Source organism: Streptomyces antioxidans, from assembly GCF_000968685.2.
GTDB lineage: Bacteria > Actinomycetota > Actinomycetes > Streptomycetales > Streptomycetaceae > Streptomyces > Streptomyces antioxidans.
On sequence record NZ_LAKD02000006.1, the window covers coordinates 114,066 to 171,064 of the forward strand.

Consider the following 56,999-nt stretch of genomic DNA (forward strand, 5'->3'; position numbering starts at 1 on the left):
GCCTGGGACGGGCTGCCGCTCGCCGACGGGGCCGCCTCGGTGGTCCTCAATGCCTTCGCACCGCGCAACCCGCCCGAGCTGCGGCGGATTCTGCGTCCCTCGGGTGTGCTGCTGGTGGTGACGCCCCGGCCGGATCATCTGCGGGAGCTGGTGGGGGCCCTGGGGTTGCTGCGGGTGGGCGAGCAGAAGGAGGAGCGGCTGGCGGACCGGCTCTCGGCGCATTTCACCGAGGTGGCCAGGGAGCGGTCGCGGAGCACCATGACGCTGGACCACAAGGAGGTACCGCGGCTGGTGGGGATGGGCCCCAACGCCTGGCACCAGGACGGCGGGCGGCTGGAGGAGCGCATCGCGCGGCTGCCCGAGCCCTGCGGGGTGACGCTGTCCGTCACGCTCACCGCGTACCGCCCGTCGGTCTGACGCCCGGCCCCCGGCCACGGTCCCATCGGGCCCGGGCCCCACGGTCCCACCGGGCCCGGCCCCCATGGGGTCCGGGCCGCATGGAGTCCGGGCCGCACCGGGCTGCGCTCCATCAGGTCCAGACGGTGTAGCCGCCGTCCACACGGATCACCTCGATACCGCTGATGTACCGGGCGCCGCAGCGGTCCTGGGGCAGGACGAGCTGGGGGCCCGCGCGGTCGAGCGGGGTGTCGTCGATGGTGACCGCGAGCAGGACGGGGGCACGGCCGAAGTCCGGGTCGATCTCGGCCCAGGAGAGCAGCGCGCGGTGGCCGTCCGCACCCCGTACGGCGATCAGGAAGCGCAGCCGGTCCTTGCGCCGGGCGGGGTCGAAGCCGGGACCTGCGGAGAGCAGCACATCGTGCAGAAACGGCCCGGTGAAGCGGTGGTGCTGGACGCCGCTGGTGGCGCAGTCGAAGCTCACCCGCACCCGGTGCTGGGGCCAGCGGAGCAGCTCGGACACCGTCAGCCTGGCGGGGTGGATCAGATCGCCGGTGAGGGCGACTTCCGCCATCGGACCGGCGGCCGTACTGGCAGCTGCGAGGGAATCACTCACGGGCTACCACCTCCTGGAGGGGCGTTACCCGAACACCCATCCCGGGCAAACGCACATGCCATGCCGATAGGCCATGTGTCGCGCTCATACGAGGGAGAAGCAAGCTTTTCCCTCGCAACTGCGGCTACGGCCGCGGCAGCCGGGCGTGCGGCCCCGTGCCGCTCGGCGGGCCGCACGCCCGGCCGTCACAACGCGGCGTGGGCGGGGACCTCGCCGGGCTCCGGAGCGGGCAGTGCCGCCGCCCAGTCCCGGGGCCCTGCCGTACGACGGACCTCCGCGCCGCGTCCCTGCCCGCGGACCCGGACGGCCTCCCAGCCGTCGGGGGGCTCCGGGCCGACGCGGTACGCGATGTCCGGCTCGCTGGCGCGCCGGGTGACCTCGCACACCCGTACCTGCCCCCGCGGGGCGAGCGCCAGCAGCCGGAAACATCGGTCGGCCGCCTCCCCCATCACCCTCGGGCCGGTGTCCTCCTCCCCCGGCCGGAACAGCAGATAGGCGTCTCCCGTGACCACGGCGACATGGAACACCGCGGGGCCGGGGCCCCTGAGCGCGGGGCCGGTGGGCCCGGCGGGGGCCGTGTCACGGTCGGCGAAGCGGTCGCGCATCGCGAACGCCGCCCGTACCGCGCGCGCCGCGTCGTCCTCACTCGTCCCGGGGTGGCCGAACAGCGCCGAGAAGACCGGCCCGGCCGCATGGGCGACGGTGCCGCCGAACCGTGCGGCCTCCTCGCGGACCACCCGCTCGGCCTCCCGCAGCGCGTCCCGGACGCCCGACGGATCGTGGCCGTGGCCCTCCAGGGCGTGCCGCACCCATACGAGGCTGATCCTCTTGTGCTCCACGGTGAACTCGCTCAGCCGCCGTGGCCGGGTGGCGCGTCCGCCCACCGCGGCGAGACCCGCCCTGCCCTGGGCCGGGGCGGCCGGGGTCTCGCGCGCCGTATCGGCCCTGGACAGGGACGTCACATCGACCAGGCCGGGGCCACCGACCCGCCCGGGACGGGACGGAGGGTCGAGCTCCGGGTCGTGGGCGAGGATCGCCCGCTCCAGCTTCTGCATCTCACGGGTGGGTTCGAGGCCGTACCGCTCGACCAGTTCCACGCGGCGGTGGCGGTAGGCGGCAAGCGCCTCGGTCTGCCGTCCGCAGCGGTACAGCGCCAGCATGAGCTGACAGCTCAGCCGCTCCCTCGTCGGCTCGGCGGCGGCCACCGCCTGGAGCTCTCCGAGGACCGCGTGGTGACGCCCGCACGCCAGCTCGGCCTCGAAGAGGTCCTCCAGGGCGTTGAGCCGGCAGTTCTCCCACGCGGTCAACTCGGGCCAGACGAGACCGTCTTCGACGAGGTCCGCGAGCGCGGGCCCGCGCCACAGCCCTAAGGCCTCCCGCAGCACCCGCGCGGCCGACTCATGGGCACCGGCGGCCACTTCGGCCTGGCCGTGCTCCACCGCACGCCGGAAGCGGAGCAGATCGACGGCGTCGGGGTCCACCCGCAGCCGGTATCCCGGGGCGTCGGTCACCAGCGTGGCCCGCCCCTCGGAGCCGGGTTCGCAGGACAGGGTACGGCGCAGGTCACGGACCGCGTTCTGGAGCATCTTCCGGGCGGTGAGCGGGGTGTCGCCGGGCCACAGGGCGGCCAGGAGGCTGCTCGTGGCCACCACGCTGTTGGCGTGGATGAGCAGATGGGCGAGTGCCCCACGCTTGATCACTCCGCCCAGCGGCACCGGCGCTCCGTCATCGAGCACCTCGAGGGGGCCGAGCAAGTGGAAGTCCACGGAACCTCACCTTCTGTCTGGATGCGTGTGTCCCCGTGTTGCCCCCGTGTCCCCGTGTTCTTTACGTCCCCGTGTTCTTTGCGTCGTTCCTTACGTTCCCGTGTCCTCTACGTCTCCCGCGCCCCTTGTGGGCCCCGGTCCCGCCTCAAGGGCGTCGGCCATCGCGAGCCGCAGCAGTTGCAGACGATGGGTGACCCCCGTCTTGGCGCGGATGCGTCGCATATACGTGTCGACGGTGTGCGGGCTGAGACCCAGGGCGCGCGCCACGGAGGGGTAGGTGTGCCCCTCCAGCACGCGGTCAAGCACCTCGCGTTCGCGGTCGCTGAGTAAGTCCAGCGGCTGACGGCCGGGCCGTCCGGCGGTCACCGTCATCGGCCCGACGGCACAGCCTCGCCGTGCAGGCCCCAGCCGGTGTCATCCTCGCCGGGCGACTTGGCGCCGTCCGCGGCCACGGGCGTGGCGTCCATGGCGACGGCGAGCGGGGGGAGGCCGCGTCCGCCGGTGCCGGTGCCGGCTCGGTCGTGTGCGGCCGTGCTCAGGAAGAGCGAGAGGGCCGGTGCGGCGATCGCGGTCATGACGGCGGTGAGGAGCAACGTACGCATTCTGGCCTCCGGTTGACGGGATCCGGTGGGGGGATCGGCCTTGGGTTCGGATGGATCGATCATGGCGTGGCCCCGGCCCGGACACCACGCGTTCCGCCGCTCACCAAGGTGCCCGGCAACAAAACGAGGGGGGAACATAAGCAGGTGAATCGGACCCTTCGGTCGTCCGGTGGTCACCGCGGCCTAGCGTCCGTGGCCCATGACCGTCCCCGCGGAGGCGCGATCACGGTGTGGCGTGAAGCATCAGCAGCAGCAGTCGGCAGGGCGTCCAGGCTTCGGAGAGGGAGCAGGAATGGCGGGCCGGGACGAAGACCATCTCCCCCGCGCGCAGCCGCAGTTCGAGCCCCCCGCCCTGGTGGTTCGCGGCGCCCCGGGCCTCGACGCGGCAGCGCACCCCGCCGCTCAGCGGGAAGAGCAGAACGTCGGCGCCGGCACGCCCGAGCGGGAGCGCGGCCCCGGCCGCCAGCAGCCGTTCGTACGCCTGGACGGGATAGCCCATGAGACGGCCCAGATCGACGGCCAGCCGGCGGGCACCCGCGCCGAGGGGCACGGGCCGCCACCCCGTGCCGGGCACTACCCCTCCGTACCCCCCGTCAAGGCTCGGAAGGACGGTGTGGGCGCGCTCGGGCCACACCACCGCGGGGCCCCTGTCCTGGTAGGTCGACAGGCACAGCGCCAGGTCGCGGAGGAAGAGTTCCCAGTCGGTATCGGACACCCTTGCCCTTCGCTCTCGAAAGGTCGCTTCTCGTGACCGCCACCGGCAACGGACGGCGCGAGCGCTCTCCGGGGTGATCGGGCGCCGATCACACGGCGGGCATGGGCGGCTGACGACGGGGAGCGGCCCGATGGGCCGCCGGAAGTCCCGTTCGCGTAACCCCCGCGCAGGCGGCTGCCCATCCTCGCCCGCCGCCCGCCCGGTGTGCCAGTCCCGCACCGGCGGTCCCGCACCGGCGTGACAGACGCATTCGGCCAGGACGCGCGAGGCCGCGACGGCGCATGCCGTCGCGGCCCCACCTCCCCACCCGATTTACCGCGCGGCCCCGCCGCCCCCCGTATCCGGTTCGCCCTCGTCGTGGTCGAGCAGACCGGCGCGGGTGGCGAGGACTCCGGCCTGGAACCGGCTGACCGCGCCGAGGGTGTCCATGATGTCGGCCACGTGTTTGCGGGTGGTGCGCAGTGACATCCCCAGCCTGCGGCCGATCGCCTCGTCCTTGTAGCCCGCCGCCAGCAGCCGGAGGATGGTGCCGTCCAGCTCCTTCGCCACGGACTCCAGACCGTCCACGGCGGCGTCGGAGAAGGGCCTGGCATGGGCCCAGGCGTTCTCGAAGACCGAGCAGAGGTAGCTGACGACGGACGGCTCGCGCACGATCACCGCACCCAGGCTTCCGTCCCGGTCGGGGATGAACGCCAGCTCCCGGTCGAAGACGATCAGGCGGCCGAAGGGGTCGTGGACGGTGCGGTATTCGGCGCCCAGGCCGGACATGACGGCCACGTACGCCTGACTCGGCGCGTTGAACCGGGCCGTGTGGTTGTAGAGGGTGCGCATCCGCACCCCCCGGGCGAGTAACGCCGTGTCCCTGCTGATCGCCTCCTCCAGCACCTCCGGGGCCCGTCCGCCGCCGGGCTGGCTGCTCAGCACCTCCTCCTGGCACTCGTTGGATGCACGGTTCAGGGCGGCCCGGACCTCGTCCAGATGGCCGACCACCTCGATGCTCCCGGCGGCGTGGCGTCGTCTGCCCTCCAGGAAGTGGGCCCGCAGCCTGCCGAACTCGACGCTGATCTGGTCGAGTTGGCGCCGCCGGTCCTGAAGGGACTCCTGGATGGGGGCGGTCAGCGCGGCGGCGGCCAGGTCGGGGTCGACGGGCACCAGGAGCGCCGGGTCCTTGGAGTGGGAGCGCAGCAGGCCCAGTTCCTTCAGCCGCTCGACGGCCGCGTCGAGCTCTTCCCCGGAGATTTCCAGCTCCGACAGGGTGCACAGGAAATTCTTGGTCACCTGCTGGAACCGCAGTATGCAGGAATACACCGCGGCTTCGGTGTCGCTCACATAGGAGGAGCCGGAAGCGGCCCGCTGGAGGGGCAGTTTCACAGGCTCTCCCCTCGTCCGCCGAGAGGTCTTGTCGACGAGCCATCGGACGGGAATCCGACATCGGACAGCCGGTGTCTCTGCAGCATCTTACTTTCTTTTCTCTTCTACCACTGGTCCTGTCAGACGGGCTTTGGTGTGTCAGACGCCCGGCGCCGCGGACGGGTTCACTCGGGACCCGCCCCGCCGTGCCGGGCCGCCGTTCCCAGGAGTGCGGCCACGGCCGTCGTGTGTCCGTCGAAGGCCAGCGCGGCCGGTGCGTCGAGAACCTGCCATCCGGCCGTCTCCGGCATCGGCACCGCCTCGGGCAGGGTGCCGGCGTCGCGCACCGGCAGCAGCGCGAAGACCTCGAGGGTGTCGCGGGTGGAGTGCACGTCGAAGAGGCGGACCCGCCCCGGATCGGCCGTCAGGCCGGTCTCCTCGCGCAGCTCCCGGACGGCCCCCTGCTGCCAGGTCTCGCCGACCTCCACATAGCCTCCGGGCAGTGCGAGCCGTCCCAGGGCGGGCTCGATGGCCCGGCGCACCACGACCACTCCGAGCCCGCCCAACAACGTCGCCACGGGCTGGAGGACCACCGCCGCGGGCAGTGGGTTGCGCCATTGGGTCTCACCGCAGCCGGGGCAGTCCCGCGGCCAGCCGGCTCCCCCGGCGAAGGCGGTACCGCAGTAGGAACAGTGTGTGACGCGGCGTCCCCGCGTGTACCCCATGAGCCTCCCACTCCGCTTCCTCGGCATGCGGCAGCAGGCAACATACAGCAACCGGGCCGCCGCACCGGTGGGACAGCCCACCACCGGCCCGGCCCCGCCCAGGCCCCGGCGCGCCCGGTGGACCGGCCATCCGGGGAAAGCTCCGGTCATCGCGCGGTCATTTCCCCAACAACCGCCGCCGCTTTCGCAGTTCCCGGCGAATTCCGCCCGATCCCTACAGTTGTCCGCGTGCTGAATCGACTTCTCCCCGCCTCGGGGCCGGGACGCGTTCTGGCCTTGGCGACCCTCTTCATCACCATGGGGCAGGGCGCCTTCATGACGTGTTCGGCGCTTTATTTCACCACGGTGGTCGGAATTTCCGTGCCCCAATTGGGGCTCGGGCTGACCATCGCCGGAGCGGTGGGGCTGTTCGCCGGAGTTCCCCTGGGGCATATGGCCGACCGCCGCGGCGGGCGCGAGACGGCGGCGCTGCTGATCGCCCTCAACGGACTGGCGGCCGCCGGATACCTCCTCGTCGGTTCCTTCGCCCAATTCACGGTATCGGCCTGCCTGTTCGTGGTGCTGGAGCGCGGCGGCCGGGCGGCCCTCCAGACGGCCGTGGCGAACACACTGCGCGGTGCGGACCTGGTGGAGACCCGGGCCCATCTGCGCGCGATCACCAATGTGGGCGTGGCGGTGGGCGCCGGTTTCGCGGGCATCGCACTGCAGTTGGACTCGCCCGCCGCATTCCGTACCGTCCTGGTGCTGGACGCCCTGTCCTTCCTGGTGGCCGCGGCGGTGCTGGCCCGCCTGCCGAAGGTGGCGCCGGTGGCCGCGGCGGCGGACGGCCCCGGGCAGCCCCGGCTCGCCGTACTGCGCGACCGGCCCTTCGCCCTGGTCACCGCCTTGAGCGCGGTGCTGTCCCTGCACGCGGTGCTGCTGGAGATCGTGGTACCGCTGTGGATCGCCGGCCATACGGACGCACCCCGCTGGATGGTGACGGCCCTGTTCCTGCTCAACACGGCGAACGTGGTGGCGTTCCAGGTGCGGATCGCCAAGCGGGTGTCCGAACTGCCGCTCGCCGTACGGGCCGTCCGGCGGGCCGGTTTCGTCCTCTGCGCCGCGTGTGCGCTGTTCGCGGCCTCGTCGGCGGACGGCATGGCCCTGGCGGTGGCGTTCCTGCTGCTGGCCGGCGCGGTGCACGTGTACGGGGAGATGGTGCTGTCGGCCGGTGCCTGGGTCATCGGGTTCGATCTCGCACCCCCGGACAAGCAGGGGCAGTACCAGGGGTTCTTCTTCTCCGGCTACGCGGCCTCCGCCATGATCGCGCCCACCTTCCTCACCGCCACCGTCATCCAGGGCGGTGCCCTCGGCTGGCTGCTGCTCGGCGGCCTGTTCATCCTCGCCGGTCTGGCCATGAAGCCGGTCGTCGGCTGGGCCGAGCGCACCCGCGCCCCGCGGCTCGCCCACAGCGGCTGACCCCCAAGGAGCACTGCGATGGAACATCGATCCGCCCTCTCCCCCGTCCGGCCCCCGGTGCGGAGCGCCGGGGACGGTCCCGCCCACGGCACCTTCCTGGCCGGTGCGGCCGATCCGCATCTGGCGCCGCGCGAGCGGCTGCTGGGAAACGGCGCCCCGCTGGCCGAGGTCACCGGCCGTCCCCGGCCGGAGCTGACGGCCGAGCCGGGTGACGCCCTCCACGAGGAGGTGTCGGAGCAGCTGTGGAGCCGTGGCCTGGCCGCGGTCCAGCTCGATGAGCCGCTGTCCAACGACCGGTTCACCGCGCTCGGCGCGTTCCTGGGCACGGCCATGCCCGAACGGGACCCGGCCGTCGCGCCGTACGTGGAGCGGGAGGTGATCCTCAATCTGCGCAGCGAGCACGCCCGCACCGACGATGTGTCCCTGCAGCCCTTCGCCGTCAACCACCTCTCGCTGCACACCGAGAGCAGTGGCGCCCCCCTCGGCGCACAGCCGCGCTACATCGTGCTGATGTGCCTCGCCCCCGGGGACGCGGCGCAGGGCGCCAGGACGGTGCTGGTGCCGATGCGGGAGGTGGCGCGCCGGCTGTCGCCCCAGACGCTGACCGTGCTCTCCCGCACCCGCTACCGGGACCGCCCGGGCGTTCCCACGATCGCCCGGCAGGCCGGGGACCGCTGGGTGTTCTCCTTCCGCGACTTCCTCGCCGATGAGCTCCGGTGGTCGTACGAGGGGCCGGAGGCGGACGCCACGGCCGTGGGCGACGCGCTGCGCGAACTGCTGGCGGCCATGTACGCGCCCGAGCACGCGCGGGGGCTGCAGTGGCGGCGCGGGCTGCTCGTGGTCATCGACAACACCTACTTCTTCCACGGGAGAACCAGCGGTTCGGCCACGCCCGAGGCGCGGCTCAGGCACCTCAAGCGCCTGCGCGTCGGGTAGCCCGCCCATGCCATCCGTTCACGCTCGCCCACAGCGGCGGCCCACTCGGGGAAACGCATGAAACTCTTCGAATCCGTACCGTCTCCGCGTCCGTGTCACGCCCCGCCGGACGCACGCGAGACCGCGGCGCGCCCACCGCATCCCGGTGGCGTCCGCGATGTCTTCACCCCCGGTGTCGACCACCGTGTCCTGGAGGTCTACGCCCGGGCCCGCGACCCCCGCGACCCGCTGGAGCTGCGGGACCTGTGGCTGGGACGGATCGAGCACGAGCTCGGTGGCGACGCGCTGCGCCCGGCGCTCGCCGAGACCTGGCGGGCCAGCAGGCCGCGCCGGGCCGTGGAGGCCGAGGAGGTGCTGTCCTCCCGCGCCACCGTCCGCTTCGTCAAGGAGCTCTTCAACTGGTTCTTCCGTGACGACCTCTACGGCGAACTGCGGGACAGCGCCCGCCACATCCTCTCCAGCGGGTCGATCGACGAGGAGCGGTGGGGGCTGCCGCAGAGCCTGAAGGAGTGCATCCGCTACGCCCTCGACCGGGACTGGTACGGCTACTCCGACTCGCGCGGACGCGTCCCGGCCCGCGAGGCGATCGCGGGGTATGAGAACGCCCGTATCGAGGGGGCGCGTTACGGCACCGAGAACGTGGCCATCACCATGGGCGGCACCTTCGCCATCAGCACGCTCGCCGACTTCGTGCTGCACGGCGGCCCGCGGCCCGCCGCACCGGCGCTCTGCGCGATCCCCAACTACCCGCCGCTGGTGGAGACGATAGCCCGCAGACACGAGGTGCGGCTGGTGCCCCTGGCCTCCGAGGGCGGCCGGACCTCCCTCGATCCGCTCATCGCCGCGCTCACCCCGGACACCCCGCTGGTGATGCTGCAGACGGTGGGCAATCCGACCGGCGCCGCCGTGGCCGAGGAAGACCTCGCCCGGCTGATCCGCGCCGCCTCGCCCTCCACGGTCATCGTGCTGGACGAGTGCCACGAGTGGCTGGGGGACTACGGGAAGCGGTCCGCGGACCGCGCCGCGCCCCAGGTGGTGCGGGTGTCCAGCCTCTCCAAGACCTGGTCGGCGCCGGGGCTGAAGGCCGGGTGGTTCCTGGCCGATCCTGCGTTCATCGACGAGTACTACGAGTACGCGTCGTCCTCCTTCGGCGGCCCGCCCTCGTTCTTCTACACGGTCATCGAGGTACTGGCCCGGCTGGAGCGGTGGCACATCACGGGCGTCGAAACACCGGGTCCCGCCGAGGCCAAGGAGTTCGAGTCCTCGTACGACATCGACCTGGAGCGGCTGCGGAACGCCTACCGCGGCTATCGCGTCGAGCGGCTGCGGCGGGCCGAGGACCTGACCGTCCTGCGGGACGCGGCCACCGTACGGCTGGCGGAGATCCCCGGCCGGGTGCTTCCGCCGCGCTTCTCCATCAACACCGCGGTGGAGCTGCCCGGTTGGGACGACTCCTACCGGTGCTTCCGCGATGTGCTGAGGGAGACCGGTGTCTCGGTGTTCCCCGGCATCCTCACCTTCTGCCTCTCCGGCGGCGTCGTCCGCATCACCACGGCCAGGCCGTGGGACGAGCTCGCCCCCGCCCTCGACCGGCTGCGTTCGTACGCCGCCCCCGGACAGGGGGGCTGAGCCGTGGAGGGATGGCTGACCGCGGGCGGCCGCAAGCTGGTCCTCGGCATGGTGCACCTGTCACCGCTGCCCGGCACCCCCTTCCACGAGGACGGTTCCTTCTCCCGGACTCTCGACACCGCCGTGCGGTCCGCGCGGGCGCTGTACGAGGGCGGGGCGGACGGCTGCCTGATCCAGACCGTGGACCGGGTGTACACCGTGGACGAGGAGTCCGATCCGGCGCGCACCGCGGCGATGGGCCTGATCACCCGTGCGGTGGCCGAGGCGACCGACGAGCGGTTCCACATCGGTGTGCAGCTGATGCGCAACGCCCTCAAGGCGTCCCTGGCGGTGGCGAAGGTGGCGGGCGGCGGCTACATCCGCGCGGGCGCCCTGGTGGGGCAGACCCTCACCGCGCACGGCATGGTGCGGGCCGATCCGCTGGCGGTGATGGACTACCGCCGCAAGATCGGCGCCGAACACATCGGCGTCATCGCCGAGATCGACTCGATGCACTTCCGGTGGTTCGACGGACAGAAGACCACCGCCGAGGTGGCGCGCGCGGCGAAGGCCGTCGGGGCCGACGCGGTGTCCCTGTGCCACCCGGACGAGGACACCGCGCTGGAGATGATCGCCTCGGTCCGCGAGGCCGTCCCCGGCCTGCCGGTGGTCCTGGCCGGACACACCCGCCACGAGAACGCCGCACGGCTGATGGCCGCGGCGGACGGGGCGTTCGTGGGCACCTGCCTGGAGCGCGACGGCTGGGGCGGCGAGATCGACCGCGAGCGGGTGGCGGAGTACGTGGACATCGTACGGAGGCTGGAGCGGTGACCGGCCGAAGCGACCCCCATCCGCGGGCCGGAGCCGGAATCCAGGCGCCACCGCCACCTTTGGACCCGGCGGTGATGCTGCGTCAGGCCGATGCCCTCGCCGGGGACCTCCGCGAGCGCACCGGGCCCTTCGACGAGCGGGTGCGCGCCCTGCTGCCCGCGCGCTGGGCGGCGGTGGACACCGTACGCATCGTGGGCGACGGCGACTCCTACCACGCGGCGTGCGCCGTGCGGATGGCCTTCGCCTCACTGGCCGGGGTGGACTGCCGCCCGGTGAACGCGCTGCGCTTCGTGGAGTACGACCACCCCGGGGAGGACGGGCGCCCCGTCGGCCGCCCCGGGGCCGGTGGCCGCCCGCCGCGTAATGAACTCACGCTCGCGGTCTCCGCGTCGGGCCGTACCCCGCTCGTGGTGCGGTCGGCCGAGCGGGCCCGGGAGGGCGGGGCGCATGCCATCGCGGTCACCGGAGCGCCCGACAGCCCGCTGGCACGCGCGGCCGATGACACCCTCCCGGTCACCCTGCCGGACACCGAGCGGTCGCCCGGTGTGCGCACCTACCAGGCCAGCCTGCTGGGCCTGCTGCTGATCGCCATCCGTCTCGGCGCGCTGCGCGGCCGCCTCACCGGGCCGGAGGCGGACGCGCTGCGGGGCGAACTGACCGCCCTGGCCGGACCGGTCGAGGCGACCGCCGCGGCGGCCCGGTCCCGGTGCCCCGACATCGCCGGACGCATCGCCGACGCGGCCGTGCTGAGCGTGCTGGGCAGCGGCCCGTCCCATGGCACCGCGCTCTTCGCGGCGGCCAAGGTGATCGAGACCTCCGGTGTCTTCGCCACCGGGCAGGACCTGGAGGAGTGGTGCCATGTCGAGCGGTTCGCCCGCCCGCCCGATGCGCCCGTGATCGTGGTGGCCGCGCCAGGGCGCACTTACGGGCACGCCGCGGAGGTGGCCGCGAAGGCGGCGGCGCTCGGACGGCGTGTCATCACCGTGGCACCCGGGGACGACCCCGGCGCCACCCGGCACGGCTGGGCCGCGCTGCCGGTGACCGGGCGGGTGCGCGAGGAGTTCTCGCCCCTCCTCTACCACGTGTTCGCCGCGCCTCTGTCCTGCCACCTGGCCCAACACCTGGGACGGGCGCCGTTCCTGGCCGACCCGCCCCGTCCGAAAGACCCGTCCACCCCCCAACACCGCGGAGCGACACCGTGACCCGGACCACGACGGAAGACCCGTCCGCCAACCTGTCCACCGGCCCTTCCACCGATCCGTCCACGGATCTGGCAACGGATCTGTCAACGGATCTGTCAACGCAGCAGATCGTCTCCCTGCTGACGGAGGAGTTGCACGGCCTCGACCCCGCCGAGCGCAAGGCGAAATCGCTCGAACTGCTCTCGGTCTTCGGCCGCGCCAAGGCCGACGCGCTGCCCGCCGAGGAGCGCCCCGAGGCGTCCGAGGCCCCGCCCGGCCCGCTGCTGATCTGCGACTGGGCCGACGACCTCGGCCTGGACGGCTCGACGCAGCAGCTCGGCATCGCGGTCGAGCCCGGACCGACGAAGGTGATGAAGACGGCCGCCGCCACCGGACACTCCCTGGTGTCCAGCGGACATGTGGGGGCCGACATCCTCCATGTTCCGGCGGGCAGCGGCTTCGCGCCCCACACCCACCCCGGGGACCATCTGCTGTTCGTGCTCGCGGGCACCGGGACGATCGCGGTGGCCGGTGAGATCGTACGGACCCGGCCCGGTCAGGTGTACATGGTCCAGGGGGCGGTCACCCACGCGGTGGGCGCGGTCAGCGACCACATGATCCTGTCCGTGGGCGCGCCGCACCGCCGCCTGGACAGCCCGGACCGGCAGGAGCTGACGGCCTACGCGGCGCTGCTGGGCGAGCTGGGGGAGATCACCTGCCGGCTGTGTGACATCCGGGCCACCAGCGGTGAGGAGCTGGCGGCGAAGGGCTGCACCCACTCCCCGCACCGGTTCGGGTGAGCGATGGGCTCGCCATCTCCCACCAGTGCGGTCTCCTCGCCGCGCACCGACGCCGAACTGGCCCACACCTACCGTGGCGTCCCCTCCGAGGACCGGCTGACCCCGCATCCCACCCTGGTGTCCTGGCTCGCCCACCACGCCCGGACCCGGGGCGGGGCCCCCTTCCTGACCACCGTGGCGGACGACGGTGAGCTCACCACGCTCAGCTACGGCGAGGCCGACCGGCTGAGCCGGCGGCTGGCCCGGTGGCTGCGCGCCGAGCTCCGGGTGGCGCCCGGCCGGACCGTGGCCCTCGCCCCGGTCAACGACCCGGCCTCGATCGTGGCCGTCCTCGGGGTGCTGCGGGCGGGCTGCCCCCTGCTGCTGCTCGGCCCGCAGGACCCCGCCGACCGCCGGCGGCAGCAGGCTGGGGCCGTACGGGCACAGCTGGTGCTCCGGCCGCCGTCGGTGTCCGCCGAGGCGGTGCCGGAGGCGGTCGTCCTCCCCGATCCGCGGAGCCTGGCCGAGCCGGATGACGCCGCCGCCGATTCCGTGCTCCCCCCGGATCAGGACGCCCTGTTCTTCGCCACTTCGGGATCCACCGCGGCCTCCAAACTGGTGGCCCAGTCCCACTACAACGCCGCCGTGAACGCGGAGGCCCTGGGCCGCCACCACGGGCTGCGCCCCGGTGACCGGCTGCTGGGCTGCCTTCCCGTGCACCATGTCAACGGTCTGCACTTCACCGTTCTCGGCGTCCTGGCGGCCGGTGCCCATGTGCTGCTCGCGAACGGCTTCGACCCGCTGCGCTACCCCCGGCTGCTCCAGCGGTTCCGGCCGCGGATCGCCAGCGTGGTGCCCAGTGTGCTGGAGGCGCTGCTCGAGACCTGGCGGACGCCCGAACTCCCCCCTGGCTTCGGGTACTTCGTCTCCGCCGCCGCACCGCTGACCACCCGCACCGCACGGGCCGTACGGGACCGCTTCGGCGCCCGGGTCCTCCAGGGCTACGGGCTGACCGAGACGGTGAACTTCTCCACCACGCTCCCCGCCGATCTGTCCGATGACACCTACCGGCGGCTGATGCTCGACACCGACGTCCCCACCATCGGCACGGCCCTGTTCGGCAACGAGGTGGCGGTGCTGACCCCGGAGGGCGAGCGGGCCGCTCCCGGGCAGACGGGCGAGATCTGTGTGCGCGGCCACAATGTGATGTCCCGGTACGAGGCCAATCCGGCCGCGACGGACGAGGCGTTCGCGGGCGGCTGGTTCCACACCCAGGACCTGGGGATGGAGGTGGCCGACCCGGATCGCGCCGAGCCCTTCATCGTGGTCACCGGGCGCCGCAAGAACATCGCCAAGGTCGGGGGCGAGACCGTCTCCCTGGACGAGATGGACCGGGTGCTGCGCGCCGTGCCCCGGGTGCGGGACGCCGCGTGTGCCGCGCTTCCGCACCGCTTCCTGGGCGAGGAGATCGTGGCGGCGGTGGTGCCGGCGCCCGGCGGCGGCCCACCCGATGTGCTGCCCGCGCTGGCCGCGGCGTTCCGGCCCGGGGTGCTGCCGCGCCGGGTGGAGCTGTTCGACGCCATCCCCAGGACCCGTACCGGCAAGGTCCTGCGCCGGGAGCTCGCCGACCGGCTGGCCGCCACGGCGCGGGACGGCGCCACCGGACCTCCGCACCCGGCCCCCGCACCTTCCCCGCCCAGCCCCAGGAGTGCCCCATGACCACCGACTCCGCGATGACCTCCCGCGTCACCGACCTGCTGTGCGCGGTCCTCCAGATCGAGCCGCCGCCACCGGGGACCGACCTGATCGGCGCCGGTCTGCTCGACTCCATCGGCTTCATGAATCTGTTCGTGGCGATGGAGGAGGAGTTCGGCATCGGGGTGACCGCCGCCGATCTGACCCCGGACAGCTTCCGCACGGTGGAGCGCATCGCCGCTTTCGTGGCCGCCAAGCAGGGCCCTGCCACCGCCGAGCAGATCCCTGCCGCCGCCGACCGGCGTTCCGCCGCCGCCGAGGCGGTGCTGACCGACCCGCGCACCGGGGGCGAGCGGCGGCGGATCGCCCTGGGCGGTGCGCCGGAGGTGGCGGCGGCGGTGGCCGAGGCCCGCGCCGCCGCGGCCCCCTGGGCCTCGCTCGCGCCCCGGGACCGGGCGCGGCGGCTGCTCCGCTTCGCCGATCTGATCGAGGAGCGGTCCGCCGAGTACACCGCGGCCGAGCGGGCGGGCACCGGCAAGCCCGCCGCCGAGGCGGCGGGCGAGGTGGCGAACTGCGCCGATCTGCTGCGCTTCTGCGCGGGCGCGGCGCGTTCCGGCGTCTCCCCGGCGGGCGGGCGCTATCTACCCGGCCGGGAGAGTTGGGTGCGGTGGGAGCCGCTGGGCGTCATCGGGGTGATCGTCCCCTGGAACTACCCGCTGATGATGGCCGCGTGGCGGATCGGACCCGCGCTGGCCACCGGCAACACGGTGGTGCTCAAGCCCGCGCTGACCACCCCGGACACCGCGCTGCTCCTGGCGCGGGACGCGGCGGCGACACTGGGTCCCGGCGTCCTGCTGACCGTGCCGGGCGACCGCGACACCGGTCGGCTGCTGGTGGAGGGCGACATCGACGCGGTGGCGTTCACCGGCAGCGAGGCGGGTGGCCGTGACGTCGTCGCCCGGGCGGGCCTGCGCCGCGTCAGCCTGGAGCTCGGTGGCAACTGCCCGGCGCTGGTGCTCCCCGACGCCCCGCCGGACACCTGTGCGGCGCTCGTACGGGCCGCCACCTACAACGCAGGGCAGAGCTGCGCCGCCCCCGCCCGGGTGATCACCCTGCGGGAGAACTACCGGGAGACCGTCGAGGGGCTGGCCAAGGCGATGGCCGAGCGGCGCGCCGGGGTCCACTTCGGTCCGCTCAACAACGCGGACCAGGCGGACCGTTACGACCGGATCGTCCGCCGGAGCGCGGCGGGCATCGAGCACATCGCGCCGCTCGCCCCGCCCCCGGGCGAGGAGGGCGGCCACTGGCGGCCCGGCCGTGTGCTCGCCGATCTGCCGCCGGACGACCCCGCGGTGCTGGAGGAGGTGTTCGCGCCGGTGCTCACGGTGCAGGCGGCGGACGGCCACGCCGAGGCCCTGGCCCTGGCCGACTCGGTGCCGCAGGCCCTCGCCGCGAGCGTCTGGGGCGCCCGTACGGACGAGGCCCTGGAGCTGGCCGGAGGGCTGAACGCCGGGGAGGTGTGGGTCAACTGCCATCTGGAACAGACCGCGGAACTGCCCCACGGCGGACGCGGCAGCTCGGGACACGGCACGGACATGAGCGTGCTGGCGCTCACCGAGTACCAGCGCCCCAAGACCGTGACCGTCCGCGTGGGCAGGGGCTGAGCGATGGCGGAGACCCGGCCGCTGGCCGAGGAGACGACGACGGCCGGGTGGCGGTGGGAGGTCAGCCGCGATCCCCAGGAGGCACACACGCTGCTGTGCGCGTGCGACGCCCACCAGGCGGCGGCCTCCGGCACCCAGGCGCCCCGGCGCCGCCCGGAGACCACCGAGGCCCGGGTGCGGACCGGCTCGGTGCGGCTGCTGCGCCACGGCGCACACGCCGCCGGGATGTTCACCCTGACCTGGGACCGGCCGTTCACCGTGGACGAGGAGGTGTACCCGCGCGCGGACCGGCCGATCCACCTCTCCCGGCTGGCCGTGGCGCCCGCATGGCTCGCCGACGGGTCGCTGGTGGGGCTGCGGTGCGTGCACCACGCCATCGAGGAGGCGGCGCGGGCCGGTGCGGACGTGCTGCGCTCGGAGGCCAATCCGGATCTGCGGGAGACCCGTTCGCTGCTGGACATCCTGGGGTTCCGGCAGTACGGGCCCACGCTCGGCGAGGAGGGCGGCAGCCGCCGTGTCCACCTGCAGAAGACGCTGCGTACGGCGGCTCCAGGACCGGGCCGGGAGGGCTGATGGGCGCGACGATACGGCGGGAGAGGGTGGGCACCACCGCGGGCCACCGCGGCCAGGGGCCGACCGATGTGGACGCGTACACCCTGGACACCGGTGAGGGCCTGGCCGTGGTGGTGTGGACCTACGGGGCGCAGCTCGTGGAGGTCCTGGTCCCCGACCGTGAGGGCCGTACCGGCAATGTGGTGGTGCGCCTGGCGGACCTCGGCGGCTACCAGGACCGGGCGACCAATCCGTACGTCGGCTCCACCGTGGGCCGTTACTGCCGGTGTGTGACCGGGGGCCGCTTCCGGCTCGACGGCGTGGAGCACCGCCTCGACCGCAACGACGGCGACCACCACATCCACGGCGGGGCCCTCGGCTTCGACCGTTATGTGTGGCGGGCGGAGGCGGAGCGCGCGGACGGTGTGCTGTCGCTGCGGCTGCGCCTGGACAGCCCGGACGGCGACCAGGGCTACCCGGGCACGCTGTCCGCCGAGGTCGTCTACCGGGTCTCCGGCGAAGGGACGCTGGCCTTCGAGTACCGGGCCACCACCACCGCGAGCACCATCGTGGGGCTCACCAACCACGCCTACTGGAACCTGGCCGGTGGCGGGCGGATCGACGGCCAGCTGCTCGCGCTCAACGCCAGCCGGGCGGTGGTCTTCGACGACGAGCTGATCCCCCTCCCCGGGCCCCCGGCGGACCTCACCGGCAGCCCGCTGGACCACCGTGCGCCCCAACCCATCGGCGACCGGCGGCTGGACAACTGCTTCGTCCTGGACGGCCCGGACTGGGCGGCGCGGCTGCACGACCCCGCCTCGGGGCGCACCATGCGCGTGGTCACCGACCAGCCCGCGGTGGGGGTGTACTCGGCCGACGGCTTCGCGGGGCGGCGGCGCTCCGGCATCTGTCTGGAGGCCGGTCCGCTGCCGGACGCGCCCAACCGCGCCGACTACCCCCCGGTGCGCCTCGACCCCGGCGAGACCTACCGCCATCGCACCGTTCACCACTTCTCGGCCCGCTGAGCCGACGCCCGGCCACCGGGCCCGATCCACAGGAGGTATCGCGTACATGGACCCCCTCATGGCTTCCGTGGCGGAGGCCGTGCGGCGCCGCGCGGAGGCGCCGCCACCGGCCACCGCCCTGGACCCGGACGCCGAGCTGTCGTCCCTCGGGGTGAGCTCGCTCGGGGTGGCGGGACTCATCGTGGACCTGGAGGAGACCTTCGCCTTCCGGTTCCCCGACGCCGCGGTCAGCCCCGAGGTGTTCCGCACCATCCGCACCCTCACCGACACGGTCCGCACGCTGTGCGCACCACAGACCGGGTGACCATGCGGATCCACGGAGACGCCGTCCGGGTGGGTGTCCACTCGGGCCAGCAGTACACGGCCTTCACCGAGGCGCTTCAGCTGTGGCAGACGGCCGAGGAGCTGGGATACGACTGGGTGTCCCTCTTCGACCACTTCCGCCCGCCCATGGGCGGCCCGGCGGGGCCGTGCTTCGAGGGCATGTCACTGCTCGCGGCGCTGGCCGCGCGCACCAGCCGGATCCGCTGCGCCGTGCTGGTCTCGGCGGTCACCTGGCGGCACCCGGCGCTGGCCGCCGCCACCGCGGCCACCATCGACCACGTCTCGGGCGGGCGCCTGGAGTTCGGGGTGGGTGCGGCCGGTGCGGACCTGGCCTACGGCCAGTACGGCATCGGCTTCCCCGGCGCCGGGACCCGGCTGGACATGCTGGACGAGGCCTGCCGGGTGCTCCGGGCGCTGTGGACCGGCGGACCTGCCACCTTCGAGGGCGAACACTTCCGGCTGGCGGACGCCCATCTGCGACCGCGCCCCCTCCAGCGGCGGCTGCCGCTGGTGATCGGTGGCGAGGGCGAGCGGCGGATGCTGCGGATCGTCGCGGAACACGCCGACATCTGGAACACCCTCGCCGGAACCCCGGACACCTACCGCCGCCGGCTGCGGAAGCTGGCCGAACACTGTGCCGCCGTGGGCCGCGACCCCGGGACCATCCGCCAGTCGGTGACGTTCCGGGCCATCCTCGCCGAGGACGAGCGGCAGGCGCTGGAGCGCAAGGAGCGGCTGCTGGAGCGGGTGGGCCCCGATTCGCCGGTGTGGCCGGAGTATCTGGTCTTCGGCACGCCCGAGCAGTGCCTGGAGCGGCTGCGGCCCTATCTGGAGCTGGGCGTCCGTGACTTCCTGCTCGGCGCCCGCCCACCGGTCGACTGGCAGACCCTCGAGCTCTTCGCCCGGCACGTCGCCCCGGCGCTGCGCGCCCGCAGCACCGGCTGAGCGACCTGTCTTCTCTTCCCTCATATCGCGGCCCACGGAGGCTCACCATGGCGAACTACTACTACAGCGACGGCTTCGCGGCCTTCTTCGACAGCCGCTACACGGGATGGGTCCACGCCTTCTCGCCCCGGCTCGCCGACCACCTCGACCGGCAGGGGCTGCCCGAGCGCTCGGTGATCGACCTGTGTTGCGGCACGGGCGTGACGGCGTCGGTCTTCCTCGCGGCGGGCTGGCGGGCCACCGGCGTGGACGGGTCGAGCGCCATGCTGGACATCGCGCGCAAGAAGCTCGCGCCCGGTGTGGAGAGCGGCACGCTCACGCTGATCGAGGCCGACGCCCGGAGCTTTCGCACCCCGCGCCGGGCAGCCGCCTGCGTGAGCCTGGACGGGGCGCTCAACCACCTGGGCTCGGTGGCGGAGCTGGCCGAGTGCTTCGGCTCGGTGCACGACGCGCTGCTTCCGGGCGGGGAGTTCGTCTTCGACCTCTACGCCGGATCCCACTTCCGCCACTGGAACAACGTCACCCTGACCGACGACGACGAGGCGGTCATCGTCAAGCGCGGCGTCTGGGACGACTCCACCCGGACGGGGATGCTGCGCGTTTCCGGCGTCTTCGGCACCGGGATGTCCGCCCAGCGGGTGGACCAGACACTGCGCAGCTGGGAGTACGACGACACCGAGGTGGCCGGGGCGCTGGAGGCGGCCGGACTCGTCCCGGCCGAGCACGACTTCGAGCAGCGCTACGTCAAGTGCGACTCGGGCTCGTGCTCCCTGACCCCGGTCCCCTGCCGCACCGTCTACCGCGCCCGCAAGCCCCTCGAGCAGAAGTGATCGCCCCCCGGCACCCCTCACCACACAAGGAGCAGTGATGACGACAACAACACCGCACTTCACCCCCACTCCTGCCGCCACTCCGAGCACCGACTCCCTGTTCTGTGCGTCCGTGGCCGTCTCCGCGCTGTCGGCCGCCGTGGAACTCGGGCTGCTCGACGACCTCAAGGACCGCGGGGAAATCCGGTTCGACGACCGTGATCGGGGCGCGGACCGGATCGACCCCGCCGTGCTCCGCGGCATCCTGCTGCCCCTGGAGTGGGCCGGGATCGTCGTGCTGGACGAGCGGTCCGCACGGCCGGGACCGGGCTTCGACGCGGCCTACCTCGACCGCGGCTACTTCTACTGGCTGGCCGGTGGCAACGGCGAGCTGACCAGCCGGGCGCCGCAGGTCGCCCTGGAGCGCAACCGGCACGGCGAGTTCTACCACCGGGACATGCGGGCCGTCGCGGTGAGTTCCCGGATGATCGGCGATGTCGAGGTCGAGCTCCGCTTCGACAAGATCCTCGCCGACCGGCCGCCCCGTGCGGTGTGCGACCTGGGCTGCGGCTCCGGCCAGCGGCTCATCCGCATCGCCGGCAACCACCCCGGGGTGCGTGGCGTGGGCGTGGACATCGCGCCCGCGGCCGTGGAGCTGACCGGGGCCTCCGTGGCCGGGGCCGGTCTCGCGGACCGGATCTCGGTGCACCACGGCGATGTGCACGCACTGCCCCAGCTGCCCGAGTTCGCCGGTATCGACGTGGTCACCTGCGTGTTCATGGGGCATGACTTCTGGCCGTACGACAAGTGTGTGACGGTGCTGCGCAGGATCCGCGAGGTCTTCCCCGATGTGGAGCGGTTCCTGCTGTGCGATGTGGTGCGCAGCGAGGTGGCGCCGAGTCCCCACACTCCCATCTTCACCCTGGGCTTCGAATTCGCCCATGCGCTGATGGGGGTGACGCTGCCGACGCGCTCTGACTGGATGGCCGCGTTCGACGCCTCCGGCTGGGAGTGCGAGGCGGTCCAGGAGTTCAACCGCCCGCCGGGTGGTCTGCTCTTCGAGCTGCGCCCCAGCGGCTGAGCACGGGGCGCCTGCGGCGGGCTCCGCCCCAGAACCCGTAGAGCTGCGACGAAAGCGCCGCTCGCCTCCCGAGAGGGGGGCGAGCGGCGCTTTCGGCTGGCCGGGGGTCAGCGCCAGGCGCGGCCGGACACTCCGCTCAGGTTCCAGCCGTCCGCCTTGTCGAGGTGGCGCAGCTTGGGCGGCATCTCGGCGCCGGTCGCCCGGACCATCAGGCTGGGGAGGTACATATCGCGGGTGAACAGGCCCGTGGGCGCGTCGAGTTCAGCGCCCAGCGCGCGCAGCGCCGCCACCCGCACCGGAGACAGATCGCGGGTCCACATCAGCACCTCGGCGCCCGGCAGCCACGCCAGGGCGGCCTCCACCAGGTCCGCGAACACCTCGTCCGAGGTGGCCTCGCAGTCCACGATGGTCGTCGGGGTCTCGCCGTCGTCGGGGTCGACGCCCGAGCGGTGGCCGATGAGATGGCCCTCGACGGGTCCGTCGCCCGCGACCAGGTGGAAGTAGCGGGCCAGTGGGTTCGCGGCGCGCCAGCGGAAGTACGCGGCGTCCCGCACCGGGCGCGGGCCTTCGCCGCCCGGCAGCCGGGCCACCAGCCCCGCCATCGCCTCCGCGGCCACAGCGGGCAGCGGACGCAGCGTCAGCCGCGACCTGGCCCCCCGCGTGGCGGGCAGCTCGTGCCACGGCCGGTCGGCCACCAGTGGCTTCTCGCGGTGGACCACGGCTTGTGCCCAGGGGCCGATGAGGCGCCATCCGTTCATCAGCATGGCGGGACCGGCCCCCTGGTCACCGAAGTCCAGCAGCCAGGACACCCCGTCGGCGCGCAGCCGTGCCACCACCTCGTCGGTGAGCATCCGGAACAGCGGACTGCCCTGGTGGCGCGGGGCGACCACGGTGTCCGTCAGACAGGGCAGCATAAACCGCTCCCCCGCCACCTCCCAGCACGCGCCGAAGACCCCCACCATGCCGACCAGTTCGTCTCCCTCGCGGGCGAGGGTGACATACCGGTCGTCGAGGTGGGGGTTGGTGGCGTACTTCCAGTCCATATAGGCCAGATTGGCGCGGCGTCCGCCGCGCCACAGCGAGTCCTGGAAGTCCGCGATCTCCCGTCGGTCCCGGGCCGTGCCGCCCGTGAAGGAGAACTCGGTCATGCGCCGCCACCGCCGCCGGGGACGGCCTCTTCGGCGGTGAAGCGCCGCTGGAGGGCGCGCAGATCGGTCTTGCCGTTGGCGTTGACGGGCAGCGTCTCCAGCGCGAGCCAGCGGGTGGGGAGCATATAGCCGGGCACCTTGCTCCCGAGGCGGGCCTTCACCTGGGCCGTGGTCAGCGAGATACCGGCGGCGAGGGTGTAGGCCGCGCAGATCAGCGGGGTTCCGGTGCGGCTCGGCGCCGCCACCACCGCCGCGGCGGCGATCTCCGGCAGCGAGTGCAGCTCGGTCATCACCTCGTCCAGCTCCACGCGGTAGCCATTGACCTTGACCTGGCGGTCGGCGCGGCCGTGGAAGCGCAGCAGCCCGTCCGCGTCCCGGCTGCCGAGGTCACCGGTGCGGTACGCGCGCCGTCCGGAGCCGGGCGGCAGCTCGATGAACGAGGCCGCGGTGCGCTCGGGGTCGCGCCAGTACCCCGGACTGACCCCCGCGCCGCCGATCACCATCTCGCCCACCTCGCCGGGGGCGACCGGACGCAGCTGGTCGTCGACGGGCTCCAGCCACTCGCCGGGGATGGCCCGGCCGACCGGAAGCGCCTCGTCGGGCGGTTCGGTCAGGGTGTGGAACGAGCTGGCGATGGTGGTCTCGGTGGTGCCGTAGAAGCCGGTGAAGGTGACGTGGGGCAGCCGCCGCATCCAGTACTCCACGTCCGTGGGCGGGAACACCTCACCGCCCCACAACACCCGGCGCAGCTGCGGGAAGTCGTCCTTCTCCACCACCTCGTGGCGCGCCATCGCGCTGAGCACGGACGGCACGGAGAGCCACTGGGTGAGCCGTGCGTCGCGGATGAACTGGGCCAGTGTGGTGGGCAGCAGACTGGCCTCCGGCGGGACCAGATGCAGCTCGGCCCCGCAGCTCAGCGGCCCGTACACATCCCACAGCGAGCCGTCGAAGTGCAGTTGGAGATGGCAGGAGACCCGGTCGTCGGAGCCTAGCCCGAAGTGTTCATTGGCCCAGGTCACGAAGTGGACGATGGCGTCGTGGGTGAGCGGTACGCCCTTGGGCTCGCCCGCCGAGCCCGAGGTGAACAGCACATACGCCACACCGGATGCGCCGCTGACCGGCTCGGGCGCGGTCGTGGGCGCCGAGACGACATCGGCCGCGGTGACCGTGGGGAAGTGGCCGGTGGGGAGGGGGTCCGTGGGGTCTCCCTCGGGCAGGCACAGGCCCACCACCGCGCCGGGCGCCGTGGCGGCCGACACCTCGGTGGCCAGGGGGGTCCGCTGCCGGTCGGCGAGGATCCGGCACGGCCCGGTCCGGTTGACGATGGACACCAGCCGGTCCGCGGGCGACGCCGTGTCCAGCGGCACACAGACGCCACCGGCCTTGAGCACACCGAGCAGGTACACCACCGCGTCCGGGCCCTTGGGTGCCAGTACGCACACCCGGTCGTCCGGGCGCAGCCCGCCGCTGCGCAGTGCGTGGGCCAGCTGGCCGGACCGCTCGTCCAGCTCCCGATAGGTCAGCCGCACGGGGCCGAACACGACCGCGTCCGCCTCCGGTGTTCGCGTGGCCTGTGCGCTCACAAGCCCTTCAAGACGGGTCATCCGAATTCTCTTCCTGTGTCAGAGCCGGTCGATGTGCACCCGGACCGCGGTGCCGTCGCCGATGACGCCCTCGTGACCGGCGCCCGCGAGCGGGCCGTACGTCAGCCGCTCGGCCAGGGTCTCGGCCATCAGCAGCGCCCCATGGGGCCGGATCCGTGCCGCCACCGCTTCGGGCAGCTCGACGCTGAGCGCGATGCGGTCGGAGACGTCGAGGTTGACCGCGCGGCGTGCCTGCTGCACCACGCGCACCAGGTCGCGCGCCGCGCCCTCGGCCGCCAGCTCCTCGGTCACCTCGACATCGAGCACGACCAGCCCCGCCCCGCCGGGCAGCGCGGCGACGGCGCCCGGTCCATCGGCGGCGAGCCGCAACTCGTACTCCCCGGTGCGCAGTTCCCGCCCCGCGGCCACGACGTTTCCGTCCTCGTCCGTGGTCCAGTCGTCGGTGGCGGCGGCGCGGATGACCTCCTGCACCGCCCCGCCGAGGCGGGGGCCGCACCTGCGGGGGTCGACGGTCAGCCGCATCCGGCCGTGGGCGGAGACATCGGTGGTGAGCTGGACGTCCCTGACATTGAGCTGGTCGCGGAGCAGTCCGGTGTAGGGATCGAGCGCGGGGGCGTCGGGGTCGGCGATGACCAGCCGCGCCAGGGGCAGCCGCAGCCGCAGCCGGTGGCTCTTGCGCTGGCCGAGCGCGGTCGAGGCGACCTCGCGCACCCGGTCCATCACCCGCACCAGCTCCGGGTCGTGCGGCAGTTCCTCCGCCGAGGGCCAGGTGGTCAGGTGCACCGACCGGCCACCGGTGAGCCCGCGCCAGATCCGTTCGGTGATGAGCGGCAGCAGCGGTGCCATCAGCCGGGAGAGCGTTTCGAGCGCGGTGTGCAGGGTGTCCACGGCCGCGCGGTCCCCGGCGGTGAACCGGTCGCGGGAGCAGCGGATGTACCAGTTGGTCAGCACATCGAGGTGGTCCCGCAGCGCGGAGCAGGCGCGCGAGAGGTCGTAGTCGTCCATCGCGCGGGTGGTCAGCTCGACCAGGGCGCGGGTCTTGGCCAGCAGATAGCGGTCGAGCGGATGAGCGGCGTCCGTGCGGACACGGCCCTCGGTGTCGTCCGCGTACAGGGTGAGGAAGTGCCAGGCGTTCCACAGCGGCAGCAGCACCTGGCGCAGGGCCTCCCTGCTCCCGGCCTCGGTGACCTCCAGGTCCCGGGCGCGCAGCAGGGGCGAGCTCATGAGGAACCAGCGCATGGCGTCGGAGCCGTCGCGGGCGAAGACGTCGTTGACATCGAGGTAGTTGTTGCGCGCCTTGGACATGGCCTGTCCGTCGTGGCCGAGCACCACACCGAGGACGGTGCAGTTGGCGAAGGCCGGACGGTCGAACAGCGCGGTCGACATGACGTGCATGTTGTAGAACCAGCCGCGGGTCTGGGCGTAGTACTCGACCACGAAGTCGCCCGGGGAGTGGCGCTCGAACCACTCGGCGTTCTCAAAGGGGTAGTGCACCTGCGCGAACGGCATGGAGCCGGTCTCGAACCAGCAGTCCAGCACCTCGGGCACCCGTCGCATCACCGCGCGGCCCGACGGGTCGTCGGGGTTGGGGCGGGTCAGCCCGTCGACGTACGGACGGTGCAGATCGCCGGGGCGTACGCCGAAGTCGCGCTCGATCTCGTCCAGGGAGCCGTACACATCGACCCGGGGGTGGGCGGGGTCGTCCGACACCCACACCGGGATGGGGGCGCCCCAGTAGCGGTTGCGGGAGATGTTCCAGTCCTTGGCGCCGCGCACCCAGTTGCCGAACTGGCCGTCGCGCACATGCTCGGGGGTCCAGCTGATCCGCTCGTTGAGTTCCAGCATCCGGGCGCGCAGCCGGGTGACGGCGACGAACCAGGTGGCGATGGCGTGTTGCAGCAGCTGGGTGCCGCAGCGCCAGCAGTGCGGCCGGGAGCGGGTGTGCGACCGGTCGTGCAGCAGCGCGCCGCCCGTCTCCAGCAGGCCGAGCACGGTGCCGGTGGACTCCAGCACCGGGGCTCCCGCGCACGGCGGCACCTCGTCGGTGTAGCGGCCGCCGGAGCCGACCGGATAGGTCCGGCCGATGCCCCGCTCGGTGGCGAGGGCGTGGTCCCGCTCGTCGAAACACGGGGTGACGGCCACGGCGCCGGTGCCCTCGCCGGTGTCCACCGAGCGTTCCGCCACCACGACATGGCGGTCGTCGGCGGTGGCGGAGAAGTCGAACAGCGGGGTGTACCGGCGGCCCGCCAGCTCGGCACCGCGGTGCCGGGCGACCACCGGCCCGCCACCGACCAGCCCGGCGTGGGCGTCGAGCCGGTCGGCCGCCACCACCAGGCGCCGCCCGCCGCTGTCCACCACGGCGTACTCGGCCTCGGGGTGCACCGCCACCGCCGTGGCGCCCGGCAGCGCCCAGGGCTGCTCGGACTCCACCAGCAGCAGCTCGCCGCCGTCCAGCGCCACGCCCACCACCACGGTGGTGCCCGGCACCTCGCGGTGGGTGTCGCTGCCGTCGATACGGCCGCTGCTCTCGGCGTTGGCCAGCGGGGTCTCGCAGTGCGCGCAATACCAGGAAACCGAATGGCCCTGATAGATCAGGCCCTTGTCCCACATGGTCTTGAACGCCCACATGACGCTCTCCATGTAGTCGAGGTCATGGGTTTTGACGGATTCGTCGAAGTCGACCCAGCGGGCCTGCCGATTGACGTAGTCGCGCCATTCTCCGGTATAGCGCATCACCGTCGTACGGCACACCTCGTTGAACCGCTCGACGCCCATGCGCTCGATATCGGACTTGGCGGTGATGCCGAGTTGCTTCTCGGCGTCGAGTTCCGCGGGCAGCCCGTGCGAGGTCCAGCCGAAGCGCCGTTCGACCCGGCGCCCGCGCATGGTCTGGTAGCGCGGCACCACGTCCTTCGCGTACCCGGCCAGCAGATGTCCGTAGTGCGGCAGGCCATTGGCGAACGGCGGTCCGTCGTAGAACACGAATTCTTCGGCGTTTTCGGCCTTCCGCGCTTCCACGGTCTCCTGGAAGATGTGGTTCTTCTCCCAGTAGTCCAGGACGTCGAGTTCGACATCGGGGAAGTGCGGTCTCGCGGGTACGCCGTCGGCCCCGGCCATCGGATATGCCATCGCTCAGTAAACCTCGCAGGGTCGGCCCGCAGTGCAGTGAGGGCCGACTCTAACGAGGGGATGGGAAATGCCCGGTAATCGCGGAAACACCGGCGTCCCCGCGCGTGGTGCCGGGCGATTACCCGGCGGTTCCCCGCACCGTCGCCGGGCACAGCCGACGTGGCGCACTGTCCTCGCGGAGCTTGGCGTCCACACAGCCACCGGGCAGGCCCTTGTGGGGTGCGCTGCCGAAGTCGGCGGTGACGGTGAGGGTGCCGTCCCCGAAGACGGTGCGCTGCACGGTGCGGTCGGCGGTCAGCGCCCGGAACCCGGTCAGGGGCTCGGTCCCGGCCGCCTCGTGCAGGGGCGCGAAGTACCGCTGGAGCGCGGCGAGCGGGCGTACGGTCGCCGAGCCCGCGCAGCCGACGGCACACCGCGGGACCGTCCAGCACCGGCATGGCCAGGTCCAGCACGATGGCGTCCGGCGGTTGGGCGGCCACCGCGCTGAGCGCCGCCAGCCCGTCTGCGGCCACCCACACCTCGTACCCCTCCACGGCCAGCCCGTCCACCAGCGCGGCGCGCACCTCCGGGTCGTCGTCCACACCACCAGCACGGCCGCCGTCCGGGGGTCGGTGGGCTTCCCCGGGCCGGACGGGAAGGAGGCGGCGGCAGCGGACATCACGGGCCTTTCGGATGGGCAGAGGTCAGCCCCCACCCTGGCAGAACACGCTCTTAGAACCCTCTTAAGCCACTGCTGCCCGTTAGTCCAACACCCCCGCGCACTTGTCCATGGGCGGCCGCCCCGCCGCCGTCCCAAGGTGGAGCACTGTTCCCACCAGCGAGGGAGGAGCGGCGCGTTGAGTCACACAGAGGAGGGGCGGCCGGAGAAGTGGCGGCCCGGCCGCAGAGCGGTCGTGGTCACCACCACACTGGCCGGAGTCGGAACGGCCATCGGCGCGGGAGGCGCCACCGCGCACGCCCGCGCCACCGCGCACGCCGCCCGCACCGCCGAGCGCACTCTGCGGTCGAAGCGGCTGGAGGTCCGGGTGGACCCGGAGTTCCCGCGGGTCATCACGTACACCGACCGCGAGAGCGGCGCGGTGCTCCACGGGCAGCGGGAGCCGGTCCGTACGGTGCTCATCGACGGCGTCGAACACACCCCCCGCACCACCGCCGTCACCGGCGGCCAGGACCACATCGGCTACACCCTCGCCTTCGACGGGGGTGCTGAGATCGACATCGGCGTCCGGGTCAGCGAATGGCAGGTCCAGTGGCGTGTCACCCGGATCACCGACACCGACGCGCTGCGCGTGGGCACCCTGCGGATCCCCGGACTCGCGTTCCTCTGCGTCCGCGCCGACCAGCCGGGCGCCACCCTGCTGGCCGCGCGGATCGACCTCGACCGGGCCAAGAGCGGTGACACCACCGTCCGGCTGACGGACGACACCCCCACCGACGGCGCCCCCGTCGGCTGCGCCTACGCCGTCGTCAGCACCGACCGGCTCGCCGCCGCCGTCGAGACCAACACGGTCTGGGACCAGCCCTCCCCGACCGCGGGCACCACCTGGGAGAACGGACGGCTGTGGCGGCAGACGGTGCGCGAGGACGGGCAGCTCACCGCCCGGCTCACCTGCGGTGAGTGGACCCACCGGGCCGCCACCGCGCCCATCGGCGCCACCGAGCCGCTGCCCTGGGCCACCGTGGTCCTCACCCGGGACCGCAATGGCGACGGCGTGGTCGACTGGCAGGACGCCGCCATCGCCTTCCGCGACATCATGGTCAATCCGCTCGGCGCCGACGAGCAGCACCTGCGGGTCGTCCCGCACATTCCGTTCAACTTCGCCAGCCAGGCCACCAACCCGTTCCTCGACACCCTCGACAACGTCAAACGCATCGCGCTGGCCACCGATGGACTGCGGCAGTACACCCTGCTCAAGGGCTATCAGTCGGAGGGCCATGACTCCGCCCACCCCGACTACGCGGGCAACTACAACACCCGCGCCGGCGGCCTGGCCGACCTCAACACCCTGCTGCGCTCCGGACGCCGCTGGAACAGCGACTTCGCGGTGCACGTCAACGCCACCGAGTCCTATCCGGTGGCCAACGCCTTCTCCGAGACCCTGGTCGACAAGGACGACGAGCAGTGGGACTGGCTGGACCAGTCCTACCGCATCGACCCCCGCCGCGACCTGGTCTCCGGCGACATCATCCGGCGCTTCCAGGACCTGCGGAACGACACCGACCCGGCCCTCGCCGGTCTCTACCTCGATGTCTTCCGCGAGTCCGGCTGGAACTCCGACCGGCTCCAGCGGGCCCTGCGCGAGCAGGGCTGGCGGGTGGCCACCGAATGGGGCCACGGTCTCGAGCGCTCCTCGCTGTGGTCGCACTGGGCCACCGAGACCGACTACGGCCCGGACAGCTCGCGCGGTATCAACTCCCGGCTGATCCGCTTCATCCGCAACCACCAGAAGGACGTCTTCGCGGACAAGTGGCCCACGCTGCTCGGCATCCCCCGGATGGGCAACTTCGAGGGCTGGACCGGCAAGACCGACTGGACCGCCTTCCACCGGCTCATCTGGACCCACAGCCTGCCCGCCAAGTACCTCCAGGCGTACCCCATCCGCACCTGGGGCGACCACGAGATCACCTTCGAGGGGCCCGGCCGCACCTCCGTCACCGACACCGGCGGCGTCCGCCGCATCACCACCGACGGACGGCTGGTCTACGACGGCGGTGGCTATCTGCTGCCCTGGGAGCCGCGCGAGGCCACCGACCCGGCCAAGCTCTACCACTACAACCCGGCGGGCGGCACCACCCGTTGGCGGCTGCCGCGCGGCTGGTCGGGGCGGCGGTCCGTGGTGCTGTACCGCCTCACCGACCAGGGACGCGCAGAGCCGGTCACCCTGCCGGTGCGCGACGGGCACATCAGCGTCACCGCCGAGCCCGGCGTCCCGTATGTGGTGCTGCGCTCCCCCGCCGCCGCGCAGGCGGCGCCCGGATGGGGCGAGGGCACCCCGCTGTACGACCCCGGTTTCCACTCCGGTTCGCTGCGCGGCTGGCGGACCAGCGGCCCGGCCACCGTGGAGCGCAACGAGCTGGGCGACTACGAACTGGTCATCGGCGGGGGCGCGGCGGCCACCGTCGGCCAGCGCCTCGCCCGGCTGGCCCCCGGCGGCTATGTGGCCTCCGTACAGGTGGAGGTGGGGGCGGAGGCCGGTGAGCGGCGGCGGGCCGCGCTGCGGGTGCACACCGCCGACGGCGTCACCGCGGAGAACTGGGCCGAGACCTCGACCGCCGTCAACCACATGGCCGCCGACCGCAAGCACGGCACCCGCTTCCAGCGGATGTTCACCCACTTCACCGTCCCCGACGGCGGTGGCCCGGTCACCCTCACCCTCGCCGTGGCGGCGGGCCGGGCCCGGGTCCGCTTCGACCGGCTGCGGGTGGTGCGGGCCCGGCGGACGGCGAAGCCCGGCGCGCTGGTGTACGAGGACTTCGAGCGGGTGCCCCAGGGCTGGGGCCCGTTCGTCAAGGGCGACGCGGGCGGGGTGACCGACCCGCGGACCCATATCGCCCAGCGGCACGCCCCGTACACCCAGGCCGGCTGGAACGGCAAGGTGATCGACGATGTGCTCGAGGGCGGCCAGTCGCTGAAGTCACGCGGTGAGAACCCGGGCCTGGTCTACCGCACGGTGCCGCACACCGCGCGCTTCCGCCCCGGGCGGCGCTACCGGGTGACCCTGACCTACGCCAACGAGGCGGCCGGTCAGTACGCATGGGTCAGCGCCGTGGACGGGCCCGGGACGCGGGAGCTGGAGCGCACCCCGCTGCCCGCCGCCACCGGGCGGGCCACCCATGGCTACACCGTCACCGCGCCCGCGGACGGCGAGCTGTGGGTGGGGCTGCGCAAGACCGGCGACAGCGGCACCGCGGAGTTCACGCTCGACTCCTTCACCGTGGAGGAGCTGGACTGACACGGCACAGGGAGCGGGCCGACACCCGCCACCCGGCCCGCTCCCTCCCCCGGTGATGTGTCCCTCCACCCCGCCGCACGGCCCCCTCTCGCCCCCTGGCGAGGGGGCGGTTCCGTGGACGAAGATCGGCGGGTGGGGGACGCAGCCGACCGGAGGGGACCGCGGATGTATCACACCTGGATGCGGTACTTCACACCCAGTCCGGCCCATCACCGGCTCGGCCTGGTGTGTCTGGGTGTCGGCCTCCAGCACGGCGCCCTGCCCGTCGTCGGCCCGCGGGTCCTCGACCACCATGTGGCGGTGGTCATCAGCGCGGGCCGCGGCTGGTTCCGCGGCGCGGACGGCCGCCGCCGTACCGTCACCGCGCCCGCGCTGCTCTGGCTCACCCCCGGTGTCACCCACCACTACGCCCCCGACCCGGACACCGGATGGGACGAGGCGTTCGTGGACTTCGCCGGGTCCGCCACCGCCGCGTACGCCGAGCTGGGCTATATCGACCCGGACCGCCCGGTGGTCGCGCTCACCGACACCGCCACCGCCCGTACGGCCATCGGCCGGATCGTCCGCGCCGCGCGCCAGGGCAATCCGTTCCTGGAGGTCGAGACGGCCGCCGCCGTCCATGAACTCCTCGTCGCCCTGCGCCAGGTGCGCGCCGGGACCGGCTCGGGCGGCCATCCGGTGCTCCAGGCGCTGGCCAGGGACGCCTTCCAGCCGCTGTCGGTGGCCGAGCACGCCGCCCGGCACGGCATGACCCCGGCCGAACTGCGCACCGCGGTACGGCGCGGCGCGGGGTGCAGCCCCAAGGACTACCTCCTCGGGATCCGGCTGGGCCGGGCCAAGGAGCTCCTGGTCGGCACCGAGCTGCCGGTGTCCGCCATCGCCCGCCGCGTCGGCTACGAGGACCCCGCCTACTTCAGCAGGCTGTTCGCCCGCCGCGTGGGCACCGCGCCGGTCCGCTTCCGCGAGCAGCAGTGCCGCTCGGTCCCCGGGGGTTTCACCGACCGGGTCCCCGACCCGGCCCGGCCGCCGACGATCCCGCCCTGCGGCCCGCCGGACGACGCACGGCTCGGCGAGGCACGGCTCAGCGGTGGCTGACGGGGCGGCCCCTGACGCGGCCTACCCCCCATTGGGGGGACGTTGGGCCGCACTCCGACCGACAAAGGGGGACGATGCTTGCGAAGCCGGTCATTTCCGGCCGCTCATCCCCAGCAAGGAGTTCCCATGCGTCTGCGGACCGCCCTGTCCACGCTCGCCCTCACCGCCGCGTCCCTCGCCGTCGGCGCGACCGGTGCCGCGGCGGAGGACAGCCCCGATGTCACCGTCAACAACGCCAGCAGCACCACCTTCCCCGGCGTATGCGCCAGCAACCAGTTCTCCTTCATCACCGTCCCGGTCAATCTGGTGGGCGGGTCGGACTCCGGCGCCTGCTGACCCCCTGCTCCACGAGCCCGTAAGGGCTCCCCCAGCCCGTGAAGGGGCTCCACGAGCCCGTGAGGGGGCTCCACGAGCCCGTGAGGGGGCTCCACGAGCCCGTGAGGGGCGGAACCCCCGGCCGAAGCGGCCGGGGGTTTTCCATGCCGTACGCTGGCTGGTGCAGCTGGTTCGCCCCGTCCGCCAGGCGGGACGCGTCGCAAGAGGGAACCCGGTGGAAATCCGGGACTGCCCCGCAGCGGTGAGCGGGAACGACCGCCGTCATACGCACTGGGCCCGGTGAGAGGGGCCTGGGAAGCGACGGCCAGTAGGTGTCCTCCGAGGAGGGCGCGCCCGTGAGTCCGAAGACCTGCCATCTGCCCGCGTGCGGAGCACCCGTGCGCGGACATCCCGGTGACCTCGAGGGCGGGTCGACGAACAGGTACCAGACGGACGGCCGCGCGCCCGCCGCGCGAGGTCGTGGCGTCCGGTCCGCCACCCTTCGCGCCCTCCTCCCGTCGCCGGGACCTCAGGGATTCATCTCGCGAAGGAGATCTCCGTGACCACCAAGTCCGCAGCCGCGGCAGCACGGGCCACCGTGTACGGCTACCCCCGCCAGGGCCCGAACCGGGAACTGAAGAAGGCGATCGAGGGCTACTGGAAGGGCCGCGTCACCGCCGACGCGCTGAGGTCCACCGCCGCCGAACTGCGCCGCGCCACCTGGCGCCAACTGGCCGGGGCGGGCATCCACGAAGTCCCCACGGGCGACTTCTCGTACTACGACCATGTGCTGGACACCACCGTCATGGTCGGCGCCATCCCCGGCCGCCACCGGGACGCCGTCGCCGCCGACCCGCTCGACGGGTACTTCGCGATGGCGCGGGGCACCCAGGACGTGGCGCCGCTGGAGATGACCAAGTGGTTCGACACCAACTACCACTACCTGGTGCCCGAGCTGGGTCCGGACACGGTGTTCGCGGCCGACTCCGCCAAGCAGGTCGCGGAGCTCAAGGAGGCCGTCGCCCTCGGGCTGACCGCGCGGCCGGTCCTCGTCGGCCCCGTCACCTACCTCTTGCTCGCCAAGCCCGCGCCCGGCGCGCCCGCCGACTTCGAACCGCTCACCCTCCTGGACCGGCTGCTCCCGGTGTACGCCGAGGTCCTGGCCGATCTGCGGGCGGCCGGTGCCGAGTGGGTGCAGCTCGACGAGCCCGCCCTGGTCCAGGACCGCACCCCGGCCGAGCTGAACACTGCCGGGCGCGCCTACCGCGAGCTGGGCGCCTTCACCGACCGCCCGAAGCTGCTGGTCGCCTCGTACTTCGACCGTCTCGGCGAGGCGCTGTCCGTGCTGGCCAAGGCCCCGGTCGAGGGGCTGGCCCTGGACTTCACCGAGGCGGCGGCCGGCAACCTCGAGGACCTGGCCGCCGTCGGCGGGCTGCCCCGCAAGCGGCTGGTCGCCGGGGTCGTCAACGGCCGCAACATCTGGGTCAACGACCTGGAGAAGTCCCTGGCCACGCTCGGCACCCTGCTGGGCCTCGCGGACCGGGTCGATGTGGCCGCCTCCTGCTCGCTGCTGCACGTCCCCCTCGACACCACGGCCGAGCGGGACATCGCACCGCAGATCCTGCGCTGGCTGGCCTTCGCCCGGCAGAAGACCGCGGAGGTCGTCACCCTCGCCAGGGGCCTGGCCCGCGGCACCGGCGCGATCACCGCCGAGCTGGCCGCGAACCGTGCCGACCTCGCATCCCGCGCTGGCTCCCCCATCACCCGCGACCCGGCCGTCCGCGCCCGCGCCACCGCGGTCACCGAGACCGACGCCCGCCGCTCCCAGCCGTACGCCGAGCGCACCACCGCCCAGCGCGCCCACCTCCAGCTGCCGCTGCTGCCGACCACCACCATCGGCTCCTTCCCGCAGACCGGCGAGTTGCGCACCGCCCGCGCCGATCTGCGCGAGGGCCGGATCGACACCGCCGGGTACGAGGAGCGCATCAGGGCCGAGATCCAGGAGGTGATCTCCTTCCAGGAGAAGACCGGTCTGGACGTGCTGGTGCACGGCGAGGCCGAGCGCAACGACATGGTGCAGTACTTCGCCGAACAGCTCACCGGTTATCTGGCCACCCAGCACGGCTGGGTCCAGTCGTACGGCACCCGCTACGTCCGGCCGCCGATCCTGGCCGGAGACATCTCCCGCCCCGAGCCGATGACGGTGCGCTGGACCTCCTACGCCCAGTCCCTCACCGACCGCCCGGTCAAGGGCATGCTCACCGGCCCGGTCACCATGCTCGCCTGGTCCTTCGTCCGCGATGACCAGCCCCGCGGCGACACCGCCCGCCAGGTCGCCCTCGCCCTGCGCGACGAGGTGAACGACCTGGAGGCGGCCGGGACCTCGGTCATCCAGGTGGACGAGCCCGCGCTGCGCGAGACCCTGCCCCTGCGCACCGCCGACCGGCCCGGCTACCTGGCCTGGGCGACCGAGGCCTTCCGGCTCACCACCGGCGGCGTACGCCCCGGCACCCAGATCCACACCCATATGTGCTACGCCGAGTTCGGCGACATCGTCCAGGCGATCGACGACCTCGACGCCGATGTCATCAGCCTGGAGGCCGCCCGCTCCCACATGCAGGTGGCCCGCGAACTCGCCGCCCATGGCTATCCCCGGGAGGCCGGGCCCGGGGTGTACGACATCCACTCGCCGCGGGTGCCCAGCGCGGAGGAGGCGGCCGAACTGCTGCGGACGGGCCTGAAGGCCATCCCCGCCGAGCGGCTGTGGGTCAACCCCGACTGCGGTCTGAAGACCCGCGGCTGGCCGGAGACCCGCGCCTCACTGGGCCACCTGGTCACCGCGGCCCGCACGGTCCGTGGTGAGCTGCCCGCGTCCTGACCCGGAAGGGCGGCCGGGGCCGGTGACGCGCAGCAGGTCCAGCTTGCCCGCGTCGCTGCTCCCGGTCGCCGCCGTGTAGGTGACCATGCGCAGATCCGCACCGGGGACGATGAGCACATCGCAGTCGAGGAGGATGTCGCCGATCTCCGGATGCCGGATCGTCTTGCGGTCGGAGGTGTGCTGGGCGGCGGTCGTCCGGGTCGCCCAGTGCCGGGCGAAGGCCTCGGACTCCGCACGCAGCTCCCGCACCAGACGGGCGAGCCGGGTGTCGGCGGGGTAGCGGGAGACGGCGTCCTTGAGGTCGGCCACGATCGAGGTTTCGAAGGTGTCCGGTCCGCGCTCGGAGTGGACGCGGAGCGCCGGGGCGTGGGCGGCGCCGGTGCCGAACAGGGCACGGGCCAGGTTGCGTTCGGCGGCCGGGAGGACGGCGGGATCGCCGTGCAGGGCGCTCCACAGGGCGTTCCACCACACCAGGGTCCAGTCGGCGGTGAACACCCCGATCGGGACGTCGCCCAGGCGCGCCGCGAGCCGTGGGATGCCCGGGGGCACGTGGGAGCTGACGGTCCCGTCCCTCGGCGGCAGCAGCCCGGCGCTCAGGTACAGCTGGTCGCGTTCGGCGCGGGACAGCTGGAGGGCACGACCGCGGCACCGACCGGCTCCTATGTCGACCGCGCCCGGGTGGCGCGGTCCTCGGAGGAGTCCTACGACCCGCGGCGCGAGCGCGAACTGTGGGACGCCGTCGAGCGGTTCACCGTGGCACCCGTGGCCTGACCGGTTTGACGCGGCCTCTCGGCGGCCGGGTGGTCAGCCGGTCAGAGTGGGGTAGTCGATGTATCCCTTGTCGGAGCCGCCGTAGTAGGTCCTCTGGTCGGGGGTGTTGTACGGGCCGCCCGCTCGCAGACGGGCGGGCAGGTCGGGGTTGGCGAGGAACAGTGCGCCGAAGGAGATCATGTCGGCCGTGCCGTCCTCGATGAGGGCCAGCTCATCGGCGCTGGTGAATCCCTCCGTCGCGGGGTTGAGGATGAAGGTGCCGGAGAACTCCTTGCGGAGGATGCCGGTCAGGTCGCGCGAGTCCTCCACGACGTGCAGATGGGCCAGGCCGATCTCGCTCAGCCTGCGGGTGAGGTGGACGTAGGTGGGCTCGGGGTCGGGCTCCTCCACGCCGTTGTAGCCCGTTCCCGGCGAGATCCGTATCCCGGTGCGCCGGGCGCCGATGGCCTCGGACACCGCCGCGGCCACCTCCGCGGCGAACCGGACCCGGGCTTCCACCGAGCCGCCCCACTCATCGGTGCGCCGGTTGGAGTTGGGGGCCAGGAACTGGTGGAGCAAGTAGCCGTAGGCGGCGTGCAGTTCGACCCCGTCGAACCCCGCCTCGATGGCGTTGCGCGCCGCCTGGGCGAAGTCGGCGATCGTCTCCCGCACGTCCTGGGAGGTCAGTTCGCGTGGGGTGGTGAAGTCCTTCATCCCTCGGAAGGTGAACAGCTGGCCGGGCGCGGCGATCGCCGAGGGGGCCACCTGTATCAGTCCGTCGGGCAGGAGGTCGGGATCGCCGACCCTGCCGACGTGCGAGATCTGGGCGAAGATCGTGCCGCCCTCGGCGTGCACGGCGTCGGTGACGCGGCGCCAGGCGTCGATCTGCTGGGGAGTGTGCAGGCCCGGGGTGCTGGGGAAGCCCTGGCCGACGACCGACGGCTGGGACCCCTCCGTGATGATCAGCCCGGCCGTGGCCCGCTGCGCGTAGTACGTGGCCATCGAGTCGGTGGCCGTGTTGCCGGGCCCGAAGGCGCGGGCGCGCCCCATTCCGGGCATGACCAGGCGGTTGCGCAGGCGCAGCCCGGCCAGGTCGATCGGATCGAAGGGTGTGGACACAACGGCTCCCGGGGGGTCGGAGGGCATGCTGATGGACGGGCTGAGTTCATTGGGCGACCAACGAACTGACCGGGAGCCACCGTAGTCCATTCATTGGTTGACCAATGGTTGGCCGGCCACGATAGCCTTGGCGTCATGACCACACAGCTCCCGCACACCGGCGCGGCGGAGGTCGGGCCCACCGGCGCGGCGGAGGCCGGATACGGCGGCCGCGTCAGCCAGACCCTGGCGCGGGTGTCCCGTCTGCACCGCCTCGCCGGGGGCAGGCTGCTGCGTCCCACCGGCCTCTGCTCCGGCCAGGAATTCCTGATGATGACCCTGTGGGACGCGGGGTCGGTCCGGCAGTCGGAGCTGGCGAGGGCGCTCGACCTGGACCCGTCGACCGTGACCCTGATGCTGCGGCGGCTGGAGCAGGGCGGGCATGTCGTCCGCGCCCGCGATCCGCATGACCGGCGCGTCATGCTCGTCCGGGCCTCGGAGGAGAGCTACACCCTGCGGCCCAAGGTCGCGGAGGCCTGGGCGCGGCTGGAAGGACACATCCTGGACGGGCTCGACGACGGGGAGCGCGAGGCCTTCGCCAGGATCCTCATGAAGGTCGAGAAGAACCTCGCCGCGGAAGAAGCGGAAACAGGCGAAGAGGCCGAAGAGGGCGCAGGCCCCGGGAACCCCGGGCTGCCCTAGGTCAGGCGGTGCGTGTCCACGAGCCCAGCACCATCAGCGTCTTGGTGCCGGTGACCTGGCCGACCCGGCGCAGACCGTCGATGACCTGCTGCAGATGCTCGATGTCCCGCACCCGGACGTGGACGAGTGCGTCGGGGTCACCGGCGATGGTGAAGACGGCCTGCACCTCGGGGACCGTGTAGCAGGTGCGGACGATCTCCCCGACGGGTGTCGTCCCCGTGTAGGACAGCTCCACGAACGCCTCGATGCCCCAGCCGAGCTTGGTGTGGTCGATCTGCACCGTGAAGCCCTTGATCACCCCGGTGTCCTTGAGCCGGTCCACCCGGCGCTTGACCGCGGCCACCGACAGCCCCACCTCGGGCGCCATCTCGGAGAAGGTGCACCGGCCGTCCTCGCGCAGCATGCGCAGCAACTGCCGGTCCACATCGTCGAATTCGGGCATCGGTCCTCCGCTCCGCGCCATGCGCGCCCGCGCAACCCGCTCGGTGCGCGCAAACTCTTTTAGTCGACCTCGCGAATTTCTCCGGTAGTTTGCGTCTTCTTCCGGATCGGTCGCAAGTTACTTGTGCTCCCCGGGAGGGTGTTGCTGTCCTTGAGCCGACCCCCGTTACGCCGAGGAGGCTCACGTGAGCACCGACCCCGCCGCGGTTTCGCCCGATGCCCCCTACACGGCCCGCAGCGGGCGGGTACTGATCTCCGGCATCCAGGCCCTGGTCCGGCTCACCCTCGAACAGCGCCGGATGGACGAGGCGCACGGTCTGGACACCCGTGCGTTCGTCTCCGGCTATCCGGGGTCACCGCTGGGCGGGGTCGATCTGGAGCTGGACCGGGCCCGTCGCCTCCTCGACCCCGCCGGTGTGGTGTTCCGGCCGGGGCTCAACGAGGAGCTGGCCGCCACCGCCGTGGCCGGAACGCAGCTGCTGGGGCAGGTGCCCGGACGCCGCCACGAGGCGGTGACCGGGTTCTGGTACGGCAAGAACCCCGGCCTTGACCGCGCGGCCGACGCGATGCGACACGGGACGGTGGCCGGTACGGCGGCGCGGGGCGGCGCAGTGGCCTGGATCGGCGACGACCCCGGCAGCAAATCCTCGACCGTGCCCAGCTCCTGCGAGCCGATGTGCCAGAGCCTGGCCATGCCCCTGCTCGCGCCCGGCTCCGTGCCCGAGATCCTCGAATTCGGACTGCACGCCGTGGCCCTGTCCCGCGCCACCGGCCTCTGGACCGGGCTGAAGATCGTCGCGGATATCGCGGACGCCTCGGCGGTCGTCGACCTCGACGCGCTCCGGCCCGATATCCCCGCCCCGCCCGCCGCTCCGCGCGGTGCGCCGCCCACCCTCGTGGGCCCCGCGTCCCTGGACGCCGAACACGACATGCTCACCCGCCGGCTGGACCTGGCGCGCGCCTACGCCCGTGCGGCCGGACTGAACCGCGTCACCTCCAGCGCCGCGCACGCCACCCTGGGCGTGGTGGCCTCCGGCACCTCCTACGCCGTGGTGCGGCGCGCCCTGGCCGACCTCGGGATCGGCGAGGCGGACATGGAGGCCCTGGGGGTGCGGCTGATCCGGCTGGCGATGCCGTTCCCGCTCTGCGACGAGGACCTGGTGGCCATGACCGGCGATCTGGACCAGGTCCTGGTCGTCGAGGACAAGGTGCCCTTCCTCGAACGGCACCTCAAGGCCGCCCTGTACGGCAGCGCCGACGCACCCGTGGTGGTCGGCCGCCACGGCGAGAACGGCCGGCCGCTGCTCACCGCCCACGGCACCCTCGGGGCCGAGGACGTGGCCAGGGCCCTGGCCCAGCGCATCGGCCAGGACCGGCTGCCGCGGACCGCGACCGCCCGGCTGGCCTCGCTGGCACCGCCGCCCGCGCCCCGGATCGCGCTGCCCACCGTGTCGGAGCGCACGCCCTACTTCTGCTCCGGCTGTCCGCACAACACCTCCACCCGCACCGCAGATGACACCCTCGTCGGCGCGGGCATCGGCTGCCACGCCATGATCGCCCTCGATGGCGCGGGCCGCGGCCACCAGATCGGGCTGACCCAGATGGGCGGCGAAGGCGCCCAGTGGATCGGGCTGGCCCCGTTCACCGACGACCGGCACTTCGTGCAGAACCTCGGCGACGGCACCTTCCACCACTCCGGCTCGCTCGCCATCCGCGCGGCGGTGGCCGCGGGCGTGACCATGACGTACAAGCTCCTCTACAACGACGCCGTGGCGATGACGGGCGGTCAGCGGCCCGAGGGGCGACTGGACGTCCCGGCGCTGACCCGCTGGCTCGCCCTGGAGGGCGTGCGGAAGGTCGTGGTGACCACCGCGGCACCGGCCGACTACCGCGGCGTACGCCTCGACCCGATCGCCACGGTGCGCCACCGGGACGATCTGCCCGGGGCCGAGGAGGAGCTGGCCGCCACCGACGGCGTGACCGTGCTCATCCATGACGACCGCTGCGCCGCGGAGGAGCGCCGTCTGCGCAAGCGCGGTCAGCTGCCCACCCCCGCCGAGAAGGTGGTCATCAACGAGCGGGTCTGCGAGGGCTGCGGCGACTGCGGGGACGTGTCCACGTGTCTTTCGGTGCAGCCCGTGGACACCGCCTTCGGCCGCAAGACCCGGATCCACCAGGCGTCCTGCAACTCCGACTTCAGCTGCCTGAAGGGCGACTGCCCCTCCTTCCTCCTCGTCGAACCGAAGACGGCGAAGACCACCAAAGCGCCGAAGACCACCCGGGCGAAGGCGACGTCCGTGCCCCGGCCGCCCGTGGCCCTGACCGCGCCCACCCCGGCGGTGACCGGGGACAGCACACTGCTGCGGATGCCCGGCATCGGCGGCACCGGGGTGGTGACCGTCTCCCAGATCCTCCAGCGGGCCGCCCAGCTCGACGGCCGCTACGCGGCGGGGCTCGAGCAGACGGGGCTGGCCCAGAAGGGCGGGCCGGTCGTCAGTGACGTACGGATCTCGGCCACTCCGGTCACCGGCGCCGTGCGCGCCTCCCGGGCGATGGCCGACGTGCTCATCGGCTTCGATCTGCTCGGTGCGGCGGCCGACACCAATCTGCGCATCGCCCGCCCCGGCCACACCATCGCCGTCGTCAACTCCGCCATCGTCCCCACGGCGGCCATGGTGACCAACCGGGTCGTCGTGCCCGGCTCCCCGGACGACGCCCTGGAGCGGATCGAGTCGGCCACCCGGCCCGGGGACAATCTCTACCTCGACGCGCAGAGCATGGCCGAGGCGCTGTTCGGCGATCACATGCCGACCAATGTGCTCCTGGTCGGAGCCGCCTTCCAGCGCGGCTGCATCCCGCTGACGGAGGACGCCATCGAGGGCGCGATCCGGCTGGGCGCCGCCGCGGAGAAGAACCTGGCGGCCTTCCGCTGGGGGCGCGCCGCCGCCCTCGACCCCGAGGCCGTACGGCGTGCCCTGGCCACACCGGAGCGGCCGGTCCTGGAGGTCACACCGGAGGCGCACACCATCGCGGCCACCGCCGCCCGGCCCGGAACGCTCCAGGACGCCATCGCCCTGCGCGCCGCCGACCTGATCTCCTATCAGGACCGGGCCTACGCCGAGCGGTACGCCGCCGAGGTGGAGCGGGTCGCCGCGCTGGCCCGGCGGCGGGCCGGTGACGAGGCGGGCGGGCGCATCGCCGCCGCCTACGCCGAGGGGCTGCACAAGCTCATGGCGTACAAGGACGAGTACGAGGTGGCGCGGCTGCATCTGGACACCGTGGAACGGGCCAGGGTCGCGGACGAGTTCGGTCCCGACGCCACCGTCTCCGTGCTGCTGCACCCTCCGGCGCTGCGCGCGCTGGGCATGAAGCGCAAGATCCGGCTCCGCCGCACGGCGCCCGCGCTCTTCTCGCTGCTGCGCGCCCTGCGGCGGCTCCGGGGCACCCGCCTTGACCTCTTCGGATACGCCGAGGTGCGCCGCCAGGAGCGGGCGCTGATCGAGGAGTACCCGCGCCTGGTCCACGCCGCCCTCGCCCGTCTGACGCCCGGCAACGCCACCGCCGTGGAGGACCTGGTGCGGCTCGTCGAGGCCGTCCGCGGCTACGAGGACATCAAGCTGGCCCGGGTCGAGGAGTTCCGTGCCACGGCCCGCGGGGCCCTGGATGATCTGACCGCAACCGCCGACGCTGCCGCGGCCGTCTCCGTCTGACCCCGGCTCAGCACCCGTCCTCGCCCGCCCGCACCACAGGAGCGCCCCTCATGCCCGTCGACCGCATGCTTCCCACCCGTGAGGCCGAGGACCTGCTCGACCTCGTCCGCGAGATCGCCGACAAGGAGCTGGCCCTCCGCGTCGAGGAGCACGAACGCGCCGAGACCTACCCCGAGGGGCTGTTCCGCCTGCTGGGCGACGCCGGGCTGCTGGGCCTGCCCTACCCGGAGGAGTTCGGCGGGGGCGGCCAGCCCTATGAGGTCTACCTCCAGGTCCTGGAGGAGCTGGCCGCGCGCTGGGCCGCCGTCGCCATCGCCACCAGCGTCCACACCCTCGCCGCCTTCCCCCTGCTCACCTTCGGCGCCACCGAGCAGCGCGAGCGCTGGGCGGAGGACATCCTCGGCGGCCGGCTCATCGGCGGGTACAGCCTGTCCGAACCCCAGGCCGGGTCCGACGCGGTGGCCCTGACCTGCCGTGCCGAGAAGACCCCCGACGGTTACCTGATCAACGGCGCCAAGGCGTGGATCACCCACGGCGGCAAGGCGGACTTCTACGCCCTGTTCGCCCGCACCGGCCCCGGCAGCAACGGCATCTCCTGCTTCTTCGCGCCCGGCCACACCGACGGCCTCAGCTTCGGGCGGCCCGAGGAGAAGATGGGCCTGCACGCCATCCCCACCACCTCCGCCTTCTGGGACGACGCCCTGCTCGCCGCCGACCGGCTGATCGGCGGCGAGGGAAAGGGGCTCCACATCGCCTTCAGCGCACTGGACTCCGGCCGTCTGGGCATCGCCGCCTGCGCCACCGGGCTCGCCCAGGCCGCCCTGGACGCCGCGGTCGGCTACGCCCATGAACGCACCGCCTTCGGCCGGAGGATCATCGACCATCAGGGGCTCGGCTTCCTGCTGGCCGACATGGCCGCGGCGGTCGACTCCGCGCGCGCCACCTATCTGGACGCGGCCCGCCGCCGCGACCACGGGCGCCCGTACACCCGTCAGGCCAGCGTGGCCAAGCTGACGGCGACCGACGCCGCCATGAAGGTGACCACGGACGCCGTCCAGGTCTTCGGCGGCTACGGCTACACCCGCGACTTCCCCGTGGAGCGCTATATGCGCGAGGCGAAGATCATGCAGATCTTCGAGGGCACCAACCAGATCCAGCGGCTCATCATCAGCCGCCAACTCGCCCCCTGACCGGCCCCGTGACGGAATGTCGCACCCGGACACACCGGGCGGACCGGGTCATGATGACCACCATGACATCGGTACGTGGAACGCGCGGGGCGCGAGCGCATCAGCCGGGATCGGGCCGTACGGCGGCGGTGGCGGCGGTGCTGACCGCTGTGACCGTGGCCGGTTGCGGAGGGCCGCCGGACACGGCCGACGGGGTGCCCCCGCACCGGGGGAACCCGTCGGAGTCCCGTTCCGCACAGCCCTCGGACAGCCCCTCCGGCGGGCTCAGCGCCTCGGCGGCGCCCTCGGCGTCGGCGGCGGCGGACGGGGGTGACATCGCCGACTGCGCGGACGGCGACTGCGCGATCGCGGTGTCCCAGCGGGTGACGGTCCCCTTCGAGGGCCCGGCCGGTCCGGCGACGCTGACCGTGGACGAGCTCGGCCCCAACAAGGTCACGTACACGGTGACGTCGGGCGGCAACCGCTCCCGGGGTGGGGCGAGCGGCCCCGGCCAGGGGTGCGTGACCGTGCTGCGCGACCGCGGCAGCAGCAATGTGTGCGGCAGGGTGAGCACCATGCAGCCGTCCGCCCAGCCCGGCGCCGTGGTGATCCTGATGGCCGCCGGGGAGGACGGCACGGCGGCCCTGCGGATCGTGTCCGGGTGACCTGCCCCGGCGGTCACCCGCTCGGTGGTCAGCCCTGCGCGGGCGGGCTTCCGGGGGAACGGGAGTGGCGGATGCCCGCCTCGTAGGTCTCCTTGAGGTGGTGGAGGGTGTCGTCGAAGTGACGCGCCGCGTAGCTGGCGTAGAGGATGTCGATCAGCAGCAGCTGGCCCCACTTCGAGGTGACGGACTCCCCGTACAGCCCCTCCCCCGCGACGTTGGAGGTGAACAGCGGCACATCGCTGAGCTCCGCCAGCGGGCTGTCCTGGACGGAGGTGATGCCGATGGAGGTGGCGCCGGTCTGCCGGGCGAGCCGCATGGCGTCCACGATGGCGGTGGACTTGCCCGAGTCGCTGATGCCGATGAGCACATCCCGTGGCGTCAGGATGGTGGCCAGCATGACCTGCACGCTCTGGTCCCGGTAGAGCAGGCACTTCTTACCCGCGCGGGTGAACCGCATGACCCCCTCCTCCGCGGCGATGCTGGAGGAGCCCATGCAGCAGAACACCACCGCGTCCGCCGCGTGCAGCAGATCGACGGCCCGGCTGATGGCGTCGCCGCTGACCTGCTTGGCGGTCTGGGTCAGCGTCTGGCGGCTGCTGCGCTCGATCTTGCCCACGATGGCGGGGGGTTCGTCGCCGCGGAGGATGCCCTCGTAGACGAACTCCTCGTCCCGGTCGGCGGCGGCCGACCGGGTGGCGAAGGTGGCCTCGGCGAGGCTGAGGCGGAGCGAGTGATAGCTGTCCATGCCCAGCTCGCGGACGAACCGGGACACCGTCGACTCGGCCACGCCGCACGCCGAGGCCAGCTGGGAGATGGTCATCGACTGCGCCTGCCGGGGGTGGGCCAGAAGGTACTCGCCGATCTGGCGCAGTGCGCCCGGTAGGTAGGGCAGCTTGCTGGTGATGAGGTGCAGCACCTTGCCGGCCTCATCCGCCGGGACAGCCATGACTCGCTCCGTGGTCTCAGGAAGGGACGGTAAGTACCCGTAGCAGATTCTCCACGGCCGCACGGGTGGCGCGCTCCACGCTCTCCCCGGTGTACCCCCCGATATGGGGTGTGGTGATCACTCGCGGGTGGTGGAGCAGCTCGTGGGGCGCGGGCGGCTCCTGGTCGTACACGTCGGTGGCGTACCCGACGAGCCTGCCGTCCTCGAGGGCGTCGAGGACCGCGCCGTCGTCCACCAGGCTCGAGCGGGCGGTGTTGACCAGGTGGGCGCCGGGCCGCATGGCCGCGATGGCGGCCTCGTCGATGAGTGGCCGCTCCGCGGGCGGGCAGTGCAGGGTCACCGCGTCCGCACCGGAGAGCAGATCGTCCATCGTGGTGTACGAGAAGTCCCCGGCGGGGGTGAACTCCGGGTCCGGGAACGCGTCGAAGGCACGTACGGACATGCCGAGCCCGAGGCCGAGCCGCACCACCCGGCGGCCGATCTGGCCGCATCCCACGACCCCGAGGGTGCGCCCCGCCACCTCGCGGCCCTGGATCCGCTGCCACCGGTCGGCCTTGAGCGCCGTGTCCTGGGGCGGGATGTGGCGCAGCCCGGCGAGCATGAGGGCGATGGCAAGCTCGGCGACGCCCTGGGCGTTGGCCCCGGCGGCGGTCTCGACGGCCACGCCCTGCTCGGCGGCGGCGGTCAGGTCGACGGAGTCGACTCCGACTCCGTTGCGGCTGATGACCCTGAGGCCGGGGGCCGCGGCCAGCACCTCGCGGGTGATCGGCTCGACCCCGGCGAGATAGCCCACACACCCGGGCAGGAACCGCAGCTGCTCCTGGCGGGTGGGCTGGCGGCCGGGGGTGGGGTACAGCAGGTCGTAGCCCGCCGCCTCCAGGGCGGCCAGCGCGGGGTGGCCGCCCTGGGACAGCGAGCGTGGCGTCACGGCGATCCGGTCGGTCACTGCGCCCACTTCGGGTTGTCCACGACCGCCGGGGCGCCGTCGCGCTCGACCACGATCTTGCGGAAGCCCTTGGACTCGATGGTGCCGTAGTCGTGTCCGGCGTGGCCGGGGAAGGCGAAGAAGGTGATCAGCGGCTCGTCGGGAGAGGTGTTGACGGAGCGGTGGGCGTACCGGCCGGGGACGTAGACGCCCTGGCCGGGGGTGAATTCCTGCCACTGCACATCGCCCTCGGGGTTCTCCATCATCATCAGGCCCCGGCCGCGCAGGCAGTAGTAGATCTCCGCGGTGTCGAGCACGGAGTGGAAGTGGCCCTTGGTCATGAAGTACTCGTCACCGACCTTGCCGGGGTAGGTGACGCTGGTGCCGTAGGCCACCTCCCCGGAGCTCTGGGGGACGCCCATGTCGAAGAACTCGTAGACCAGGACGTCCTCTTCGGCCAGTCGCCGCGCGGCCTCCTGGTCGGCGTACATCCCGGCCATGGCGGACATGCGGCGCTGGAGCGGCTTCTTGGTCCGGGAGAGCCCGGTGACGAGGCTGAAGTCGGTGACGACGGCGGGGCGGGGGGCGGTGGTGCTCATGCGGGCTCCTTGGTGACGTCGCGGGCGATGCGGGACAGCCGCTCGAAGACGGGGCCGTGGGTGGGGATGTCGATGTGGAAGACCTCGGCGATGACCCGGGTCCAGCCGTGGATGAAGTAGAGCCAGCCGTCCGCCACGGTCAGCGCGGAGGCGTCCCGCTGGGCCCGTGCCTGGTCCAGGAAGACCAGGTCGCCGCGGTAGTTGAAGTCCCAGGCGATGGCGCCGGCGGGGAACCGCGCGGCGTCGGTGAGCGGGGAGCCCGGCCGGTCCTTGCCGAGTCCGGTGGCGTTGACCACGACGGAGCCGGGGGAGAGCGTCCGCAGCTGTGCGTCGTTGTCGCTGGGCTCGGGGGCGAGCCGGTAGTCGACGGGGATGGTGAAGCCGAGGCGTTCGTGGACGGTGCGCATCTCGCGCAGCCGGGCCTCGCGGCGGTTGGTCACCACGATGCGGGAGGGGACGTCGCCACCGGCCGCTCCGCGGTTGTGGAGGTACAGGGTGACGGCGAGGGAGGAGCCGCCCGCGCCGAGCAGCAGCAGCTCGCCCCCGGTGCGGGACCAGTAGCCGTCGGGCACGATGGCCTCCAGGGCCAGGCCGCTGGTGACGGGGTCCATGGCGTGGCCCCACAGCTCGGCACCGCGCTTGGAGACGCTGCTGACCTCGTCCAGCAGCTCGGTTTCCCGGCCGACGCCGTCGAAGAGGCCGTGGGCGGCCTTGTAGAGGTTGAGCTTGTGGGTGGTGACCAGTGCGCCGAGCGAATGCGGGTCGTGCTTGATGAAGTCGACCACCTCCCGGTAGTGCTCGGGGGTGTCGTCCAGGGGGAGGTCGATGCCCTCGATGACGGCGTCGAGGTTCAGCTCGCGCGCCCACGCCGGGAAGACCTTCATGATGGAGGACTTGGTGGTGGTGACGCCGATGAAGTACATCGTCGGGCGGGCGGCGGCGCGATACGTCCGCGGCATGTCAGTTCTCCTTCGAGGAGCCGTGCGGGGTTAAGGGCCGGGTGGGCGGGTCAGTGCTCCTCCCAGTCCCGGGCGCAGCCCACCGCCTTCTGCCAGCCCGCGTAGAGCCGGTCGGCCCGTGCGCGGTCCATCGCGCAGTCGAAGCGGCGCTCGAGCCGGAAGGTGCCGGACAGCTCGTCCCGGTCCTTCCAGAACCCGGTGGCGAGCCCGGCCAGGAAGGCCGCGCCGCGGGCCGAGGACTCGATGACGGTGGGGCGCAGCACGGGGACGTCGAGGATGTCGGCCTGGAACTGCATCAGGAAGTTGTTGGCGGTGGCCCCGCCGTCGACCTTGATCTCCCGGGTGGACAGGCCCGAATCGCCCTCCATGCAGGTGATGACGTCGCGGATCTGGTAGGCGATGGACTCCAGCGTGGCGCGGATGACGTGCTTGCGGCTGGCGCCGCGGGTCAGGCCGAGGATGGCGCCCCGCGCGTACTGGTCCCAGTACGGGGCGGCGAGCCCCACGAACGCCGGGACCACGTAGACGCCGTTGGTGTCGGGGACGTTGAGGGCGGCGTACTCGGTGTCCTCGGCGTCGTAGACGATCTGGAGCTCGTCGCGCAGCCACTGGATGGAGGCGGCGGCCACGAAGATCAGCCCTTCCAGGGCGTACTCGACCCCGCCGTCCACGCCCCAGGCGATGGTGGTGAGCATGCCGCTGCCGCTGAAGACGGGGGTGTCGCCGGTGTTGAGTACCAGCGAGGCCCCGGTGCCGTACGTGGCCTTCACCGAGCCCGGGTCGAAGCACGCCTGGCCGAACAGCGCGCCCTGCTGGTCGCCGACGGCCGAGGCGACCGGGATCCTGGCGCCGAGCAGCACCGACTCCTCGGTGTGGCCGTAGACCTCACTGGTGGGGCGCACCTCGGGGAGGATCGCGCGGGGGATGTCGAGCTCGTCGAGCAGCCGCTGGTCCCAGTCCAGCCGGGTGATGTCGAAGAGCATGGTGCGCGAGGCGTTGGTGTAGTCGGTGACGTGTGCGGCACCGCCGGTGAGGTTCCAGATCAGCCAGGAGTCGACGGTGCCGAAGGCGAGCTCGCCACGCTCGGCGCGCTGCCGGGCACCGGGCACGTTGTCGAGGATCCACTTCACCTTGGTGGCGGAGAAGTAGGCGTCGATGATCAGCCCGGTGGTCCGCTTGACGTGCTCCTCCAGGCCGCGGGCCTTGAGCTCCTCGCACAGCGCCGCGGTGCGGCGGTCCTGCCACACGATGGCGTGGTGCACGGGCTCTCCGGTGGCGCGGTCCCAGACCACCACCGTCTCGCGCTGGTTGGTGACGCCGATGGCGGCGATGTCCTCGGAGCCGCACTCGGCCTGGGCCAGCACCTGCTTGGCGACGGTGACCTGGGTGTTCCAGATGTCCAGCGGGTTGTGCTCGACCCAGCCGGGCTGGGGATAGATCTGCGGGAACTCCTGGCTGGCGACCGCGGCGATGTCGCCCGCCCTGTCGAAGAGGATGGCCCGGATGCTGGTGGTGCCGGCGTCGAAGGCCATGACATAGCGGTGGGTCATCGATGTCACCTGCCTTCTGCCGGAGCGGGGTCCGATGTGGTGGCGTGGGGGTCGCCGTGACACGCGACCATGGCCTTCATCCCGGCCCCGGAGGACGCGTAGTCGAAGGCATCGTGGATCTTCTCCAGGGGGAACACCTCGCTGACCAGTGGTGACAGATCGGCGCGGCGCTCGCCGACCAGCCGCAGACAACGGCCGTAGTCGCCGTTGGTGGAGCCGGTCGTCCCGGTCAGGGTGAGGCCCTTGTAGTGCACCGCGTTGGTGTCGAGCGGGATGGTGCGGGCGGCGCCGAGACCCGCGAAGTAGTTGAGCCTGCCGTGCGGCGCGAGCAGTTCGGCCGCCTGCGCCTGCACCTGGGGGTCGGACACCGCCGTGATGACCACGTCCGCGCCCCGGCCGCCGGTGTGCTCGCGCACCACCTCGGCCAGGTCCTGTTCGCGGACCCCGACGCACACATCGGCGCCGAGCCGGGCGGCGAGGTCCAGCCGGGGACGGCCGCGGTTGGAGACGATCACCTTGCGGGCCCCGGCCAGCTTGCCGAGCAGCACGTGGAACGCGCCGATGGGGCCCGCTCCGGTGATCACCACGACGTCCTCGGGGCCCACCCGGAGCCCGCGCTGCCCGCTGTAGCAGCAGGAGAACGGCTCCACCAGGGCCGCCTCGGCGTAGGAGACGCCGTCGGGGATCGCGAAGACATTGCCGCGCTGGACGGCGAAGCCGGGCACCCGCAGCAGCTCCTGGAAGCCGCCGTCGATGCTGATGCCGAACGCCTCGTAGTCCGGGCACATGTTGTTGTAGCCGTGGCGGCACATGTCGCAGCGGCCACAGCCCACGTTCGGGGTGACGGTGACCCGCGTGCCCGGGTGGAACCCGGTCACCCGCGGCCCTGCCGCCACCACGTCCCCCGCCACCTCGTGGCCCAGCACCCGCGGCTGCCCATCGCGGAGCTTGAAGTGGCCGTGCTTGAAGATGCGCAGGTCGGTGCCGCAGATGGAGGCCGCCCGGACCCGCACCAGCAGATCGTCGCCGACGACGGTGGGCTCGGCCACGTCCTCGACCGCCAGCTCCCCCGGCCGGTGCAACACGGCGGCCCTCATGACGCGCCTCCGGCGACACCGGGCCGGATGAGCTCGGTCTGGGCCTGGTCGGCCACCGCGAAGACGACCTTGTTGTACCAGGTGCGGCGCTCCAGCATGTCGGCGAACATCGCCGGTGCCTCCTCCAGGGTCGGGGTGTGGCTGATGAGGGGTGCCACCTTCAGATCGCGCCCCAGGTGGTGGACCACCATGTCCCATTCGCTGCGCCCGGCCGGGGTGATCCTGGAGTTCCAGGTGCCGTAGACCCGCAGCTCACGGCGGAGGACCGAGGAGACCAGGGCGCGCGGCAGGGTCAGGTCACCTGAGATGTCGCCCAGGAGCATGACCTGGCCGAGCGGGGCCGCCGCGGTGAGGGCCTGGACGAGGGTGGCGGGCAGACCGCTCGCCTCCACCGCGCAGTCCACGCCCCGGCCGCCGGTCAGCTCCCGGACCGCCTCCACCGTGTCCCCGGCGGACGCGTCGATCACCGGGAAGCCGAGGTCCGCCATGACGGCGCGCTTGCGCTCGTCCACATCGGCCACGTACACCTCGCTGACGCCCAGGATGCGCAGCCACTGGGCGGCCAGCGCCCCGATGGGTCCGGCCCCGATCACCAGCGCGGTGGCGTGGGATGGCAGCTGGAACTTCAGCACGGCGTGCAGGGCCACCGCGGCGGGCTCCACCATGGCGGCGTGCACCAGGGGCAGATCCCGCGCCACCGGCACCAGATTGGCCTCGGGCACCTGGAGGAACTCGGCCATGGCGCCGTCCCGCCGCGAGCCGTAGTAGTCATAACCGGAGCCGAGGGCGTACTCGCCGATCTGGGTCATCGGATCCGCCGGGTCGGGCAGGAGGGGGAAGACCGCGGCGCGGTCCCCGGGGCGGAAGCGGCTTCCCTCCGGGGCCTCCTCGACCACGGCGGAGAACTCATGGCCCAGGACGAGCGGATAGTGGTACGCCTTCCCGCGGCCGAACCTGAGCACATCAGAGCCGCATACGCCCACACCGCCGACGCGGACGAGGACGGAGCGGTCGCCCACGGGCGCGGGGGCGGGGACGTCGGTGAGGGTGAGGACGCCCTCGGATTGCAGTACTGCTGCCTTCATCGCTTGGTCCGCCTCAGACTTCCATGCCGTAGCGGTGTGCCTTGTGCGTCGGGTAGAGCGCGATCTGGGGGATGGTGACGTCGGGCGTGCGGGTGGCCACGTAGAGGGACACCTCGGCGACGTTGTCGACGTCGATGCAGCTGGCGTGGATGCCCTCGGCGAGCTCCTTGTCGTCCAGCCAGCCGTCGAGGTAGGCGGGGATGTCGCCGTCGTACAGACCCTTGTCGATGATCTCGGTCATCGGGGTCTTGACGTGGGACGGGTTGATCACCGTCACCCCGATGTTCTTCTCCTTGCCCTCAAGGAGGATGTTCTTGCTGAATCCCATCATCCCGTGCTTGGAGGCGCGGTAGGGGCTGTGGCCGGGACCGGATGCCAGTCGGGCCGAGGACGATCCCATGTTGATGACGCGCCCGCCGGTGGGCTGCCGCTCCATGATGCGGAACGCCTCGCGGCAGCACAGGAAGACCGCGGTCAGATTGGGGCCGATGGTCTTGTTCCACTCCTCCAGCGTCACCTCGGTCACCGGTGGTGAGAGCGAGTCGCGGCCCGCGCTGTTGACGAGGAGGTCGACCCGGCCCCACTCCTCCATGGCGGTCCGGAAGAAGCCCTGGACCTGCTCCTCCTCGGTGACATCGGCCTCGGCGCCCACGCAGTCGCCGCCCTGGGACTGGATGGAGCCGACGACCTGCTGGAGCCGCTTGCCGTCGATGTCGACCAGGAGGACCTTGGCCCGGTTGGCCGCGAAGATCCGGCCGACGGCCTCGCCGATGCCGGAGGCGCCACCGGTGATGATGGCGACCTTGCCCTCCAGCGCGGTGCCGGGGGCGGGTTCGTAGGTGGTGGTCATGCTGTCCCTTTTTGGTGTGGTGGGTGGGTGTTCGTGGGTGGTTCTCAGGTGGCGGCCGCGGCGGCGGTCTCGACCGCGGCGCGGGCATTGCGCCCGATGGCCTCGTAGTCCCCCTCGGCCAGCAGCGCCGTACTGGCGATCCAGGTGCCACCGCAGGCGGCCACGTGCGGCCGGCTCAGATAGTCGGGGAGGTTGTCCGGGGTGATCCCGCCGGTGGGCAGGAACGCCATCCCGTCGTACGGAGCCGCCATGGCGTCCAGCAGCCGCAGTCCGCCCGACGCCTCGGCCGGGAAGTACTTCACCAGTGGCAGCCTCCTGGCCAGGGCCGCCTCCACCCCGGTGGGGCTGTTGACGCCGGGGACGACGGGGATCTTCCGCTCCAGGCAGTGGTCCACGACGTCCGGGTTGAAGCCGGGCGCCACCACGAACTGGGCTCCCGCGTCGACGGCGCGGTCCACGGTCGTACGGTCCAGGACCGTCCCCGCGCCGACCAGCAGCCCGGGGTGGCGGGCCCGCAGGGCGGCGATCCCGTCCCGGGCGGCCGGGGTGCGGAAGGTGATCTCGGCGACCGGCAGTCCCGCCCCGAGCAGGGTCTCGCCGAGCGGGTCGGCGTGGCGCACCCGGGGCAGGGTGACGACCGGGACGACCCGGACGCGGCGCAGTTCGCCGAGGAGTTCGGTGGGGTTCATCGGTCCTCCTTCGCGGTGGGGCCGCCCGGGGTGAGGACATGGGCGTCGCCCACCCGCGGCACGGTCCAGGACGGTGGCGCGTCGCGGCGGCGCAGCGCGTCGCGGGCGTCCTCCGGGTCGACGGTGTTGAAGTCGAACAGGCCGAAGTGGTGGCAGATCAGGTGCGGGATCCCGGCCGCCTCGCACAGCTCGGCCGCCTCCTCGACGGTGAAGTTGCCGGGAACGCCGTTCTCGGTGCGGTGGCGGTCGCGCCCGTTCACCGGCAGCAGCGCCACATCGGCGCGGAGTGCGCGCAAGCGCTCTGGCTGCCCGTCGTGGGGGACGCAGTCGCCGGAGTGGTAGACGCGGACACCGCCGACCGTGAGCACATAGCCGAGGAAGCGGTGGTCGCCGTTCCCGTCCTGTTCGAGGTGTTCATGCGCGGCGGGGACCGGTTCGACGGTGACACCGCCGTCCAGTTCCACCCGCTCGCCCGCGGTGGTCCCGATCAGCCGGGCGGCGGGTACGCCACGCTCCAGGGCCCGCGCCCGCTCGGCGCGCGGGACGACGAAGCGCGGGTCGTTGTGCGGCAGCAGCGCCCGGATGGTGCCCGGGTCCATGTGGTCGGTGTGTCCATGGGTGCACAGCACCGCGTCCACCCCGCGGATGGCCTCCGGCGCCACCGGGGCGGGGTGCATCCGGCGGTGCGGGAAGAGCGCCCCGCGGTACTTCTCGGCGAGGGTGTCCGAGAGGTACGGGTCGATCAGGATCAGCCCGCCGCGGTGGCGCAGGGCGAATCCGGCCTGGCCGAGCCACCACAGCGTCACCTCGTCCGGTCCGGCCCCGGGCGGGGCGGCGAAGGTGCCGGTGAGAGGGGTGCCGGACACGGGGCGCACGGCGGACCGTGTGATGTTCATGCGTGCTCCCGATGGCTGGGGGTGGGGTCGCTGGGTGCGGTCATAGGGTGCCCGCCGGGGATCTGCCGTCGAGCTCCGCGGGGTCCAGCGCTCCGGTCATCAGGGCGACGGCGTCGGGCATCGAGATGTCGGAGGTGCGGACCTGGGCGACCCGCCGGCCCAGCCGCTGGACGTGGATGCGGTCGGCGACGTCGAAGACATGGGGCATGTCGTGGCTGATCAGGATGACCGGCACACCACGGCCGCGGATCTCCCGGATGAGGTCGAGCACCCGCTGTGATTCCCGCACCCCGAGCGCCGCCGTCGGCTCGTCCATGATGATCACCCGGCTGCCGAAGCAGGCGGCGCGCGCCACGGCGACGCCCTGGCGCTGTCCGCCGGAGAGCGTCTCCACCGGCTGGGAGAAGTTCTGGATGGTCAGCAGCCCGAGGGAGGTGAGCAGGTCCCGGGTCTCCTCCCGCATCCCCTTCTTGTCCAGCAGCCGGAAGACCCGGCCGAGCGGTCCTGACCTGCGGCGCTCACGGCCGAGGAAGAGGTTGGCGGGAATGTCCCTGGAGGGCGCGACGGCCAGGTTCTGGTAGACGGTCTCCAGTCCGTGGTCCCGCGCGTCGAGTGGGTTGCGGAACCGCACCGGCTCCCCGAAGAGACGGATCTCCCCGGCGTCGGGGACCTCCGCCCCGGAGAGGCACTTGATGAGGGTCGACTTGCCCGCGCCGTTGTCCCCGATGACGGCGAGGACCTCACCGGCGCGCAGCTCCACATCGGCCCCACCGAGTGCGGTGACGTGTCCGTAGCGCTTGACCAGGCCGCGCGCCTGGAGGGCGAGTACGCCGGCGGAGGTGTTCCCGGGATCGTTCCGGGGGTCACTCTGAGGATCGTCCCGGGGGTCGCTCTGGGGATTCATGCCGCCACCTTCCGGATCCACTGGTCGGCGGCGACGGCCACGATCACCAGGACGCCCACGGTGAAGACCTGCCATAGGGCGTCCACACCGGACAGGGCGAGTCCGCTGCTGAACACGCCCACGATGAGGGAGCCCAGCAGGGTGCCGAGGACATGGCCACGGCCGCCGAAGAGGCTGGTGCCGCCGATGACGACGGCGGTGATGGACTGGAGGTTGAGGTTCTCACCGGCCTGCGGGCTGACCGAGCCGATCCGCCCGATGAGGAACCAGGCGGCGAGACCGCAGATCAGCCCCGCCACCGCATACACGCTGAGCAGCACCCGACCGGTGCGGATCCCGCTGAGGCGGGCGCCCTCGCGGTTGTCGCCCACGGCGTGCAGATGGGCGCCCCACGCGGTGCCACGCAGCAGATAGGCCACCGCGGCGAAGCAGCCGATCATCATCAGCGAGCTGTAGGTGACATCGGTGCCCAGGACATTGATGGAGCGGCCGGGCCAGCTCAGCAGGGACGGCACATCCTGGGCCCGGATGGTCTCACTGCGCGAGTAGAAGAGGGTGAGGGCGGAGAAGACGCTGAGGGTGCCGAGCGTGGCGATGAACGGCGGAATGCGGAACCGGGTGACCAGCACCCCGTTGAGCCCGCCGCAGACTCCGCCGATGAGAACACCGAGCAGCAGGGCCAGCGGCACCGGCAGCCCGTGGTCCACGGCCAGCTTGCCCATCACCACGGAGCCGAGCACGGTGATGGCGCCGACCGACAGATCGATGCCCGCGGTCAGCACGATCAGCGTCTGGGCGATGCCGACCATGCCGATGATCTGCACCTGCTGGACGATCAGCGAGATATTGAGCGGATCGCTGAACCGGGACCCCACCCACACGCTGAAGAACAGCGAGGCGAGGAGCAGCACGATGAGCGGGCCGAGCAGCGGCTTGGTGTGCAGGGCCGCCTGTCCGCGGGCGAGTGCTCCGCGCGCCTGCGGCCGGGTGGGGGGAGGGTCTACGGCGGGTGGCGGGACGGTGTCGTGCACCACGGTCAACTCCTGGAAGCGGTAAGGGATGTGTGGGTGTGGGGGTCGGCCTCCGCGGTGGCGCGCGGGGCTAGCCCCAGCAGTGGCGCAGGCCCCAGTCCGACTTCTGCGAATCCAGACCGGATACGGGGGTGTCCGTGATGAGGGAGACTCCGGTGTTGGTGAAGCCCGGTCCGGAGGAGCCGGAGCCCTTGCCGCCGTCCTTGGCGTGCTCGGCCACGGCGGCCAGGCCCTCGGCCGCCATCTTCACGGGGAACTGCATCGAGGTCGCGCCGATGACGCCGCCGGCCACGTTCTTGACGCCGGGACAGCCGCCGTCGACGGAGACGATGGTGATGTCCTTCTGCTTGCCGGCCGCCTTGACGGCCTGGTAGGCACCGGCGGCGGTGGGCTCGTTGATGGTGTAGACGAGGTTGATGGAGCCGTTCTTCTGGAGCAGCTTCTCCATGGCGTCGCGCCCGCCCTCCTCGTTGGCGCCGGTCACCTCGTGGCCGACGATCCGGGAGTCGCGCTCGTCGCCGATCCGGTTGGGGTTCCGCACATCGACGCCGAAGCCCTCGAGAAAGCCCTGGTCCCGCAGCACATCGACCTTGACCTGCTCGGAGCTGAGGTCCAGCAGGGCGACCCTCGGCCGCTTGCCGTCCATCCGCGCCCTGGCCCACTTGCCGATCATGCGGCCCGCAAGCCGGTTGTCGGTGGCGTAGGTGGCGTCCACCGCGGACGCGGGTTCCGTCGGCGAGTCCAGGGCGACGACCATGACCCCGGCCTTCCGGGCCCGTTCGATGGCGGGGATGATCGCGCCGGAGTCGGCCGGGGTGATCAGAATGCCCTCGGCACCGGCCGCCACCAGGTTCTCGATGGCCTTGACCTGTGAGTCGTTGTCGGCCTGGCCCTTGCCCGCGAAGGTCCTCAGGTCCACACCGAGCTGGCTGGCCTTCTTCTGGGCGCCCTCGCGCATCTTCACGTAGAAGGGGTTGTCGTCGGTCTTGGTGACGAGGCCGACGATGGTCTTGTCGTCACCGTGGCCGCTGATGCCGTTCCCGCATGAGGTGAGCAGCAGCAGGAGGAGAGCGGTCCCCGCGGACGAGGCCGCGAGCGCTCGGTGGCGCGGCTTGACGCGATCTGCCATGAGATTGCCTTTTCTCGACGTGCGGGGGGTGGCTGGGGAGGGAGGTGGCCGGGTTGCGCCGCCCGCCGGGTGCCGGTTCGCGGCAGCGGGGACCGTCGGTGCCGACGCGTGGATCGGTCGGCTCGGCCCTGATCGGGCGGGGATGGCCGGTGGGGCGTGCTCAGCGGCTCGATCCACAACGTCGCAGAGGTTTCGAGCACTGTCAATGCATCTCGAAGAAATTTCCACGACATACGCGCGACACGAACCGACGCTCGAAAAAGACGTCGAAATTTCTTCGAACGATCTTGACTGTGGCAGAAATCCCTACGAACCTGGGTGGCGGACCCCTCCCGACGGAGTCAGCCACACCCCCCTTCCGGGCCGCACACAGCGCTCGGAAAGGAGTACGGATATGACAGTGAACCCAGCGGGGGCGGTCGGCACCGTCCCGCCGCCGCCACCCACCGGCCCAGCGCCGCGCCGGCGAACCGGCCCGCCCGGCGTCCGCACCACCCCGCGGGGGCTGGCCCTGCGGCTGGCCACCGACCCCGCCGCCGCGGGCCGGGCCCGCCGTACCGCGGCGGGCGCGCTGCGCCGCTGGGGGGTGCCCGACACCACCGCCGACGACATCGTCCTCATGGT

The 56,999-nt window shown here is 72.6% G+C and carries 51 protein-coding genes, 2 pseudogenes and 1 riboswitch (2 of these 54 cut by a window edge); of the genes and pseudogenes, 25 read left to right on the forward strand and 28 right to left on the reverse strand.

Going from position 1 to position 56,999, the window contains the following annotated elements; translation table 11 throughout:
* Positions 1-417, forward strand: the end of a protein-coding gene (locus VT50_RS05420; RefSeq protein ID WP_046088705.1) for a putative RNA methyltransferase. Its footprint begins 435 nt before the window's first position; only the last 417 of its 852 coding nucleotides appear in the window; the start codon falls outside the window, past its left edge; it ends in the stop codon at positions 415-417.
* A gap of 112 nt (positions 418-529) precedes the next feature.
* Here the strand turns inward: VT50_RS05420 and VT50_RS05425 are convergent, their stop codons facing one another.
* The 7 genes from VT50_RS05425 to VT50_RS05455 all read right to left on the reverse strand — a co-directional run bounded on the left by VT50_RS05425 (position 530) and on the right by VT50_RS05455 (position 6,023).
* A complete protein-coding gene (locus tag VT50_RS05425) occupies positions 530-1,012 on the reverse strand; it encodes a molybdopterin-dependent oxidoreductase (RefSeq protein ID WP_046088706.1) in 483 nt (160 codons plus the stop codon).
* A 185-nt stretch (positions 1,013-1,197) separates the two neighbouring features.
* On the reverse strand, positions 1,198-2,778 hold the full coding sequence (locus VT50_RS05430) for an AfsR/SARP family transcriptional regulator (protein WP_053048711.1): 1,581 nt from the start codon (positions 2,776-2,778) through the stop codon (positions 1,198-1,200).
* A gap of 90 nt (positions 2,779-2,868) precedes the next feature.
* Positions 2,869-3,150, reverse strand: coding sequence for a helix-turn-helix domain-containing protein (locus tag VT50_RS05435; protein ID WP_046088707.1), 282 nt, complete (start codon positions 3,148-3,150; stop codon positions 2,869-2,871).
* Entirely contained in the window at positions 3,147-3,380 is a 234-nt protein-coding gene (locus VT50_RS05440; protein WP_046088708.1) for a hypothetical protein, read from the reverse strand. The genes VT50_RS05435 and VT50_RS05440 overlap by 4 nt, the downstream gene beginning before the upstream one ends.
* Before the next feature lie 223 nt (positions 3,381-3,603).
* Complete coding sequence (locus tag VT50_RS05445) at positions 3,604-4,095, reverse strand: hypothetical protein (protein ID WP_046088709.1); 492 nt, start codon at positions 4,093-4,095, stop codon at positions 3,604-3,606.
* 312 nt (positions 4,096-4,407) lie between these two features.
* Positions 4,408-5,466: a helix-turn-helix transcriptional regulator gene (locus VT50_RS05450; protein ID WP_240529047.1), complete on the reverse strand. Its 1,059-nt coding sequence runs from the start codon at positions 5,464-5,466 to the stop codon at positions 4,408-4,410.
* Positions 5,467-5,630: 164 nt separating this feature from the next.
* Complete coding sequence (locus tag VT50_RS05455) at positions 5,631-6,023, reverse strand: NUDIX domain-containing protein (protein ID WP_338058307.1); 393 nt, start codon at positions 6,021-6,023, stop codon at positions 5,631-5,633.
* Positions 6,024-6,398: 375 nt separating this feature from the next.
* Here VT50_RS05455 and VT50_RS05460 point away from each other — a divergent pair, with 375 nt between their 5' ends.
* From VT50_RS05460 to VT50_RS05525, 14 genes are read left to right on the forward strand one after another with little or no spacing between them, the layout of a single operon-like run.
* Positions 6,399-7,628 (forward strand): MFS transporter, encoded by a 1,230-nt coding sequence (locus tag VT50_RS05460; protein WP_046088711.1) that lies wholly within the window; start codon positions 6,399-6,401, stop codon positions 7,626-7,628.
* A gap of 18 nt (positions 7,629-7,646) precedes the next feature.
* Positions 7,647-8,564, forward strand: a complete 918-nt coding sequence (locus VT50_RS05465) for a TauD/TfdA family dioxygenase (RefSeq protein WP_053048712.1) — start codon at positions 7,647-7,649, stop codon at positions 8,562-8,564.
* A 57-nt stretch (positions 8,565-8,621) separates the two neighbouring features.
* On the forward strand, positions 8,622-10,193 hold the full coding sequence (locus tag VT50_RS05470; RefSeq protein ID WP_046088712.1) for a pyridoxal phosphate-dependent aminotransferase: 1,572 nt from the start codon (positions 8,622-8,624) through the stop codon (positions 10,191-10,193).
* Between the two features lie 3 nt (positions 10,194-10,196).
* Complete coding sequence (locus VT50_RS05475; protein WP_107424733.1) at positions 10,197-11,003, forward strand: BtpA/SgcQ family protein; 807 nt, start codon at positions 10,197-10,199, stop codon at positions 11,001-11,003.
* Positions 11,000-12,205: an SIS domain-containing protein gene (locus VT50_RS05480; RefSeq protein ID WP_143645178.1), complete on the forward strand. Its 1,206-nt coding sequence runs from the start codon at positions 11,000-11,002 to the stop codon at positions 12,203-12,205. Before VT50_RS05475 ends, VT50_RS05480 begins: the two co-directional genes overlap by 4 nt.
* Complete coding sequence (locus VT50_RS05485; RefSeq protein WP_053048713.1) at positions 12,202-12,984, forward strand: cupin domain-containing protein; 783 nt, start codon at positions 12,202-12,204, stop codon at positions 12,982-12,984. Before VT50_RS05480 ends, VT50_RS05485 begins: the two co-directional genes overlap by 4 nt.
* A gap of 3 nt (positions 12,985-12,987) precedes the next feature.
* A complete protein-coding gene (locus tag VT50_RS05490) occupies positions 12,988-14,682 on the forward strand; it encodes a class I adenylate-forming enzyme family protein (protein WP_063893253.1) in 1,695 nt (564 codons plus the stop codon).
* Positions 14,679-16,322: an aldehyde dehydrogenase family protein gene (locus VT50_RS05495; RefSeq protein WP_078840882.1), complete on the forward strand. Its 1,644-nt coding sequence runs from the start codon at positions 14,679-14,681 to the stop codon at positions 16,320-16,322. The genes VT50_RS05490 and VT50_RS05495 overlap by 4 nt, the downstream gene beginning before the upstream one ends.
* A gap of 3 nt (positions 16,323-16,325) precedes the next feature.
* On the forward strand, positions 16,326-16,895 hold the full coding sequence (locus VT50_RS05500) for a hypothetical protein (RefSeq protein WP_240529048.1): 570 nt from the start codon (positions 16,326-16,328) through the stop codon (positions 16,893-16,895).
* Positions 16,895-17,899: an aldose epimerase family protein gene (locus VT50_RS05505; RefSeq protein WP_046088714.1), complete on the forward strand. Its 1,005-nt coding sequence runs from the start codon at positions 16,895-16,897 to the stop codon at positions 17,897-17,899. Before VT50_RS05500 ends, VT50_RS05505 begins: the two co-directional genes overlap by 1 nt.
* A gap of 46 nt (positions 17,900-17,945) precedes the next feature.
* Positions 17,946-18,203 carry a phosphopantetheine-binding protein gene (locus tag VT50_RS05510; RefSeq protein ID WP_046088715.1) on the forward strand — a complete coding sequence of 86 codons (258 nt, stop codon included), beginning with the start codon at positions 17,946-17,948 and terminating at the stop codon, positions 18,201-18,203.
* The gene (locus tag VT50_RS05515) at positions 18,182-19,168 is read left to right on the forward strand and encodes an LLM class flavin-dependent oxidoreductase (protein ID WP_240529049.1); all 987 of its coding nucleotides are present in this window, start codon (positions 18,182-18,184) and stop codon (positions 19,166-19,168) included. The genes VT50_RS05510 and VT50_RS05515 overlap by 22 nt, the downstream gene beginning before the upstream one ends.
* A gap of 47 nt (positions 19,169-19,215) precedes the next feature.
* Positions 19,216-19,998: a class I SAM-dependent DNA methyltransferase gene (locus VT50_RS05520; protein WP_053048714.1), complete on the forward strand. Its 783-nt coding sequence runs from the start codon at positions 19,216-19,218 to the stop codon at positions 19,996-19,998.
* A 37-nt stretch (positions 19,999-20,035) separates the two neighbouring features.
* A complete protein-coding gene (locus VT50_RS05525; protein WP_046088717.1) occupies positions 20,036-21,058 on the forward strand; it encodes a class I SAM-dependent methyltransferase in 1,023 nt (340 codons plus the stop codon).
* A 107-nt stretch (positions 21,059-21,165) separates the two neighbouring features.
* On the opposite strand, the gene VT50_RS05530 is transcribed toward VT50_RS05525, so the two are convergent.
* The 5 genes and pseudogenes from VT50_RS05530 to VT50_RS41275 form a co-directional block, all read right to left on the reverse strand.
* The gene (locus VT50_RS05530; RefSeq protein WP_046088718.1) at positions 21,166-22,206 is read right to left on the reverse strand and encodes a GNAT family N-acetyltransferase; all 1,041 of its coding nucleotides are present in this window, start codon (positions 22,204-22,206) and stop codon (positions 21,166-21,168) included.
* Entirely contained in the window at positions 22,203-23,810 is a 1,608-nt protein-coding gene (locus tag VT50_RS05535; RefSeq protein WP_046088719.1) for an amino acid adenylation domain-containing protein, read from the reverse strand. The genes VT50_RS05530 and VT50_RS05535 overlap by 4 nt, the downstream gene beginning before the upstream one ends.
* Positions 23,811-23,828: 18 nt before the next feature.
* Positions 23,829-26,939 carry an isoleucine--tRNA ligase gene (gene ileS / locus VT50_RS05540; RefSeq protein WP_046088720.1) on the reverse strand — a complete coding sequence of 1,037 codons (3,111 nt, stop codon included), beginning with the start codon at positions 26,937-26,939 and terminating at the stop codon, positions 23,829-23,831.
* Positions 26,940-27,057: 118 nt separating this feature from the next.
* Positions 27,058-27,312, reverse strand: a pseudogene (locus VT50_RS05545) (glycoside hydrolase); the annotation flags it as partial.
* Between the two features lie 61 nt (positions 27,313-27,373).
* Positions 27,374-27,520 (reverse strand): annotated as a pseudogene (locus tag VT50_RS41275) (response regulator); the annotation flags it as partial.
* A 255-nt stretch (positions 27,521-27,775) separates the two neighbouring features.
* Between VT50_RS41275 and VT50_RS05555 the strand changes: the two are divergent.
* The 4 genes from VT50_RS05555 to metE all read left to right on the forward strand — a co-directional run bounded on the left by VT50_RS05555 (position 27,776) and on the right by metE (position 35,180).
* On the forward strand, positions 27,776-30,892 hold the full coding sequence (locus VT50_RS05555; RefSeq protein WP_046088722.1) for an endo-alpha-N-acetylgalactosaminidase family protein: 3,117 nt from the start codon (positions 27,776-27,778) through the stop codon (positions 30,890-30,892).
* A gap of 165 nt (positions 30,893-31,057) precedes the next feature.
* Positions 31,058-31,987: a helix-turn-helix domain-containing protein gene (locus VT50_RS05560; RefSeq protein ID WP_046088723.1), complete on the forward strand. Its 930-nt coding sequence runs from the start codon at positions 31,058-31,060 to the stop codon at positions 31,985-31,987.
* Positions 31,988-32,113: 126 nt separating this feature from the next.
* Positions 32,114-32,323, forward strand: a complete 210-nt coding sequence (locus tag VT50_RS05565; RefSeq protein ID WP_046088724.1) for a hypothetical protein — start codon at positions 32,114-32,116, stop codon at positions 32,321-32,323.
* 150 nt (positions 32,324-32,473) lie between these two features.
* A riboswitch (cobalamin riboswitch) is annotated at positions 32,474-32,694 on the forward strand.
* Between the two features lie 167 nt (positions 32,695-32,861).
* Positions 32,862-35,180: a 5-methyltetrahydropteroyltriglutamate--homocysteine S-methyltransferase gene (gene metE / locus VT50_RS05570; protein WP_046088725.1), complete on the forward strand. Its 2,319-nt coding sequence runs from the start codon at positions 32,862-32,864 to the stop codon at positions 35,178-35,180.
* On the opposite strand, the gene VT50_RS05575 is transcribed toward metE, so the two are convergent.
* Entirely contained in the window at positions 35,121-35,729 is a 609-nt protein-coding gene (locus VT50_RS05575; protein WP_075200475.1) for an MmyB family transcriptional regulator, read from the reverse strand. The genes metE and VT50_RS05575 overlap by 60 nt on opposite strands.
* Between VT50_RS05575 and VT50_RS40240 the strand changes: the two genes are divergently transcribed.
* Positions 35,730-35,951, forward strand: coding sequence for a hypothetical protein (locus tag VT50_RS40240; RefSeq protein WP_046088726.1), 222 nt, complete (start codon positions 35,730-35,732; stop codon positions 35,949-35,951).
* Positions 35,952-35,984: 33 nt separating this feature from the next.
* Here VT50_RS40240 and VT50_RS05585 read toward each other — a convergent pair whose 3' ends face one another.
* Positions 35,985-37,049 carry an alkene reductase gene (locus VT50_RS05585; protein ID WP_046088727.1) on the reverse strand — a complete coding sequence of 355 codons (1,065 nt, stop codon included), beginning with the start codon at positions 37,047-37,049 and terminating at the stop codon, positions 35,985-35,987.
* Between the two features lie 135 nt (positions 37,050-37,184).
* On the opposite strand from VT50_RS05585, the gene VT50_RS05590 reads away from it, so the two are divergent.
* Positions 37,185-37,730, forward strand: coding sequence for a MarR family winged helix-turn-helix transcriptional regulator (locus tag VT50_RS05590; RefSeq protein ID WP_046088728.1), 546 nt, complete (start codon positions 37,185-37,187; stop codon positions 37,728-37,730).
* A gap of 1 nt (position 37,731) precedes the next feature.
* On the opposite strand, the gene VT50_RS05595 is transcribed toward VT50_RS05590, so the two are convergent.
* Positions 37,732-38,172: an Lrp/AsnC family transcriptional regulator gene (locus tag VT50_RS05595; RefSeq protein WP_046088729.1), complete on the reverse strand. Its 441-nt coding sequence runs from the start codon at positions 38,170-38,172 to the stop codon at positions 37,732-37,734.
* Positions 38,173-38,356: 184 nt separating this feature from the next.
* Here VT50_RS05595 and VT50_RS05600 point away from each other — a divergent pair, with 184 nt between their 5' ends.
* The 3 genes from VT50_RS05600 to VT50_RS05610 all read left to right on the forward strand — a co-directional run bounded on the left by VT50_RS05600 (position 38,357) and on the right by VT50_RS05610 (position 43,715).
* Positions 38,357-41,881, forward strand: coding sequence for an indolepyruvate ferredoxin oxidoreductase family protein (locus tag VT50_RS05600; protein WP_046088730.1), 3,525 nt, complete (start codon positions 38,357-38,359; stop codon positions 41,879-41,881).
* 50 nt (positions 41,882-41,931) lie between these two features.
* Positions 41,932-43,071, forward strand: coding sequence for an acyl-CoA dehydrogenase family protein (locus VT50_RS05605; RefSeq protein WP_046088731.1), 1,140 nt, complete (start codon positions 41,932-41,934; stop codon positions 43,069-43,071).
* 62 nt (positions 43,072-43,133) lie between these two features.
* Positions 43,134-43,715 (forward strand): hypothetical protein, encoded by a 582-nt coding sequence (locus tag VT50_RS05610; RefSeq protein ID WP_046088764.1) that lies wholly within the window; start codon positions 43,134-43,136, stop codon positions 43,713-43,715.
* A gap of 28 nt (positions 43,716-43,743) precedes the next feature.
* Here the strand turns inward: VT50_RS05610 and VT50_RS05615 are convergent, their stop codons facing one another.
* The 13 genes from VT50_RS05615 to VT50_RS05675 all read right to left on the reverse strand — a co-directional run bounded on the left by VT50_RS05615 (position 43,744) and on the right by VT50_RS05675 (position 56,375).
* Positions 43,744-44,661, reverse strand: coding sequence for a MurR/RpiR family transcriptional regulator (locus VT50_RS05615; protein WP_046088732.1), 918 nt, complete (start codon positions 44,659-44,661; stop codon positions 43,744-43,746).
* A 16-nt stretch (positions 44,662-44,677) separates the two neighbouring features.
* Positions 44,678-45,616, reverse strand: a complete 939-nt coding sequence (locus tag VT50_RS05620) for a phosphoglycerate dehydrogenase (protein WP_206269345.1) — start codon at positions 45,614-45,616, stop codon at positions 44,678-44,680.
* On the reverse strand, positions 45,604-46,185 hold the full coding sequence (locus VT50_RS05625; protein ID WP_046088734.1) for a glucose-6-phosphate isomerase: 582 nt from the start codon (positions 46,183-46,185) through the stop codon (positions 45,604-45,606). Before VT50_RS05625 ends, VT50_RS05620 begins: the two co-directional genes overlap by 13 nt.
* Positions 46,182-47,144 carry a shikimate dehydrogenase gene (locus tag VT50_RS05630; protein WP_046088735.1) on the reverse strand — a complete coding sequence of 321 codons (963 nt, stop codon included), beginning with the start codon at positions 47,142-47,144 and terminating at the stop codon, positions 46,182-46,184. The genes VT50_RS05625 and VT50_RS05630 overlap by 4 nt, the downstream gene beginning before the upstream one ends.
* 50 nt (positions 47,145-47,194) lie before the next feature.
* Positions 47,195-48,694, reverse strand: coding sequence for a glycerol kinase GlpK (gene glpK, locus VT50_RS05635; protein WP_046088736.1), 1,500 nt, complete (start codon positions 48,692-48,694; stop codon positions 47,195-47,197).
* 5 nt (positions 48,695-48,699) lie between these two features.
* Entirely contained in the window at positions 48,700-49,791 is a 1,092-nt protein-coding gene (locus VT50_RS05640; RefSeq protein WP_046088737.1) for a zinc-dependent dehydrogenase, read from the reverse strand.
* Entirely contained in the window at positions 49,788-50,876 is a 1,089-nt protein-coding gene (locus tag VT50_RS05645; protein WP_046088738.1) for a galactitol-1-phosphate 5-dehydrogenase, read from the reverse strand. Before VT50_RS05645 ends, VT50_RS05640 begins: the two co-directional genes overlap by 4 nt.
* 13 nt (positions 50,877-50,889) lie before the next feature.
* Entirely contained in the window at positions 50,890-51,726 is an 837-nt protein-coding gene (locus VT50_RS05650) for an SDR family oxidoreductase (RefSeq protein WP_046088739.1), read from the reverse strand.
* 44 nt (positions 51,727-51,770) lie between these two features.
* Positions 51,771-52,415 carry a bifunctional 4-hydroxy-2-oxoglutarate aldolase/2-dehydro-3-deoxy-phosphogluconate aldolase gene (eda, locus tag VT50_RS05655; RefSeq protein WP_046088740.1) on the reverse strand — a complete coding sequence of 215 codons (645 nt, stop codon included), beginning with the start codon at positions 52,413-52,415 and terminating at the stop codon, positions 51,771-51,773.
* Positions 52,412-53,311, reverse strand: a complete 900-nt coding sequence (locus VT50_RS05660; protein WP_046088741.1) for an MBL fold metallo-hydrolase — start codon at positions 53,309-53,311, stop codon at positions 52,412-52,414. Before VT50_RS05660 ends, eda begins: the two co-directional genes overlap by 4 nt.
* A 40-nt stretch (positions 53,312-53,351) precedes the next feature.
* A complete protein-coding gene (locus tag VT50_RS05665; RefSeq protein WP_078840883.1) occupies positions 53,352-54,215 on the reverse strand; it encodes an ATP-binding cassette domain-containing protein in 864 nt (287 codons plus the stop codon).
* A complete protein-coding gene (locus VT50_RS05670) occupies positions 54,212-55,249 on the reverse strand; it encodes an ABC transporter permease (RefSeq protein WP_053048717.1) in 1,038 nt (345 codons plus the stop codon). Before VT50_RS05670 ends, VT50_RS05665 begins: the two co-directional genes overlap by 4 nt.
* Positions 55,250-55,316: 67 nt before the next feature.
* Positions 55,317-56,375 (reverse strand): substrate-binding domain-containing protein, encoded by a 1,059-nt coding sequence (locus tag VT50_RS05675; RefSeq protein WP_046088743.1) that lies wholly within the window; start codon positions 56,373-56,375, stop codon positions 55,317-55,319.
* Between the two features lie 394 nt (positions 56,376-56,769).
* Between VT50_RS05675 and VT50_RS39510 the strand changes: the two genes are divergently transcribed.
* A protein-coding gene (locus tag VT50_RS39510; protein WP_053048718.1) for an ATP-binding protein crosses the window boundary here: on the forward strand, positions 56,770-56,999 show its start. 295 nt of this gene lie beyond the right edge of the window; the window shows 230 of its 525 coding nt (coding positions 1-230); it begins with the start codon at positions 56,770-56,772; the stop codon falls past the right edge of the window.

Excerpts from the sequence above, each read along its gene's own strand:
- VT50_RS05665 (WP_078840883.1), bottom strand. The coding sequence starts at position 54,215 with ATGAATCCCCAGAGCGACCCCCGGGACGATCCTCAGAGTGACCCCCGG.
- VT50_RS05595 (WP_046088729.1), bottom strand. The coding sequence starts at position 38,172 with ATGCCCGAATTCGACGATGTGGACCGGCAGTTGCTGCGCATGCTGCGC.
- VT50_RS05650 (WP_046088739.1), bottom strand. The coding sequence starts at position 51,726 with ATGACCACCACCTACGAACCCGCCCCCGGCACCGCGCTGGAGGGCAAG.
- ileS (WP_046088720.1), bottom strand. The coding sequence starts at position 26,939 with ATGGCATATCCGATGGCCGGGGCCGACGGCGTACCCGCGAGACCGCAC.
- VT50_RS05660 (WP_046088741.1), bottom strand. The coding sequence starts at position 53,311 with ATGAACATCACACGGTCCGCCGTGCGCCCCGTGTCCGGCACCCCTCTC.
- VT50_RS05610 (WP_046088764.1), top strand. The coding sequence starts at position 43,134 with ATGACATCGGTACGTGGAACGCGCGGGGCGCGAGCGCATCAGCCGGGA.
- VT50_RS05440 (WP_046088708.1), bottom strand. The coding sequence starts at position 3,380 with ATGCGTACGTTGCTCCTCACCGCCGTCATGACCGCGATCGCCGCACCG.
- VT50_RS05640 (WP_046088737.1), bottom strand. The coding sequence starts at position 49,791 with ATGAGGGCCGCCGTGTTGCACCGGCCGGGGGAGCTGGCGGTCGAGGAC.
- VT50_RS05625 (WP_046088734.1), bottom strand. The coding sequence starts at position 46,185 with ATGAGCACCACCGCCCCCCGCCCCGCCGTCGTCACCGACTTCAGCCTC.
- VT50_RS05605 (WP_046088731.1), top strand. The coding sequence starts at position 41,932 with ATGCCCGTCGACCGCATGCTTCCCACCCGTGAGGCCGAGGACCTGCTC.
- VT50_RS05675 (WP_046088743.1), bottom strand. The coding sequence starts at position 56,375 with ATGGCAGATCGCGTCAAGCCGCGCCACCGAGCGCTCGCGGCCTCGTCC.
- VT50_RS05535 (WP_046088719.1), bottom strand. The coding sequence starts at position 23,810 with ATGACCCGTCTTGAAGGGCTTGTGAGCGCACAGGCCACGCGAACACCG.
- VT50_RS05435 (WP_046088707.1), bottom strand. The coding sequence starts at position 3,150 with ATGACGGTGACCGCCGGACGGCCCGGCCGTCAGCCGCTGGACTTACTC.
- VT50_RS05465 (WP_053048712.1), top strand. The coding sequence starts at position 7,647 with ATGGAACATCGATCCGCCCTCTCCCCCGTCCGGCCCCCGGTGCGGAGC.
- VT50_RS05520 (WP_053048714.1), top strand. The coding sequence starts at position 19,216 with ATGGCGAACTACTACTACAGCGACGGCTTCGCGGCCTTCTTCGACAGC.
- VT50_RS05505 (WP_046088714.1), top strand. The coding sequence starts at position 16,895 with ATGGGCGCGACGATACGGCGGGAGAGGGTGGGCACCACCGCGGGCCAC.
- VT50_RS05565 (WP_046088724.1), top strand. The coding sequence starts at position 32,114 with ATGCGTCTGCGGACCGCCCTGTCCACGCTCGCCCTCACCGCCGCGTCC.
- VT50_RS05530 (WP_046088718.1), bottom strand. The coding sequence starts at position 22,206 with ATGACCGAGTTCTCCTTCACGGGCGGCACGGCCCGGGACCGACGGGAG.
- VT50_RS05490 (WP_063893253.1), top strand. The coding sequence starts at position 12,988 with ATGGGCTCGCCATCTCCCACCAGTGCGGTCTCCTCGCCGCGCACCGAC.
- VT50_RS05500 (WP_240529048.1), top strand. The coding sequence starts at position 16,326 with ATGGCGGAGACCCGGCCGCTGGCCGAGGAGACGACGACGGCCGGGTGG.
- VT50_RS05470 (WP_046088712.1), top strand. The coding sequence starts at position 8,622 with ATGAAACTCTTCGAATCCGTACCGTCTCCGCGTCCGTGTCACGCCCCG.
- VT50_RS05590 (WP_046088728.1), top strand. The coding sequence starts at position 37,185 with ATGACCACACAGCTCCCGCACACCGGCGCGGCGGAGGTCGGGCCCACC.
- VT50_RS05645 (WP_046088738.1), bottom strand. The coding sequence starts at position 50,876 with ATGAAGGCAGCAGTACTGCAATCCGAGGGCGTCCTCACCCTCACCGAC.
- glpK (WP_046088736.1), bottom strand. The coding sequence starts at position 48,694 with ATGACCCACCGCTATGTCATGGCCTTCGACGCCGGCACCACCAGCATC.
- VT50_RS05510 (WP_046088715.1), top strand. The coding sequence starts at position 17,946 with ATGGACCCCCTCATGGCTTCCGTGGCGGAGGCCGTGCGGCGCCGCGCG.
- VT50_RS05615 (WP_046088732.1), bottom strand. The coding sequence starts at position 44,661 with ATGGCTGTCCCGGCGGATGAGGCCGGCAAGGTGCTGCACCTCATCACC.
- VT50_RS05525 (WP_046088717.1), top strand. The coding sequence starts at position 20,036 with ATGACGACAACAACACCGCACTTCACCCCCACTCCTGCCGCCACTCCG.
- VT50_RS05495 (WP_078840882.1), top strand. The coding sequence starts at position 14,679 with ATGACCACCGACTCCGCGATGACCTCCCGCGTCACCGACCTGCTGTGC.
- VT50_RS05560 (WP_046088723.1), top strand. The coding sequence starts at position 31,058 with ATGTATCACACCTGGATGCGGTACTTCACACCCAGTCCGGCCCATCAC.
- eda (WP_046088740.1), bottom strand. The coding sequence starts at position 52,415 with ATGAACCCCACCGAACTCCTCGGCGAACTGCGCCGCGTCCGGGTCGTC.
- VT50_RS05630 (WP_046088735.1), bottom strand. The coding sequence starts at position 47,144 with ATGCCGCGGACGTATCGCGCCGCCGCCCGCCCGACGATGTACTTCATC.